The following is a 57671-nucleotide window of genomic DNA, read 5'->3' as shown; positions in this document are numbered from 1 at the left end:
ATTGTCCGGACCTTCGAAATACCAGGGTAATTGATGTAATTCGCGAGCTTGAGGACTTTGGCTGTGTTGTTGATGTTGTAGATTGCTGGGCAGACAGTGGCGAGGCTGAGGAGGAGTATGGCATTTCGTTCCACGAAGCACCTGGTGAAAAAAACTATGATGCGGTTCTTTTGGCTGTTCCCCACAAAGAGTACTTGGAAAATGGTTCCGGAGAGTTGCGGAAATACCTCAAGCCAGATGGTGTTCTGTTTGATCTGAAGGGTGTTCTGCCTATTGGTGATTCTGATTTGAGGTTGTAAAACTCTGTTCCGGCGCTAAAACTGGGCTATATTTTTGTCTTTTTTATTTTCTTGCCAATAATTGTTTTGATTACTTTTTTTTATTTTACTATTATTGTTACCGACCTCAGGTCAATATTTTATGCTGTTATTTAAAGGGCTTTAGCTTCATGGCAAAAATCAATGATTATTACCAAAAGAAGCAGCTTATGGAAAAGCTGGCTTTAGAGTTGGAAAAGCTGGAAGAAGATCAGTCTCTGAAGAGTGAGCTGGAATTTGAGAATAAAGTACGTGACTTGATGGACGAATATGACAAGTCACCGAAGGACGTGCTGCAGATTCTTTCCGCGATTGATCCTTCTTTGGCTGGTGCAAAAGTAGAAGCACCGGCTGGCCGCGCGAAGCGTCCTATGAAAACGTATAAGAACCCGCATACTGGCGAAGTGGTTAAAACCCGCGGTGGTAACCACAAGACCCTGAACGCGTGGCGGGAAAAATACGGCAAGGAAGCGGTGCAGGGCTGGCAGCAGGATTAATCTGGCCAGTAACTGAGCATCAAAAAAAGCCCGGCAGTTCGCCGGGCTTTTTTATTGTCCCGATAGGATGACTTTGTTTCGCCCACTTTTTTTAGCCGTATAAAGCGCTTCGTCAGCTTGTTGAAGCCACTGTATATAGTTCTCCTGGGTTGTCGATGACGCAGCGATCCCAATGCTTATGGTGTACCGGATGTCGGCGGCACTCGTCTCCACGATGCTGTGTTCGATGGTTTCGCGGAGGCGTTCACAAATAACCTGGGCTCCGGCGGCGTCTGTCTCAGGCAGGATGATGCCAAACTCCTCACCGCCGTAGCGCCCGGCGATGTCTGATTGCCTCAGCAGGCTCTTCATCGTTGCGGCGGTGTGCTTTATGACTTCGTCGCCTGCGAGATGACCGTGGGTGTCATTCACTGTTTTGAAGTGGTCAATGTCGAACATCACCAGCGACGCCGTGTGGGCGTATCGCCGGAAACGCTCGTATTCGGTGTCGAGCAGGTTTTCCCAAGTGCCTCGATTCAGTAGGCCGGTTAATCGGTCTGTCATACTCAGCTTTGCCAGCTGGTCGTTGGCGTGCTCCAGCGCGCGCTTGCTGCTGGCAATGTCTGTCACGTCGTAGACCATCAGGCACACCTTTTCGACCTGTCCTGACGCTTCTGCCAGGGGGCTGATGGTGAGGTTCTGGAACATGAATTCTTCGGTGCCGGTGATCGGGCGCGTGTTCCGGAATTTGAACAGGTAAGGGCGTTGCTCCCAGGAAGTGAAGACCCGCATCTTCAGTTGCGCGACGGCCTCCACCCGCCGGCAAAGCCAGGCTTTGGGGATGTCGGGGAATAATTCGAACAGCACTTGGTCCCGGATACGGCTGGCGGTGATGCCGCTGTGATTTTCCATAAAACCATTCCACGCCTGCACCCTGAAATTCAGGTCGAGTACGACCAGCCCCACTTCGACCGACTCCATCATGTCGACTAACCAGTGGAAGGATTGCGCGTCGTGTTCTTGTATGGTCATCGGTTAGTCCGCCAGATATTCGATGTATCTGCCAAGGGCCGCTAAAGAGGCCTCGGTAAACAGCACCAGCATGTCGCACTGGATATTCTTGCCCTCGAGTGTGTAGACGATCTCAATGCACAGCAGTTGCTCGTCCTGCGTTCGATGGTGTTGCAGTAACTCGGAAACCTGACGCTGGTGGCCCAGCACGGCGGGGCGTCCCAGTCCGATGTTCAGATCCAGCTGGTCGCCAAAGCCTTTCAGAAAGGCGCCAAACAGGATGCTCGACATGTCCATCAGCACCTCTGTGCGCACCGAATCGCTGGACGTCGACTCGTAATCGAGCATTTGAGCCATTTCCGCAAGGCTTGAGTCCGAGAAGATCAGCAGGGCCTCTCCGGCCAGGCCGGCCCCGGTGAAGCCCTGGCAAACCGTCGAGTACGTTCCCGAGTCTCTGGCGGCAGAAATCGCCTGTTGCAGTTCGGAGTTGGCGAGGAAGCCGACCTTCGGGATGGGCTGCTTGATGAAAACATCCAGCAGTCGGGCGAGCAGATCGGTCGAGCGTCCCATGGCGACATTCGCCAACTCCTGCAGGTAATCCGGTAGTGTTAGCGCGCTGTCTTTGGCCAGAGATGCTGCGCTTGCTGTCATGCAGTCTTCGGAAGCTAACTTGCAGGTTAAATCCGACTGGGGAGGGTAAAGCCCGTATTCGCGCAGCAAATTCTGCACGAGTTCGGTATCTGTTGGTTTTTTGATGAAACCAATCGCGCCCAATGTGCTCACTCTTTGTCTGGCCTCAGGCTGGATGTCGCCGGATACCACAATCGTGATAACCGGAAGATCCTCTGACTGGGCCCGTTCCAGCACTTCGTAACCGTCCATGTTGGGCATATTCAGGTCGAGAAAGAGCAGGTCGGCTTTTTCTTCTCGCAGAAGTTCAAGTGCTTCAGCCCCATCGCCGGCAAACAAAACATGGGTGTTGAGCCCAGCGGGAAGGGATCTGGCCATCTGTTTTCTGGCGAAGGCGGAATCGTCGCAAATCAGAATTCTTGTCAGTGTTTCGGTGGTCATTAATTTGCGACTTCGCTAACGGTGGCTGAGTAGCTTTAATGTACGAATAGGATACACATGTCAGGCATTTTGTGCGATTGATCATGCTTGTTTCAGGTTATAGGCGCGGGGGCGTTGCGAATGTGACAAGGCTCACTCTATTGGCCGAGCTGCCTCCGATATAGTGTGCGTGTGGCAAAAAGATGAGTTACTCACAGGCCACCTGCCTCCGTTATTCAGAAAGTTCTAACAATACAGAGGAGGCGGCAGAGTCCGGCGTCGAAACTGGCTCTAACCGACTAATCAGAGACGCTCCAACTATGAACTACAAGGCGTATGGATACGCTGCCGTTACCATGTTTTCTCTGGGTATGTCCGCCGTTGCCCAGGCTGAGTTGCAACCCATTTCAGACCAAGCGATGGGTGAGGTAACCGGGCAGGCGTTTATGGAAGTTGAGAACATTGAAAATGTCACGGGTTCGACACTGGATTACACCCGGATGACACTGGGTTTGGATGTCGAGACACGAGTTAATATTGACGACGTCACCCTTGGAGGCACCGCTGACGGAGCCGATTTGGCAGCTTCTCGAGTGGCGCTTGGCCACATCGCCCGGGTTGACGGTGTGGAGTACAACGGCAAAAGCTATCTTGCTGATGAAACCGTTCCTTTTGAGGCTGCCAGGCCTTACCTCGAGTTGGCCGAAAATCCCACAGATAAGCGTTTGGTTGGTTTTCGTATGGGATTCGAGCAGGCTCGAGGTTCTGTTTCTTCGGTGACATCCAACTTCAGCGGCAACATTGGGCTGAGGATCACCGACGACAGCACAGGAAACGTCTATGACGCGGCCTTGTTCGATGCCAGTACTCAGGCGACCGACTACCGCGCGACCCACATAGGCATTGATGACGCAGCCGTTACAACGGACTGTGCCACTGGTGCCAATTGTGCGCCTTTATCTCATGCCCAGTCATTGATTGTGGGGCAAGACAATGGCGGCACGACGGACTTCACCAGCGATTTCTTTATTGGTTTCCAGGCCGAAGACGTGCCCTGGCAAAGCCCGGCAGGAGCGAATGTCATCAACGCCGGGAAAGGGGTTTATCTCAACCTGCCCACCAGCATGACCGTAAAGATGAGCGAGCTATCCGCGGGTTTGCCGCGCCTGCGTACCCACCAGAACGATCTGGGGACAAAGCTTTTTTAAATGTTAAACTCCTGTCATCAGACATTTAATGGCAGGAGTTTCGTCCCTTGATTCGCTCGTTCTACTGGCATGACTACGAAACCTTCGGTGTTGATCCGATTCATGACCGTCCTTCCCAGTTTGCCGGTGTTCGAACCGACGAGCATCTGAACATCATCGAAGAACCACTTGTGATCTACTGCAAGCCTGCGGACGATTATTTGCCGTCACCCGAGGCTTGCCTTATTACCGGTATTACGCCCCAGAAAGCCCTCGAAGACGGATTTCCTGAAGCCGAATTTATCGCCCTGATCAACGACGCTTTCAGCCAGCCTGGGACGTGCGTGGTGGGCTACAACAGCCTGCGATTTGACGATGAGGTGACGCGGCACACCCTTTACCGAAACCTGCGCGACCCCTACGCCCGCGAGTGGCAGAACGGCAATTCCCGCTGGGACATCATCGATATGGTCCGGCTCACCTACGCGCTTCGCCCTGAGGGTATCCACTGGCCGAAAAAGGATGACGGCAGCCCCAGCTTTCGTCTTGAAGAACTGACTAAAGCGAACGGCATTGCCCACGAAAGCGCTCACGACGCTATGTCGGATGTTCAGGCAACCATTGCGATGGCGAAGCTGATCAAGGAAAAGCAGCCCAAGCTCTTTGATTTTGTCCTGCGCAATAAGGACAAGCATTCGGCCAGGTCCATGCTGGATACAGCCGTCATGAAGCCAGTATTTCATGTGTCTTCGAAGTACCCGGCTTCTCGTGGTTGTTGCGCTTTGGTGGCGCCGGTCGCCGAGCATCCGTCCAACAAAAATGCCGTGATTGTATACGATCTCCGGGAAGATCCTGACGAACTGTTGCAGGCGACGCCTGAGCAGATTCGTGAGCGGGTGTTTACTTCACAATCCGAGCTTGGCGACGACACGCCCCGTTTCCCACTGAAAGCCGTTCACCTGAACAAATGTCCGGTATTGGCGCCAGCAAACATGCTTTCGACGCTGCCGCCCGAGCGGCTGGCCGAGTTGGAATTGAACGGTGATGCGCTTAGAGCCAATCTGGCAAAACTTCGGAAAGTGCCGGATGTGTCTGCACGGATTGCACAGGCCTTTGATCGGGAGTTCGAAGGGTCGGACCTGACCGATCCAGATGAACAGCTATACGCCGGCGGCTTTATTAGCCGAACCGACAGGGAAAAACTGAACTGGGTGTTGAGCCAATCGGTGGAACAGCTGGGCGAGCAGGATGTGCAGTTTGAAGATGGCCGCCTGCAGGAAATGCTATTCCGCTATCGCGCGCGTAATTACCCGGGTACCCTCATCGGGGAGGATGTCGAACGCTGGGAAACCTTTCGCGCCCAGCGCCTGATGAGTCCCAAGCAGGGATGGCGATCTCTGGAAGCTTATGGCAAAGAGCTGCAAAGGCTGGCCGCCGACCCGGAGTTAACTCCGAATAAGCGGCATATTCTTGAGGAGCTGCACCTGTATGGGGAATCGTTGATTCCCTATATGTAATTGCGTTACCGGCGCTTGCTGAAGTAAACGCTCAGGCCCTGACCCACGAGGCTTTGAACTTCATTGCCCATCGCCTCGGCCTGAATCTGGCGCTGTACGGGCTTCGGGGACAGTGAGTGCCCCTCGGCGTCGCGGGCTTTAATCAGCTTCCATTCCACTTCATTGCTCAACAGGCCGAGCAGTTGCTTCAGCTGATCCGGATCTTGCGGTGCGAACCAGCGGTCCCGGCAACCGCCGAGGCTGAAGAAATCGTCCTCATGGGCCAGGTCCTGCCACGGCGTCTTGTCATGATTGTTGAGCACCAATTGGCGTAACTGTCGAAGGGTGGCGCGATTTGGCTGAAGGTTGTGCTCTTTAATCAGGTCACGAATTTGGCGGTCGCCGCGAGTTTGTTCTGTGATGGCCGTATGCAGGTGTACGACAGCGCCGGCATTCGTGGCGTCGTTCACCAAGGCGCTCAGGGAAAGGTCTGTCATCGCCGCAGAGGGCAGGCGACCCACCTCTACCCAATGGAGCTTGTGGCCGTCAGCGACAAAGCGCTGGGCGATGGACCAGGGCCAGAACACGATGTTATCCAGCCCTATCTCTGCCGCGACTCGGCCACCCTTCGCAACATTGGCAAGGGATTCATCGACCGCAATCACTTCCACATCGCTCAGGTAACGGGCCAGTTCCAGCGCACGCTGGCCGGATTGGGCTCCGCATACCAGGATGCGCAGGGTGTCCGGCAGGTCTTCGGCTGGCAGCCCCAATTCCTGAATAAGGATTTTCTTCAGACTGGTTTCGGTCTGTTGTGACAGGTTGCTCCAGGTCGGCCAAGCCTGCGGAAGATCGATTTTGTCCAGGCAAAGTTCCTCAGCCTTTTCCTCGAAATTCTGCTTGATGGCTTCTTCATTGGCGCGATCGTAGTAGCTTGCGACCATGACTGCCTGCATCGCCAGCGGCCAGTCGGTCAGGTTCCACTGACCAAGCTGAACAGCAAACGCCTGGTGGAACAGAGCGCCGTACATAGCACTCATGATCAGTGAGCCATGCAGCGCTGCCTGCGGTTCTCCGAGGGCAAGCTGGGCTTGCAGGCTGTTGTTGATCGCATCGATCATGCGCTGTTCGTCATCCCTTGCCGCGATGGCGTAACCGGTGCGCTCCGCATACTGTGCAATCGCCAGGGCGAGCGGCTGGAGCTCATCACGCAATTCGGCAGTCTGGGCGACTTCCGCCAGAACGGCGCGGCGCAGCAAACCAACAAATTGTTCGATGGCGGCGCTCGGCATCAGGACTTTTTGCAACGCCAGAATCAGCAGTTCGTCCTCGCTGGCGGTGTCCAGAAGAATCTGTGCGTCAGGCACGTTCAGGTCGTATTTCGCGCTCAGGATCGCACCAACAAAACGGCCGATTTGCTGATGGGGTAGCGTGTCCTGCCTGAGCAAGGCGATGGCATCTCGGGCCAGGTCGTCGTCCGCCTGGTGAACCGCCAAATGGGAAGCGCAAGTCAGCATGCCGGAATAGACTGAGCTCCAGTCAGCGCCCATTTCCAGCAGCTTCCGGTAATGCAGGTAGGCCACATCAAATTGAGCCTTCAGGCGTTTGGCATGGGCAACGCCGCAGAAAGCGGTGGCGGATTGCCGGTCCAGCTCCAGAGCCTGAGCGAAGTATTGCTCCGCCATGGCCGGCCGTTCACTTTTGAGGGCCCAGTAGCCAAGGTTGGTATATTGTTGAGATTGCCCGGGTTGGGCGTCCAGGCTGGCGATAAACAAAATCTGAGCCTGTTCAAGGTGCCCATCATCCAATGCAACCCGTCCGAGCAGGCCCAGTGCCGGCGCATAGTCCGGCTCCAGCGCAAGCGCAGCCTCCAGGTGCTGGCGGCAGAGCTTGCGAGCGTCAAGACGTGCGGCCAGTGGCGTCGTTTCGCCGTTGGACTGGCTGTACGCTTCGCTGGCCCTCAGGTACAGCCGGGCGGCCTGCGCGTTCTGTGTTTGCCCGTGACGGTAATGCTTCGCTTCCATGGGACACCTCAACCTGTCAATTGATCAACTTAACCCTGCAGCAGCTGCAGTACCTGTTGAGGCCGTGCATTGGCCTGCGACAGAACGGAGAGACCGGCCTGCTGAAGCACCTGGGTGCGGGCCAGTTCCGCAGATTCCGCGGCGAAGTCGGCATCACGAATGCGGCTGTTGGAGGCCGACAGGTTCTCCGAGGTGGTGCTGAGGTTGGCAATGGTGGACTCAAAGCGGTTCTGTACCGCACCCAGCTCTGCGCGGATGCTATTGATGGAGTCGATGGCGTAGTCGATATTGATCATCGCCAGGTCAGCGCCAGCCTGAGTCGAGATATCCGTGGCGTTTACTGAGACTGTATTGGCGGCAGCGGTGCCAGCTACTGTCTGGGTGCCGCCACCTGCTGGCGTTATTGCCACGGAAAAGTCGGTGCCGAACTGCGACGAAAAAATCAGTTCATCGTTGGTTCTGTTCATGTTGACTTCAACGCCCGTGGTCGGTGACTGGGCATTGATCTGGCCCAGAACGTCCTGCAGGGAATTCGCCCCGGTGACGGTAACGGGCGTTACAGCACCATCGGTCCCGGTAATGTCGAAGGTGATATCAACCGTGCGCCCTTCATCGAAGATTGTTTGCAGGGTATCGGTACCATCGGTCATGGCCATGAGGCCAGTGGACTGGTTAATGGTAGAACCGATCTGCGAGCCACGGGTATCGAAGCCAGACACACTGATGGTGTCGCCGGCGTTGGCGCCAACCTGGAAAGTCTGGGTGAGGAGGCTGCCGTCCAGAATCTTCAAACCGTTGAACGAGGTTTGGCCGGAAATTCGGTTGATTTCCGCAATACGTTCCTGAACTTCGGCATTCAATGCCGCGCGGTCTGAAGGGCTGTTTGAGGCGTTGGCGGACTGAACGGCCAGTTCACGGATACGCTGCAGGTTGTTTGTGATTTCGTCCAGCGCGCCCTCGGTTGTTTGCGCCAGAGAGATACCATCATTGGCGTTGCGCTGCGCCATGTTGAGGCCGGTAATCTGGGACTCAAAGCGCTCGGAAATCGCGAGGCCGGCAGCATCGTCTTTGGCTGAATTGATCCGCAGGCCCGATGACAAGCGTTGCAGGGCGACATTGGCATCGCTCTGGGTGGCGTTCAGGTTACGTTGGGCATTGAGTGAAGCAATATTGGTATTGATTATCTGAGGCATGTTGTTTCTCCCTGCTCTGAGATGCCGGTCACTCTGTGTTCGATCATTTGGAGACGCATTGCCGGCCAATGTTATTGGGTGTCGTTGTTTTCAGGGTGAAGCGAAACCTGTGCCAGTCTTGGTTTTTGGTTCTTATGTTTATGAAAAATAAAGTTTTTACGTTTTCTTGGTGTTTTAGTGTTTTAGCGGGCACTGAAAATACCGTCGGCAGGAGGGAATGAGCTTGCCGCATTTAAAGGGTTGTTTACATTTGCTCACAAATTAGTGGTTTTTTTTCTAAAGAAACGATTTCTAGGGCCGTTAAGTGGAATAACAGGGCGGCGCTACAAAACACTTGGACGAGCGCCACACCTTTTCCATGAAGTAACGACACCAGTCGAAGGAGAAGTATTATGGCTCTCGGAATCAACACTAACATCGCCTCAATCAACGCACAGAACCAACTGGGTAAGTCTCAGAGTCTGTCTGACCAAGCGCTTGAGCGACTGTCTTCGGGCCTGCGTATTAATTCCGCCAAGGATGATGCTGCCGGTCTTTCTATTTCAACTCGCTTTGACGCTCAGATCCGTGGTCTGACGGTCGCCCAGCGAAACGCTAACGACGGTATCTCTCTGGCACAGACTGCTGAGGGCGCCCTCGATGAGATTACCAACAACCTTCAGCGTATTCGTGAGCTTTCGGTTCAGTCTGCTAACGCAACGAACTCCGCCACTGACCGCGCTGCACTGCAGGCTGAGGTTACTCAGCGAATTGAAGAAATCAGTCGAATTGCTGATACAACAACATTTAATGGTCTGAACGTGCTTGATGGTTCGCTCACTGCAACCGAGAACTTCCAGGTGGGAGCTAACAGTGGCGAGGTCATCGCCGTGGACCTGTCGCAAGATATGAGTGCCGATGGAGCATTGGCTGTTTCTGCGGTAGATATCTCCACTGTTGCAGGAGCCAGCGGCGCACTGACTACCATTGATACGGCATTGGATACGGTGAACTCATTCCGTGCGGATTTGGGTGCTGTTCAGAATCGATTCGAATCCACGATCGCCAATCTTGGTAACTCCATCGAAAACTTGAGTGCGGCAAATAGCCGAATTTTGGATGCGGACTTCGCCTCTGAATCAGCGAAACTGGCCAAGGCGAATGTCCTGCAGCAGGCAGGCATCTCGGTTCTTGCGCAGGCAAATGCTCGCCCGAACCAGGTTCTATCTCTCCTTCAGTAAGCTGAGTTAACGAGTGCGCTGGCTCTCCCTGCAGGGGGAGTCAGTCTCTCAATCGGATGGAGAGTGAGGTGAGCCATGACTGACGTAAACCTGAATAATCCGGATTTGAGGCTGGTTCGTGTCAGTCATCAGATCCCGGCACGGGCGTCTGCGTCACCTCTGGCAGAGGGATCCCTCGCGGGACTCCAGCCAGCGCTCTCTTCGGGGAATGTTTCTGATATTGCTCCGGCGTCCTTGTCCGCTGCATCCGCCGTTCGGCATGTTGATGGCGGGGAACCGGTGGGTCAGGCAGTATCCCGGCTGAATGACTTTGTCCAGACCGTGCAGAGAGATCTGCATTTTGAGATGGACAGGGAATCCGGAGAAACCATTGTGAAAGTGGTTGATCAGGAAACTCAGCAGGTGATCCGGCAGATTCCCGATGAGGTTGCGTTGAGGTTGGCAGAAAAATTGCTGCAGGATGAACCGCTGACGTTGTTTGACCTGAAGGTCTAAACGCACGGTTTGACGTTAGCGCCGCTATCTTTCTGAGATAGCGGCGTTTTCTTTTGGTTTTTGTATTGCGTTGCTTACGTGCTGTAACGAAAAAATGGTGGTGAAGGGCAAAGGTTTGCCGCTTTCAGCCGATAGCTGTAATAACGATCAATGAACGGGCAATCCTTGCAAGGGGCGCAAAGATGGCAGGAATATCATCGCTGGGAGTAGGGTCGGGTATCTTCAGTGCCGACCTCGTTGATCAGCTGGTCAATGCAGAGCGACAGCCAGCCGAATTAAGGCTGAACCGCCGGGAAGGTGAAGCTCAGGCCAAAATTTCGGCATTCGGTGCGCTCCGCAGTGCCTTGGAGGCGATGAAGTCCCCGCTTGAAGCGCTGGCCGAACCCGAAGGGTTGAAGGCGCTGTCTGCCACATCCTCAAACGAGTCGACAGCGGCCGTAAGCGTGGATTCTGCCGTTGCCAGTCGCGGTTCGTACAGTGTCAATGTCACTCAGCTCGCCCAGGCCCAGTCCCTTGCCTCTGGCGTGTTTGCCGATTCCGACAGCACGACAGTGGGCGAGGGCACGATGACCTTTACCGTCAATGGTGTCAGTACCGATATCACGGTGGACTCCAGCAACAACACGTTGCAAGGTTTGGCGGATTCGATCAACGATGCGAACGCCGGTCTGTCGGCGGGTGTTGTGGATACTGGCAGTGGTTTCCGTCTGGTCCTGTCGGCCGATGACACCGGGCTGCAGAATGCTATTCAGGTCTCGGTGACCGACGCCGACGGCAACAACGCGGATATGGCGGGCCTATCACAATTTGCGTTTGATGGTGCCGCGTCGAACCTCGCCGAAACCGTTGCGGCAAAAGATGCCTTGCTTGAGGTGAACGGAATTGCTGTCAGTCGCCCAACCAACTCTATTGAAGGGGTTGTCGCAGGCGTCACGTTCGATGTGGCCGCTATCGGCAGCACCAATATAAGCGTGGAGCGCGACGCGGATGCCGTGGCGGAACGGGTCCGGGAATTTGTTGATAAATACAACGAACTTGAGAAAGTTATTGGTAAATACGCCGGATTTAATTCGGTCAGCGGTAGCGGTGGCATGCTGACCGGGGATTCAACGATCCGAAACATGGAGCGAGATATTCGCGCTGGACTGACGACAATACCTGCCGGCCTGGAAACAAGCTCTGTCAGGAGCTTGGCCGACCTGGGGATCAAAACCGACCCGGCTACCGGCAAGCTGGAATTCGATGACGCAATCTTCAAAGAGAAGTTGGAAGCCGATCCGGCGGCGGTCACTGCCATTTTCGCAGGCCAGAGTGGTGGCGAAGGCATTTCCGACAAGATAAGCCAGTCCATTGAAAGCTATGTCGGCAGCGACGGGCTTTTCTCCACCCGAACCGAAGGCCTCAATAAGACCCTGGACCAGATCCGGGATCAGCGGGATCGTCTGGATATCCGGATGCAGTCTTACCGGGAACGACTGGTGTCTCAGTTTACTGCTGCAGACTCGCTGATATCCCAGCTGAACAGTACCGGCAATTACGTCAGCCAGCAGCTGGCGGCCATTGCACCCCAACCATCGAGCAGAAACTCATAACCGACGCTGCAACAGAGAGGTTAGCTATGAACGGCTTGCAGGCATACCAGCGAGTTAATACCCAGACCAGCATCGTCGATGCTGATCCGCACAAGCTGATCCAGCTGCTTTATCAGGGTGCCATTGAGCGCATCAACATGGCCAAGGCCCGCATGCAGGCGAAAGACTTTGAGGCCAAGGGCAAGCTGATTCTCAAGGCAATCGATATCGTGGCTGCTCTTCGGGGATTCCTCGACAAGGAGAAGGGGGGCGAGCTTTCGCAGCGGCTTGATGCTCTGTACGAGTACATGGAGACCGCGCTCTGGGACGCGAACGTCAAAAACGATAAGGCCAAGCTGGACGAGGTGTCCAACTTGCTTCGCTCAGTCAAAGAAGGTTGGGATGGCATCCGCGAGGAAGTTCTTGCCCAGCAACTGGCAGGCTAAGCGTTTTCTTCAGGGTTTCACGATCCGCAGTCCGGCCGGTGCCCTTAGCATCCGGCCCGGCTTCCTACCGTGGTTGTTCTCTCAATAGCCAAGCACCCCGCGCTTCCGTACAATGGTCGCCCTATTTTTCTATTCATAATGTGCAGTCAGGAGCAAGGACATGTCTGACATCAAAAAGGTGGTGCTGGCCTATTCCGGTGGCCTGGATACTTCCGTCATCGTGCGGTGGTTGCAGGATACCTATAACTGTGAGGTGGTGACGTTCACCGCTGATATCGGACAGGGTGAGGAAGTGGCGCCCGCGCGTGCGAAAGCCGAGGCGCTGGGCGTTAATGAGATCTACATCGAGGACCTGCGCGAGGAGTACGTGCGCGATTATGTGTACCCGATGTTCCGAGCCAACACCATCTACGAGGGCGAGTACCTGCTGGGTACGTCCATTGCGCGCCCGCTGATCGCCAAGCGTCTGGTGGAAATTGCCAACGAGACCGGCGCGGATGCGATTTCTCACGGTGCCACTGGTAAGGGTAATGATCAGGTTCGTTTCGAACTGGGCGCCTACGCACTGAAGCCTGGCGTAAAAGTCATCGCGCCGTGGCGAGAGTGGGATCTGAATTCCCGTGAGAAGCTGCTCGCTTATTGCGAAGAGCGGGATATCCCGGTTGAAAAGAAGAAGGGCAAGAGCCCTTACTCCATGGATGCCAATCTGCTGCACATCTCCTATGAGGGCATGAATCTTGAGGATCCGTGGGCGGAAGCCGAGGAAGATATGTGGCGCTGGAGTGTGTCGCCTGAAGAGGCTCCGGATCAGCCGACCTACATCGAGCTGACTTACCGCAAGGGCGATATTGTTGCCGTTGATGGTCAGGACATGAAGCCACACGAGGTGCTGGAGCACCTGAACAAGGTGGCTGGCGCCAATGGTATTGGCCGTATCGATATCGTTGAGAACCGCTATGTGGGCATGAAGTCCCGTGGCTGCTACGAAACCCCGGGCGGGACCATTATGCTGCGTGCCCATCGCGCTATTGAGTCCATTACCCTGGACCGTGAAGTGGCGCACCTGAAAGACAGCATCATGCCGCGCTATGCTGAGGTGATTTACAACGGCTACTGGTGGTCACCGGAGCGTGAGGCGCTGCAGGCACTGATCGACAAGACCCAGGACTACGTCAACGGGACCGTTCGCCTGAAGCTCTACAAGGGTAACGTGGATGTTGTCGGCCGTAAGTCTGACGACTCCCTGTTCGACGAGAAGATCGCCACCTTTGAGGAGGATCAGGGCGCTTACAATCAGAAAGATGCGGAAGGCTTTATCAAGCTGAATGCTCTGCGTCTGCGCATTGCGGCCGGCAAGGGCCGAAAACTCTGATTACTCCCTGATTGCTGGTCGACTGGACGCCCGGAACTCTCCGGGCGTTTTGCCTTTCGTGGCCTTGAATTTCCGGTGAAACGAGGTGGTTTCGCTGTACCCGAGCCGCAGGGCGATGTCCGGAATCGAGAGTTCACTGTTCTGCAGATAATCTTCGGCAAGGGATTGCCGCACCTCATCCAGCACTTTCTGATACGACGTGCCTTCCTGACTGAGCCGGCGCTGAAGCGTCCGATTTGTCACGCCGAGCGCCTCCGCCACGATGTCCTGCCGGCTAATGCCCTGCGTCAGATGGCTCTGAATCATCTGCTTAACCCGGGCTGTCAGTGCGGTGTTGGTATCCAGCACCGCCAACTGGCTCAGGGCGTGGGCCTCCAGGGTTTTGCGCAGCATGGGGTCGGGCTGGCGCAGCCGGGCTTCGAGCAGCTCCTTTGCAAACACAATGGCATCCTCGCCAGCCTCAAACTCAACTGGGCAGTGCCATCGTGTCAGGTAAGCGTCCTCCAGGTCTTTGCCGGGTGATGAGCGGCAAAGGCGGACAAGGTTTGGGCCGGCGGACTCGTCGTCGGCCAGCCAGCGGGCGTACTTGATCCAGGATGACATGACGTTATCAACGATGTGGTCGCAAACGACGGGGTCGGTGTAGTTGCAGCGCCAGCTGAGAATGGCCTGGTTGCCCTGCAAGGCCAGCCTCGTGGTGCCCATGTCGCCCACGAGCCGTTCAAAAGGTGGGATGCGGGCAACGGCTTCGCCGAGAGTGGCGCAACTCATGGTGATGTAACCCACGACGCTGTAGTGGCCCGGTTGAACAAAATCGCCGGTTTGCAAACCCAGTATCGGGTTATTGGCGTGCTCCACCAGCAAGCGAATGAACTGCTGGAGCTGTTCGCCCAGCACGCGGCCTTCGTCCGACTCCAGGATGGCCGGGTCAAGGCGGCAGCGGTGCAACAGAGCTTTTGTATCGATTCCGGCGGCTTCGGCAGCGCGCACATATTGGCGCAAGGCGGCAACGGACGCGGTTCCAAGCGGTTTCATAGCGGCGACTACATCTGTTTGTTGTGGCTACAGTATACCGGAAGTTTGGCTCAGGGATCTGTGCGCTTGGGAGAGTGCGTTTGACGGCCGGTTTGGTGCTGGCAGCAGGGCGCGGGCAAGGCCGCAATAAAAAGGCCAGCTAAAAAGCTGGCCTGAAAGGTGGAAAAAACGAAAGGCCTGAATCAATCGTTAATCCTGTGGAAGCGCATCCCATTCGGCGGCGGAGGTACTACGCGGCTCCTCCACCATGGGGGATACTGCTTGAATCCACGTAATCAGGTTAGGTGGCCGGCACAGGGATGTCTGTGTGTGAACGGTGTCGCAGTGTTAACAGATGTTTTGGGCCAGAGGATGTGCAATCAGAATGTCGGACGATTATCTGCAGCGAGGCGAAGCCGTTCCGCGTGAATTTACGGCGCTCCAGAAACAACAAAACCAGCATGGCTGCTGGTTAGGGAGGGGGGTTCAGTTGGCCGTTCAAGCGGCGTAAACCTGTCCCCATATGGCGGCGGAGGTACAACACGGCTCCTCCGCCATGGGGGATTGCTAACCCCATACTGCGACGAAGGTACAACGCGGATCCTTCGTCATGGGGATATGCGGCTAACCCATACTGCAGCGGAGTTACTGCTTGGCTCCTCCGCTATTGGGATACTGCTTGAATCCACGATGAATAGATTAAGGCTTGCGGCGGGCGCTGTCTGTGTGTGAAGCGTATCGCTGTGTTACGTTGTGTTGGCTGAAATTTGCGCAGTTGTTACGCCTCGGCGCCAACGTCTGGGGCGGTTTCGGTGAACCGCCGGGTCTCGTAGGCCTCCATCAGGCCTTGCACGGCTGAGCGTTCCATGGCTTGCACCAAGGGCGTGCCGTGTTCAGCGTCGGCACGACACAACACCATGCCAGCTTCCACGGAGATATAGCCTGCCGTGGTTTTCAGGGCCTTATGGTTAATGCCGTCAAACACCCGCCGGAATGCGGTGGTGGTGCAGTGATCGCTGTTGGGGAAGTAAGCAACGATGCAGAATTGGTTATCGCCGATGCGACACAGAGCATCGATTGGCCGAATCAGGGTGTTCAGGCGGCGGGCGATGCCGATGGCCAGTTCACTCATGACCGTGGGCGGATGCTTGCGCTTGAGTTCCTGCCAGTTGCGGATGCCACAGAGAACGTAGGCGCAGGAGCCGCCGCGGGATTCCGCGTGGCGTAGCAGTTTACTCAGGCGTTCACGGCCGTACTTGTTGTTGCACAGGCCGGTTTCCAGATCAATGATGTTGGTGGATTCCAGCTCCCGGTTGTTCTCGATAAGCAAGGCGTTGGCTTTGAGCAAGGTGTTCTGTCGCTCGGCCATGCGATCGGCAGCAAAAATCCGGGGAATCAGCTGCTTGGTCATGTCCGACTTGTAAATGAAATCGTCCACCCCGCGGTCAAAGGCCTCTGCCAATGCGTCGTGGCTCTCTTTAGCGGTCAGCAGGATCACGTAGGTGTAGTGGTTGGTCTGCTCATCCTGTTGCCGCACGCAGTCTGCCAGTTCCAGTCCGTCCATCTCCGGCATCAGCCAGTCGGCGATCAACACACTGACGGGGCGCTGTTCAATCATTTCCAGCGCGGCGGGAGCGTTGTTGACGATGCGCACGTCACGGTAGCCGGCATTTCGAAGGGTGCGGCCAACCACCATGCTGCTGAATTTGGCGTCATCTACTACGAGGATGGGTAAATCCAGGTTTGGCATTGTTATCTACTTTCTACCGGTTTGTGATCGGATCAAGGTGCGGATCGCCAGATGCGGTCCGGCGCGGCAATTGCTATGCTTGGCGACCTTGCACATCCGCCTATTTTCATGGCGATAGTATACCCATAGGGGCGACTGGAGAATAACGACCATGCCTTCTTTTGACATTGTTTCTGAAATTGACCAGCACGAAGTCACCAACGCGGTGGATCAGGCCAAACGTGAGCTGGGCAACCGTTGGGACTTCAAGAATGTGGAAGCCGACATCGAAAAGGATGATAGCGGAATCACCTTGAGTGCCGAGCAGGACTTCCAGCTCGAGCAGCTTGAGGAAATGGTCCGTATGGCCTTCGCAAAGCGCAACATCGATAGCCGCGCTTTGTCCGAAGGGGGCGAGAGCAAGTCCGGAAAACTGGTCAAGAAACAGTTCACCCTGAAGCAGGGCATCGAAACGGACATGGCAAAGAAAATCGTCAAGTTGATCAAGGATGCGAAGCTCAAGGTGCAGGCCAGCATTCAGGGCGACAAGGTTCGGGTGACCGGAAAGAAACGCGACGATCTTCAGACCGCCATTGCCCACCTGCGTGAAGCTGAGCTGGATATCCCGCTGCAGTTCAATAATTTTCGCGACTGATCCGGAGGCCTGACCATTCTCTCCAGCGACCGCCGTGCCCTGCTCAGGGACACGCTTTATACCTACACTCGTTGGCAGGTCCTTGCCCTCCTTTTCCTGGGGTTTTCGGCTGGCCTGCCGTTCCTGCTGGTCTTCTCTACGCTGAATGCGCGGCTGGCGGATGTCGGTGTGGAAACCGCGACGATTGGTTTTTTCAGCTGGCTCGGCATTACCTATTCCATCAAGGTGTTCTGGGCGCCGGTCATTGACCGCGTCCGCCTGCCAATTCTGGATCGGTTGCTGGGCAAGCGTCGCAGCTGGATGCTGCTGGCTCAGGTGGGGATCGCCACCGGGCTATACCTGATGGCCCACGTTGATGCGACCGTTGCACCGGAAACCATGGCGCTGTTTGGCTTGCTTGTGGCGTTCTCCTCGGCCACACAGGATGTGGCGATTGACGCTTACCGCATTGAAATTGCAGAAGAACGCTTGCAGGCGGCGCTGGCGGCAACCTACATCTTTGGTTACCGGCTCGCGCTTCTGGTGGCAGGCGCCGGGGCGTTTTATATCGCAGAATTCTGGTCATGGCAGGTGTCATATGAGGTGATGGCGCTGCTCGTTGGTGTTGGCATGCTCACGGTCCTGGTGGTGAGGGAGCCGCGACTCAATCATTTTGCCGCCGCGCAGGACATCGCGCACAAGATTGAGCAGGAGGCCTCCAAACGAACTCATCTCAGCCCCCGGCTGGCTCGCGCCATGGGCTGGTTTTACGCCGCAGTTGCGGGGCCGTTCCAGGACTTTTTCGGCAGGTATCGTGATTTGGCTGTTTTGATACTGGTAACGGTGGCGGTGTATCGCATCTCCGATATCGCCATGGGGGTTATGGCCAATCCGTTCTACCTGAATTTCATGGGCTTCAGCAAAACCGAGGTGGCAGATGTCACCAAGATCTTCGGTTTCTTCATGACCATTGTCGGGTCGTTTATCGGTGGGGTACTGGTGATTCGTTATGGCGTCCGTAAGATCCTGTTGCTGGGCGCGGTGATGACGGCCGCAACCAACCTGCTGTTCGTGGTGCTTGCCCAATACCCGCCCAATGTCACGACCCTTGCGTTGGTGGTGAGCGCCGACAACCTCAGTGGCGGCATCGCCAATGTGGCATTGATTGCGTGGCTATCGAGCATGACCAGCGCATCTTTCACCGCTACGCAATACGCCTTGTTCAGTTCGTTAATGACCTTGCCCGGGAAATTTCTGGGAGGATTCTCCGGTATTGTGGTGGCCGATTACGGTTACGCGGAGTTCTTCCTCCTGGCTGGCGTCATGGGCGTTCCAGCGATTCTGCTGTCGATGTACATGATTCGAAAAGGTGATCGTCTCGACGCCCTGGCGCCGCGAAAATCTGAAGTTGAACCTGCGCCGGCCCAGGCGGATTGAATGGTTGAATCCGCCAAAGACCGGGCTATCTGGCAGGTCGTGATGGCCATTCCGCAGGGACGGGTAGCCAGCTATGGTCAGGTTGCCAGCATGGCTGGCCTGGGCCGGCAGGCACGTTACATTGGCCGTGCGCTGGGGAAGTTGCCGGCAGGCCACGCAGTGCCCTGGCACCGTGTCATACGCGGCAACGGCCTGATCGCGTTTCCGGAGGGCTCGGCAAAATACCGGGAGCAGGTGGGCTTGTTGGAGAAGGAGGGGGTTGAAGTTGTGCGCGGTCGGGTGGCGATGCGCCGATTTCAATGGCAATAACGGGGCAAGCGCTTACCCGCCCCGTTATCCCTGGCCTCAGAGCCGCAAGCCGCCATCAACTTCGATGATGCGACCGGTCAAGTAGTCATTTTCAAAAATGAAATCCACGGTGGTGGCAATCTCGTCCGGTTGCCCCATTCTCTTCAGCGGGATGCCCGCGCGCATTCGTTCCAGTGCCTCGGGCTTCATTGAGGCGGTCATCTCGGTTTCAATAAAGCCTGGCGCAATGCCCATCACACGAATGCCGTGGCGAGCCAGTTCTTTCGCCCAGACCGGCACCAGGGCGGCAACACCAGCCTTGGCGGCGGAATAATTGCTTTGTCCCATGTTGCCGGCGCGGGAGATGGACGAAATGTTGATGATTACGCCACCGTTGCCGCCCTGAATCATGTGCGTCGAGGCCTCGCGTCCGCACAGGAACACGCCCGTCAGGTTGACATCAATCACCGCCTGCCATTCGGCCAGGCTCATGCGCTTTGCGATATTGCCGTCTTTTGCCTTGACCAGGAGGCCATCACGAAGGATGCCGGCGTTGTTGACAAGGCCATCCAGGCGGCCGAAGTCTCTGGCGACGGCGGCGAAGGTTTCCTCGACGTCCTTTTCCCGAGCGACGTTGCACACATAGGCCCGGGCATCGCCACCGGCGTGCTTGCAGGCGGTGACGGTCTCCTCCAGTTTTTCCGGCACCAGATCGATCAGTGCCAGCCTGGCCCCCTGTTCGGCCAGATAGATTGCCATGGATCGTCCCAGTCCCTGTCCGCCGCCGGTTATTGCGATGACCGAATCTTGAAGTTTCATGTTTCGCCCTAACGTAGAGTAGTAAGTTGATCGCGTGGCGAGCCGAAGGGTGGCTGCCTATAAAGTCAAAAGCCCGCAAGTATATCAGACGCCGCAAAGCCCATAGCCTGAATACAGGTGCCTCATGTCTATTTTTCTCCTTCTGTTCATCGTCATGCCCATCGCCGAGATGGCGGTCCTGATTAAGGTAGGCGGTGTCATTGGCGTTCTCAATACGGTTGGCCTGGTGCTACTGACTGCCGTCATCGGTGCCTGGCTGCTTCGCCAGCAGGGGCTGGCGACGCTGTTGCGCGCCAATCAGCGCCTCAATAGCGGTGAATTGCCGGCCCGGGAAGTGGCGGAAGGGCTGATCCTGGCGGTTGGTGGCGCGCTTTTGCTGACGCCCGGCTTTATTACCGACACCATCGGGTTTCTGTGCCTGATTCCCGTTACCCGACACTGGTTCGCGGCCTATGCGCTCAAGCGGATGGTGATTTCCGGTCAGTCGCGGAATTTCCAGTTCCGTGCCGGGCAGGGGCCCTTCGACCGGGGGCCGTTTGGCGAGCAGGGTAGGCCATTTGGCCACCAGAGCCCATTTGACCGCGAAAGTCGTTTCGACCAGGACGGGGATATCATCGAAGGCGAATACCGCGACAGCACAGAGAGCGATCGCGACCGCATCGAAAAAAAATGAGAAAAATTTTCCTCTCGGGTGTTGAAAACCTTTGGGCTAACCCCACATAGAAGTCACAAGTTAGCCGCGGGCCGATAACGACTGGAAAACAGTAGCTTAGCCGGCCGGGCAATTTGGCCGGAGCATGCATCGCATGCCCGACCTTTTTAAACAGCAAATGTCATTGCCACATTAATCTGACTATTGGAGACAACGAGCAATGAAAATTCGTCCGCTACACGATCGTGTTGTCGTACGCCGTAAGGAAGAAGAAGAGAAAACAGCTGGCGGTATCGTTCTTCCGGGAAATGCCAAGGAAAAGCCGTCTCAGGGTGAAGTGATTGCCGTGGGCAACGGCCGCATCCTGGATAACGGTGAAACCCGTGCGCTGGCGGTCAAGGTGGGTGACACCGTTGTTTTCGGCCAGTACGCCGGTAACACCGTCAAGGTTGACGGGGAAGAGCTGCTCATCATGAGCGAGAACGACATCTACGGCGTGCTTGAGTAATCGCCCCGCGACTCGCACGACACTTCATTGATCCGTTTGATTCAATCTCGGTTTAACGAACAGGAATAGATAACATGGCAGCAAAAGACGTTAAATTTGGTGATAGCGCCCGCAAGCGCATGGTCGCTGGTGTCAACGTACTGGCGGACGCGGTTAAGGTCACTCTGGGCCCGAAAGGCCGTAATGTCGTTCTGGAAAAATCTTTCGGTGCGCCGAACGTCACCAAAGATGGTGTATCCGTCGCCAAGGAAATCGAGCTCAAAGACAAGTTCGAAAACATGGGCGCCCAGATGGTGAAGGAAGTGGCTTCACAGGCCAACGACACCGCGGGTGATGGTACCACCACTGCAACCGTTCTGGCCCAGTCCATCGTTAACGAGGGCATCAAGGCCGTGACTGCCGGCATGAACCCGATGGACCTGAAGCGTGGCATCGACAAGGCAACGACCGAAGCGGTGAAAGCGATCCGCGAGATGGCCAAGCCGTGCGACGACAACCGCAACATCGCCCAGGTCGGTACCATTTCAGCCAACGGTGACGAAACCATCGGTAAGATCATTGCCGACGCCATGGAGCGTGTTGGTAAAGAAGGTGTGATCACCGTTGAGGAAGGCCGTGGCCTGGAAGACGAGCTGGATGTGGTCGAAGGTATGCAGTTCGATCGCGGCTACCTGAGCCCGTACTTCATCAACAACCAGGACAACATGTCCGCCGAGCTGGACGAGCCCTACATCCTGCTGGTCGACAAAAAGATCTCCAACATCCGCGAACTGCTGCCGGTTCTGGAATCCGTAGCCAAAGCTGGCAAGCCGCTGATGATCATCGCTGAGGACATCGAAGGCGAAGCGCTGGCGACTCTGGTCGTGAACAACATGCGCGGCATCGTGAAGGTGGCTGCGGTTAAGGCGCCTGGCTTTGGTGATCGTCGTAAGGAAATGCTGCAGGACATCGCGATCCTGACCGGCGGTACCGTGATCTCCGAAGAGGTTGGTCTGTCTCTGGAAAGCGCCACTCTGGACGATCTGGGTAACGCCAAGCGCATCAACATCACCAAGGAAAACACCACCATCATCGATGGCGTGGGTGCCCAGGCTGATATCGAAGCGCGTGTTGAGCAGATCCGTAAGCAGATCGAAGAAAGCTCCTCCGATTACGACAAGGAGAAGCTGCAGGAACGCGTTGCCAAGCTGGCCGGCGGTGTTGCCGTGATCAAGGTGGGCGCAGGCTCCGAAGTGGAAATGAAAGAGAAGAAGGCCCGCGTAGAAGACGCGCTGCACTCTACTCGCGCAGCGGTTGAAGAAGGCATCGTCGCTGGTGGTGGTGTAACCCTGATCCGTGCAATCGCTGCACTGGATAAGGTTGACGCCATCAACGAAGAGCAGAAAGCCGGCGTGAACATCCTGCGTCGGGCGATGGAAGCTCCGCTGCGTCAGATCGTTTACAACGCAGGTGGTGAGTCTTCCGTGGTTGTGGCCAAGGTTCGCGAAGGCGAGGGTGCCTTCGGCTTCAACGCCGCTACCGAAACCTACGGCGACATGCTGGAAATGGGCATCCTGGATCCGGCCAAGGTTACCCGTTCGGCCCTGCAGGCGGCCGCTTCCGTGGCGTCCCTGATCATCACCACCGAGGCGATGGTTGCTGACGAGCCTGAGGACGACAAGGGCGGTGCCGCAATGCCAGATATGGGTGGCATGGGCGGTATGGGAGGCATGGGCGGCATGATGTAAGCCGGCCCGGATCCCAGCCACGCCTCGATAGCGGAGTGCGTGGTTCGAACGACCCGATCAAAACCCTGCGCTGGTAATACTGGCGCAGGGTTTTTGTTTTTTCTCATGAAGTTGGGCCAGCCGTTTGCTAGACTCGGCTACCAGTCAACTGTGCGCGTGTCGTTGAATGAACGAATCCCAACCAAAGCCTTTTTTCCGTTTCGGAAAGATCTTTTTGCTGGTGCTTCTGGCGCTTGTTGTCTACCTGTCTGCCTTAGTGGTATGGGTGCCGGCGGGCTGGCTCTGGAGCCAGTTTTCCTCGAACGTTCAGTTGCCCGACCAGGTGCAGGTCCGGCAGGTGTCCGGCCGAATCTGGGAGGGGGCCGCGGGGCTCGATGTCGCGGGCTATCCACTTCGCGTGTCCTGGATACTGGGCGTGCCGTCGCTGACCAATCTGACTTTGCCCGTGGATATTTCCATTGCTTCGTCACAATCTTTACTGGAAGGTGATGTTACGATTGGCTGGCCTGCCAGCGCGGAACTGGATGCGAGAGGCAGGGTTGCGGTCGGTGAATTTGAGGATCTGATTCGACAGAGTGGCGGGGCAATGATTGAGGGTGACGTGACCATCGATTCCCTGAATGTCCTGTGGTCCGATAACCGCCTGCAAAGGGCGGACGGTATCGGGCGCTGGCCCGGTGGCCGGGTAACCTGGCCCATGGGTAATCAAACCGGCCAGGCTCAGTTTCCGCCGATGCAGGCCGACCTCGATACTACCCAGGGCGGTATTGGGTTGACGGTTAAAGAGCAGGACGGCAACGGTCCGGCAGCAGAGGCAAATGTGCTTTGGAACGGAATGATGGAAGTTCGGGTTTATAAGCGCATGGTAGACCTGGCGGGTCAGCCATGGTCGGACTCGGCAAGTCCGGACGATGTGATCTTTCGGGTCCGGCAACCCTTGATACCGGGGGCTCGCTAGAGCCATGGCCATAAGCCCGAATTCGCAGGCCCGGATATCCCGGTTGCTGGCTAATCTCCTGTTGATCGGCCTGGCGGTTTATCTGGGGTTGACGCTGGCACGAGTGACCTGGCTTTTCCTGTGGGATGAGCGACCCGTGCCCGCTGCGCCAGCAACATTGGAAGGCGGCCCTGGCGGAGGTTCCGGGTTGTCCGCACCGATGGCCAGTTTTGATTTTTTTGGACGGCCTGCGGCTCAGGCGGGGGTGTCCGAGGTGGTTAAGCGCTCGGCGCCTGAAACCCAGCTCAGGCTGCGTCTGGAGGGGGTTTTATTGGGTCAGCGGCCGGAAGACTCCGGTGCTATAGTTGCAGGAAGCAATGGCGAAACAGGGTATTACCGCGTCGGGGAGATGCTGCCAGGAAATGCCGAATTGGCCGAGGTCGAGGCCGCCAGAATTCTGATACGGCGAGGCGGTCGATACGAGTCGCTCACCTTTGAAGAAGATTCGGAGGCTCTGGTTGCACAGACCCCGGAGCAGCCGGCACAATCTTCGCCCGAAGCCTTTTTGGAAGATGCGCGCGCTCAGCTCGACAATGAGGGTGTTGCAGCACTCAACGCCTATGGATTGCGTCCTGTGGATGATAGCGGTGCATCCGGTTATGTGTATGACGGCTCCAACGCCATGTTGAATGCCGTCAACTTGCAGGCCGGAGATGTCATTACAGCGATCAACGGACAAATGCTGGGTGATCTGGAACAGGATAAAGCACTGCTGGATAGCTGGAGAGACCAGGCTCAGCTCGACATTGAAATCGAACGTGACGGTTCTTTTCTAACCATTAGTTTTGCAATACCCGAGCAATGGCGCTGATCGGGTCAAATAGATACAGGACGAATTCGCCACATGCATAACCATAAGACCAACTTGTTGCGGGCTGTAGCCTTACTCATCCTCTTGCCGCTGATGTCGTTGGCCCAGGCGCAGGAAGAAACCTGGCGGCTGAATCTCAAGGAAGCAGACATCCGGGCTTTTGTCACCCAGGTCGCGGATATTACCGGCTACAGCTTCGTGGTTGACCCGCGGGTCAAGGGCAAGGTCACGGTCCTGTCCAGTGCGCCAATGAACAAGAGCGAAATCTACGACCTGTTCCTCGCCGTGCTGAACGTGCACGGGTTTACCGCCATCCCCGGCGAAGAGGTCATTAAAGTGGTTCAGCAGGTTGATGCCAAACAGTCGGCCGAAACCCTGTCCCGTTTCGATGCAACACCCTCCGAACAGCTGATCACCCGGGTTATTCAGGTAGACAATGCCAACGCGCTGGAACTGGTGCCTATTCTGCGGCCGCTGGTTGCCAAATATGGCCATCTGGCCGGTGTGGCAGCTGCCAACGCGCTGATCGTCAGCGATCACTCCTCCAATATCCAGCGGATTGAACAGATCGTTCGTGAACTGGACAGCCCCTCGAAGTACGAGGTGGAAGTTATCCAGCTGGATGAGGCCTGGGTAGGCGACATGGTGGTCCTGCTGCAAGAGCTGGCACCGGATGAGCTGGGCAAAGGGAACGGTGAGAATGCCTCTCGTAAATACAGCGTCACTGCGGACGAACGGAGCAATCGCCTGATTCTGCGGGGGGACAAGAACTTCCGGGACAAGATGAGAGGGCTGATCCGTCAGCTGGACCAGCCATCGGCCACCGGGGGAACCACCAAAGTCATTCGCCTGAAACACGCCGACGCCAAGACCATGACGGAAATCCTGAAAGGCGTGATGGGCCAGGTGGTTGAGGAAGAATCCGGTGGCAAAAACGGAGCGGCGTCCAAACCCGGCGCCAATTTTGCCGTGTTTGCCGATGAAGGGCTTAATGCACTGGTTGTGCGCGGCGAACCTTCGCTAATGCAGGAGGCGGAACAGATTGTCGCGAGTCTCGATGTTCGGCGCGCCCAGGTCATGATTGAGGCCGCCATTGTCGAAATCAGTGACGAGCTCGGGCAAGATCTTGGCGTTCAGGCTGCCATTGGTGATCAGTCCGGTGGCTCGACACCGATTGCTGCCAGCAACTTCGATAATGTTGGTCGAAGCCTGAGCGAAGTAATCGGTGCCATTGTCGCTGAAACGCCGATTGGCCCCGCCGCAGGCGGTATCACTATTGGTATCGGGGAAGAAGATAAGGGTGGGCTTACCTGGGGGATTCTTCTTCAGGCTCTGTCCACCTCCGCTGCGGCGAACCTGCTTTCCACGCCCAGTATTATCACCCTCGATAACCAGGAATCCGAAATCATCGTTGGTCAGAATGTGCCGTTCCGGACCGGCGAGTCGACCGTGTCGGGTGATGGAACCACCAATCCGTTTACCACCATCGAACGCAGGGATATTGGTCTGACTTTGAAAGTCACGCCCACCATCAGTGCAGACGGTCTGGTCAAACTGGTGGTTGAGCAAACCACCGAGAACGTGGCGGATAGCGTCGAGAATGCTTCCGACATCGTGACCAACAAGCGGGAAATCAAAACCACGGTCCTGGCCGATGACGGTGAAACCATCGTGCTCGGCGGCCTGATCCGCGACGATTTCCAGGTCGTGAAAAGCAAGGTGCCCCTGCTCGGCGACATTCCCTTCCTCGGGCGCCTGTTCTCCTCAGAGTCCGAGCGTCGTACCAAGCGTAATCTTCTGGTGTTCCTGAGGCCCACCATCATGCTGGGTAAACTGGAGGCTGTGGCGGTGACCGAGGACAAATTCAATGAGCTGTGGGACGTGAACCTGGATATGCGCGACAAGCTCAAGCTGCCGAAGGCCGAAATCAACCCGGAAGTCGACGTCCTGTTTGACGGACGCCGCCGGGAGAGGTTGCGGGATATCAGCGAGTAAGCGGCGGCATCGGGCAGTCGAGCTGGTCGGCAACCAATCGCATCAGCTCGTACTCCCTGGCTTCAATCTTGCCGTCATGAATAATGCAATCTCCGCAGGCATCTATGATGGCGGGTTTCAGGAGGGGTGATAATCCATTGAGCATCGTCAGCGCCTCGCGTAACTGGCGCAGACTCACCTTCTCAAGAATCATTGTTTCATCTGCACGGTTTGTGAAGCTCGCCATGACTCGCTGGAAGAGGGTTTCTGCATCCGCCGCCTTGCTCGTTCCCGCTCGTGCCATCAGGCTCAGGACCCGTTGTAGGGCTGGCACCACCTGGCGGTAATTGCGATACCGCACCGGCACGTTCCGGCCGGCACCTTCCCCCAGATGGCGTGACAGGAAGCTGGTCAGGGCCAGCTCAAACAGTGATATTTTCCTGTCGGCCGCCACCAGTTTCTGTACATTGGTTTTCAGCAGCCTGCGCTCGTCTGGATCGAGCTTTCTCAAGGCCGGCATGGCCAGTTCCAGGGCTGGGAAACCTATGCCGTCACCTGCGGCCCGAAGGGTGGGTATCAGCAGCATCTGAGCGTCGTGCTGGGCTCCCAGAACGGGATGGTCTGGGATCAGCGCCAGCCTGCCCTGGCGTTCCTCTTCTGACAGCCCGCAGATCAGCAGGGCATAACATAGCTGAACTGCACCGGTGCGAGTGTTGAGTTGCGCCCGAAAGCTGTCTGGCAGCTGGTTGAGGAAGCCAATGGCAAAGGCTTCACTTTGCGGTGTCACCGTGCCGACCCGATCCGACAAGCGGGTGCTGGCTTGTGTTGTCTCGTCCCGATAAGTGCGGGCAGGGCTGTGGATGATCGGGCCGGAATCCGAAAAGCCGGCGGCATGGGGTGGCGCTGCTTTGGCAGCCGCAGAGCGCAGGTCTTCTGTGGCCCGGGCATCCCGGAACCGGCTGCGCAACCTGGCCAGCATGCCCGGCTGAATCGCGTTGATGCGGTCTTCCACCGGCGGATGGGACGCCAGCAAAGACGCAAACTTCATCCGCGTGCTTTCGCCGAAACACATGTGGTTCATGTCGCTGGCGTGGCTGGTAGTGTCGAGGTAGCCGCCCTTGAGACCAATTTTGTATAAGGCGCTCGCGATACCTTCGGGATTGCGGGTGAACTGAACCGAGGAAGCATCGGCGAGCATTTCCCGCTGGCGGGATACCGCCGATTGAATCAAGCGCCCGAAGAACACCCCCACGTAGCCAATCAGCACCAGGGCCAAGCCAACAATGCCCATGGCGGCCTGAGCGCGGCCATCCCTGGAAGAGCGCGATGAGCGCGGGCTGCCATAGAACGAGACCCGGAGCAGGAACCCGCCGATCTGACCAATCATCAGAATGCCGGCCAGCAGGGCGATCAGCCGAATGTTGATTCGCATGTCGCCATTAAGGATATGGCTGAATTCATGTCCGATGACGCCCTGGAGTTCGTCTCTGGACAGTTGCGTCAGAGCACCATGGGTGACCACCATGACCGCTTCGCCGGTCGTGTAGCCCGCCACAAAGGCATTGATGCCGGTCTCCTGGTCCATTACGTAGAGCTCGGGTACAGGGACACCGCTGGCGATGGCCATCTCTTCAACGATGTTGCGTAGTCGGCGTTCGTCGTGGTCTCGGGTGTCAGGGTCGATTGGTCGGGCGCCGACCATCTTGGCGACCCGCGTCCCGCCGCCCGCCAGATCCACCCAGCGAACCAGTGAGCCAATCCCAATCAGCGCGATGACAACCGCGCTGGTGGTAAGCCCGTGCTGTGACAGTAACCATTCATGGAAGGCAAGGTGGCTGGTTTCGCTGCGAGTGACAAAGTAGCCAACGAGGCAGACGGCCAGGGTGATCAGCGTCACGGCCGTCAGAAACAGGAGAACCAGAAAACTGGTGTTGCGCCGGGCCTTCGCCTGGCGCTGGAAAAAGCCCTGATGCGACATTGTGGGACGTCTTAGAATGAAACTTTCGGTGCCTGCCGGGCCTCCGGAGACTCCAGCTCCAGCTGCGCGGTTTCTTTGAAAGCAAACATGCCGGCCAGTATGTTGTTGGGGAACTGCTCGCGGAACGTGTTGTAGGTCATCACGCCATCGTTGTATGCCTGGCGCGCAAACGCGACGCGGTTTTCGGTACTGGAAAGCTCTTCCATCAACTGCTGGATGGTTTCGTTGGCTTTCAGGTCGGGGTAGTTCTCGGCAACCGCATAGAAGTTGGCCAAGGCTTTGGTCAGAAGGTTTTCGGCGCTGCCCAGGCGTTGGATCTTGGTGCTGTCGCTGGGGTCTCTGGCGGCATCCTGCTGGGCGCTGACGGCGTTGTGGCGCGCCTCCATTACCTGGGTCAGTGTGGACTTTTCATGGCTGAGGTAGGCCTTGGCCGATTCCACCAGGTTGGGGATCAAGTCGTGTCGACGTTGCAGCTGCACATCGATCTGGGCGAAACCGTTCTTGAACTGGTTTCTCAAGGTAACCAGGCGGTTGTAGATGAAAACCAGGTAAAACACGACGGCGGCAATAACAATAAGGCCGATCAAGGTGGTACCCATTGCAGCTCCTGTACAGTGGTGGTTTCAGACGTTATTTTCGGCGAATTGCTCGTGAAAGCTGTGGACGAAGGTCTCAAATTCACGAGCGGGTATTGGTTTACTGAAGTAATAACCCTGCGCCAGACGACAGCCGCGCTGGGTCAGATAGTACTCCTGCTCGGCAGTTTCTACACCTTCGGCCACCACGGACAGGTTCAGGCTGCGGCCCAGGTCAATGATTGTGTTGGCGATACGGGTGTCTTCTTCGTTCAGCAGCAGATCGCGAATGAATTGCTTGTCGATTTTCAGGTGCTGTACCGGCATTTTCTTCAGGTAGGTCAGTGATGAATACCCGGTACCAAAATCATCCACGGCAATGCTGATGCCGGCTTGATTCAATTGGTGCAGCTTGTCGACGGCATCCGCCAGGTTGGTCATGAAGCTGGTTTCGGTCACTTCCAGCTCCAGTCGCCCGGCAGCAACGTTGTGGCGATGCAGGGTGTCCAGAATGTCCTCAACCACGTCGGCCTGCTGCAGTTGAACGGCTGAGAGGTTGACGGCGATGCGAACGCCGATGCCCTTGGCCGCCCATTGTGAGGCTTGCCAGCAAGCTTGCTCCAGAACCCACTGACCTATCTCGACGATGGCGCCGTTGGCTTCGGCAACCGGGATGAAATGGTCGGGGGGCACGAAACCGCGGGTGGGGTGGTTCCAGCGAATCAGTGCTTCGGCGCCGATGATGCGACGGGTTTCCAGATCTACCTGTGGCTGATACACCAGGTGGAACTCCCCCTTGGCCAAAGCCTCGGACAAGTCCCTTTCGAGCAGTTTCCGGTCCCGGATTTCCTGGTCGATGCTGGCGACGTAGAACTGCAGGTGGTTATGACCACTTTGTTTGGCGAGCGTCATGGTCTGCTCGGCGCTCTGGAGCAGACGGTCGGCCTCGTCCGCGTCCGAGGGAAACATGGAAACACCGACCGTAGCAGACATGCTGACGGTCTGGTTTTCTGCGCTGACCGGTGTACTGAAGCAGGTCAGAACCTGGTCCGCGGACTCGGCTGCCTGAAAGCTGTTCTGGATGCCCTTTTCGAGAATGGCAAACTGATCACTGCCCAGTCGGGATAGTGAGAATCGGCTTCCGGCGAGTGTCGACGAAAGTCGGTCTGACAATTTCTGCAGGATCAGGTCGCCGACTCGAAAGCCGCACTGCTCGTTGACGGATTTGAAATCGTCGATACCGCAGACCATCAATGAAAGGACCTGACCGTCTTTCCGCGCCAGAGCGATCTCCTGCTCAAGCATTTCCATAAAGGTCTCCCGTCGGGGGAGCCCGGTAAGCTGGTCGTACTGAGACAGCCGGTTGGCTCGTATCTCGGCTTCGCGGTGACGTTCCTGGCTGTCTGCAATAGACACCAGCAGGTTGTTGGTGGCGTTCACCCAGAGACCCATCTCGTCGCGCTGATGGCCTTTGGGAATGGCGATCAGTCGGCCATCGGGGTGTTCGGGATCAACCGATTTGATCGACCGGATGATGTTAATCATCGGGCGGGCCAGCAGCAGGTGGAAAACAAAAAAGACGGCCAGGCCCAGAATAGCGGCGGTCGCCAGGCCGGAAGCGAAGGTAACTGCAGACCGGCTGAGCCAGGTGTCCGCTGACAGTGCCGTATCGTAGTGAACTTCCAGGTAACCGTACACGATGTCCGAGCTTTCGCGCGTCAGGGCGGTCTGGTATTTCCGGTCCGCCTCGAAGATGGCGTCTGTCAGGGGCCGGTAGGCGGTCTGGCGCAACGGGCGGTCTTGGCCGCCCAGCGGTTCTCCATCCGGATGGGTGATCCTTGCCAGGTGTATGGCATCCACGGCAAGCAGGCCTTTCGTGACTTGATGGGCCAGGTCGGCATCGATATTGAACACAGCCTGGGTGGCTGCATCTCTGACCATTGCGATGGTTTCAGAAGCCTGATTTTCCAGGTTGGTGGATACGCGTCGAGCATCGATAAACACCTGGACAGCACTGATGACGAACCCGCAAAGCAGCGCTATGGTCAGAATCCACCACAGAATACGGTCGCCGAGGCGCTGTTCGATGTTGAGGTAATTATCCATTCAGGCTTGTCAGTCACCCATGTTGGGGGATGGAGAATGTCGTTTTTGGTCTTAAGGCAGATCGTGATCCCGCGTATGCTTGCCCACGTTTGCGTTTGCACGTAACTGCTTTAAGTATCAATGATTTTTCCAGAGTATGTCGGGGTTGCGTGTATCAAATTGTTTGGTTTTCGTTCGGCCAGATACAAAAAAGCGCCCACGTAATTGTGGGCGCTTTCGTTGGCAGCCTGAAGGCTGCCGGAACGTTCCGCGAACGAATGATCAGGCCAGGTTTTCGTTTACGAAATCCCAGTTGACCAGCTTCCAGAACGCTTCAAGGTAGTTCGGGCGGGAGTTGCGGTAATCGATGTAGTACGCATGCTCCCAAACGTCTACCGTCAGCACCGGCTTGTCGTCGCCGGTCAGAGGCGTTTCAGCGTTACTGGTGTTCACGATGGCGACGCTGCCGTCTGCCTTCTTGACCAGCCAGGTCCAGCCGGAACCAAAGTTGTTGGCAGCCTTGTCATTGAACTCTTTCTGAAAAGCTTCGAAAGAGCCAAACGCTTTTTCAATCGCGTCTTTGGCCGCGCCGGTGGGCTCTCCGCCGCCGTTCGGGCTCAGGCAGTGCCAGTAGAAAGTGTGGTTCCAAACCTGTGCGGCGTTATTGAACAGAGGGCCGCTGGCGCTCTTGATGATGTCTTCAAGAGACTTGTTGGCGTTGTCAGTACCTTCGACCAGGCCGTTCAGCTTGGTGACGTATGTGTTGTGGTGCTTGCCGTAATGGTACTCCAGGGTTTCCTGGGAAATATGCGGTTCCAGCGCGTTCTTTTCGTACGGCAGTGCGGGAAGTTCAAATGCCATGAGGTCGTTCTCCCTGTCTCTCTTTGAATGAATGTTCACTGCGCCACTATATGGGCGAATTGATGCATATCAACCCTTGGTGGTGAGGGAACTTCTAAATTCCGGGCTGCCCGGCAGGAATTGGGCGCAGTTGCGCACCCGCCAGACCAGCTCTTCGTAACTGTCCGCCAGGATGTTGACGTGACCGAGCTTCCGGCCGGGTCGTTCTCCCTTATTGTAGAGGTGAACGTGCGCATAGGGCAGTTCCAGAATTCGATCGATCTCTCCGTGCTCGCCGATGATGTTGACCATGCAGCTCAGGCCTCTGGCCTCTACGTTACCCAGAGGGTGGCCGCTCACGGCGCGAATATGATTCTCGAACTGGCTGGTCATTGCGCCTTCGATGGTCCAGTGGCCGGAATTGTGCACCCGGGGCGCCATCTCGTTGGCCACCAGGCCGTCCTCGGTCTCGAACAGCTCCAGAGTCAGTACGCCGACATAGTCCATTTCGTTCAGCAGGGCGCGTATATAGCGCTCGGCTTCTTCCTGGATGTCTTTTCGAAGGCCCGGAGCCGGGGCGATGGAGTACCGCAGGATACCCTCGTGGTGGGTGTTTTCCGCCATCGGGTAGAAGGCCACGTCGCCGTCTTCGGCGCGGACGGCGATGATGGAAACTTCGCGCTTGAACTGAACGAACTTCTCCACGATCAGCCGGGGGTGGCCGATGGCCGCCCAGGCCTCCTGTGCTTCCTCGGGGCTTTTGAGTACCGCTTGGCCCTTGCCGTCGTAGCCTTCGGTGTTGGACTTGGCTACCACAGGGCAACCCAGAGCTTCGGCTGCGGACTTCAGTGATTCGGCGCTATCCGCGATCTTCCACTGGGGGGTGGGAATGCCCAGTTCGCCGAACAAGGTTTTCTCCCGTTCCCGGTTTTGACACACCTGCAGGGCGCGGGGGCAGGGATGCACCGGCTTTTCTTTAGCCAGCCTTTCGGCGACCTCTACGGGCAGGTGTTCGAATTCGTAAGTGACCCGGTCGACACGTGAGAGGAAATCGTCGAGGTAGTTTCCGTCCCGGTCAATGATCACCTCACCCAGCCCTGCGCTCGGGTTGCCGGACATGTCATAGAACACGAAGGTTTTGGCCAGCGGGTAGCCGGCAAGTGCCAACATTCTTCCGAGCTGTCCAGCGCCAAGAACACCAATTCTCATTTCATACTCCTGCCATCGTTCGGGGTCGGAAGCGGGCGTCAGTCTTCCCGGGGATCGGGATTGTCCAGGACAGCCTGGGTCTGCTCGGTGCGGAACGCCTCAACGGCTTGCTGCACATCCTGATCAAAGGTGCCGATGATCTGCGCTGCCAGAAGGCCCGCGTTGGTGGCGCCAGCCTTGCCAATAGCCAGTGTGCCCACCGCCACACCGCCGGGCATCTGCGCGATCGACAGCAGAGAGTCGAGTCCGCTCAGTGCTTTGGACTGTACAGGCACGCCAAGTACCGGAAGGGCCGTTTGGGACGCGACCATGCCGGGCAGATGGGCGGCACCGCCGGCTCCGGCGATGATGACTTTCAAACCACGGGCAGAGGCAGACTTGGCGTATTCGAACAGCAAGTCCGGCGTTCGGTGAGCCGACACAACTTTCGTTTCATACGCGACGCCGAGCTTCTCCAGCATCGTCGCTGCATGTTCCATCGTGGGCCAGTCGGATTTGGACCCCATGATCAGTCCTACAAGTGGCTGCATAGACAACAGTCCCTACTAATTTGAAAGCCGGCCATTGTATGGTCTGGTCAGTGTCTGCGCAACTTGGATGCCTGTGCGGAGGCCGCTGCGAGGCGGGCCGATTCCCCGCGGGTTTATGTGCATGTATTATCGACTATTAATTGTAGACAACCCCTCCACATTTAGGAGAACCAATGGAACCCATTCGCCCAGACGACGATGAACTCCGAGCTGAGGCCCCGATTGTCACCGGCCAGCGTGATGATCCCAGTGAAAAGACGGCCGCGGCAGCAAACCGCGGCACGAAAGCAAAGCAAGGCGAAGCGCCCTCGAATCGGTCCGGAAACGGCTCTGGTGGAGGTGGGCGCAGTCTCACCATGCTCTGGCTTCTCTTTATTGCCGTTGCGTGTGTCGCGCTCGCCGGCTGGTACTCCCAGAGCCAGCGCATCAAAGCACTGGAGGGGCAGCTGGAAGAGGCGGATTACTGGGCCCGTCAGAGTAAGCTTGCCCTGGCGCGGGTGGAAGGCGAGTTGTCTGAGACCGGGGAAAGCCTTGAAGAGCGTGGCGCCACCCTCGGTGAGCAAATTGCCTCGAACCAGAGTGGGCTCAAAGCCGCCAACAGCGAGATCCGAAAGCTCTGGGTGGTTGCCAATGAGCGCAATAAGGCCCGGCTGAATGAGCATGAAGAGCAGTTGGTCACTCTCGAACAGCGGCTCGCCGAAGACGCCAAGGCCCTGACCGCTTTGCAGGCTTCAGTGGAAAGTGTGCGCACCTCTCTGGCCGCCGATCTGGCTGCCCTCGAAAGCCAGTCCCAGACGTCCATTTCGGCCCTGGAGGAGACTGCCCAGCAGTTGACGGGGCAGCTGACTGGTCTGACCCAGAAAATGGCCGAGGTAGACCAATTGGTTGAAGCTCGCATCAGGCGCTTCGAGCAGGAGCAGAAACTGACCGCCAGTGGTGTTGAAAGTCGGTTGTCCTCGCTTGAGCAGAAAACCAGTTCCGCTGCGGGGCAGGGAAGCGTTCAGGCACTTCAGCGCGAGGTGGCGGGGCTGGAGAAAACGGTCGCGGCGATTGATGCTTCGCGCTCTCAGTTGACGTCGCGGTTGGTTCGTTTGTCTGAGGAAGTGAACGCCTTGCGCGCCCAGGTGTCGGCAAACTAAGCGTGTCTGCATTGCTGCAAGGGCGTGCAATCCGGTCTATGTAACGGTTTGTATTCAGCCCTTGCGGTAGCTCTCATTTCTCCGTGTAGGCAGTTGGTATTATCTGACCACTCGCGGAAAGATGAAGAGTGAACAACAATGAGAAACCGAATTCTCCAGGCTCTCCGAGCGACTCTGGCGGCTCCAAGGGCATGGATCAGCGCCTTGTTGGTAGTCGCCGCAATTTCAATATCGGGCTGCAAGATCTACCAGTCTATTGGAAAGAGCGTTGGCGGCTTTGTCCATCCGGTGTCCGGTCACGACTTCGTTCATATTCCCAATGACGACTGGGATCCGAAGAACGCGCTGATCTATTTCTATCGCCCGCACTCCCAATGGGCAGCTGACGAAATTGAATCCCCCAGTGTTTATATTGATGACAAGCACTATTTTAATTTTCGGAATGACAGCTTTACCTGGCTCGAGGTAAGTCCCGGGGAGCGTCACATTAATATGCGCCGCCCTTTGCTGGGGCTGGAGGGTATGGGGTCATTCGCGTTGAGCATGATCGTCGATGCCACGCTGAAGGTCGAGCCTGGCCGCATCTATTACCTGCGCTACAGCGAAGTGAGTCAGCCCGACCAGGTGCACCCCGATATGGATTCAGAGCATCCCCTGGCTCAGGGCGACCTGCAGTGGGTCACCCGGGATTACGCCATGGGGCCAGAAGAAATCGTCACGACCCGTTTTCTGAACGCCGATTTGCTGGCGCCAAATCATGCAGCGACCTCTATCGTCGAGATTAACGAGGATACCGATTACGAGCGTGCTCTTGCGGCGCTTGAAGAGGAGCGTGAACTTGAGATTGAGCGCCTCAAGGCGCAAGGGCTCTACAACGAATCGCCCTGGTACTGGCCGTTTGGGTCCAGTGAGCCGCTTGAGGCGGATCGCAAGATCGAAGAACTGGAAGCTGCTTATGCAGATTTGGAAGAAGAGCGCGAGCGTCAGGAAGAGCTTGAGTCTGGCGGCTGGTGGTTCTTCTAGTAGTACACCGTGCAGAAACGCATCGCTCGGGCCGGGTATTGTCGAACAAGAGAAGGGTGACTAAACTGGCGTTGGTTCCATTGCAAGGAAGGCACGACAATGTCACTGAAGGAATCCATTGCAGACCGGTACGGGAAAATCACCGGTGAGCTTTTGCCCCGGCTAAAAACAACCTGGGGTGAAATGCGGGAATGGCTTGATGAGGTAAACTGCTCGTTGGCCAATCAGGCGGTCCCTGAAAAACGGCGTTCACGGGTCAGCGAGTTGTCGCTGTCTCGGAAAGCCACTCAGGCGGGACAGGGAAGGCCCAGGCTCAGGGTGGTTAAACGGCGCTCAAAAGAAAATCGTTAAGGCCGCTGTTTTGGATGAAAAGTGTCCAAAAATAAAGGCTTGGAAGTTTTTTTCGATTTTTTTCTGAAAAGGTTTGACACCGTCAGCGAAATGCTTAAAATGCGCGTCTCACTTGGTTGAGACAGCAAGTTCGGTCGACAAGACAGCTTGAGTGTCGCAAGTGAAACCCATGATAAAAGCCAGCTTGCTGGTTGCGAAGTGGGTGGTTAGCTCAGCTGGGAGAGCATCGCCCTTACAAGGCGAGGGTCACTGGTTCGATCCCAGTACCACCCACCACTTTTCATGGGTACTTAGTTCAGGCTTAGATGCCGGAACGATGCGGAGCGGTAGTTCAGTTGGTTAGAATACCGGCCTGTCACGCCGGGGGTCGCGGGTTCGAGTCCCGTCCGCTCCGCCACTCTTTCTGGGTGGTTAGCTCAGCTGGGAGAGCATCGCCCTTACAAGGCGAGGGTCACTGGTTCGATCCCAGTACCACCCACCATATTTTAAAAAGGCGGACCAAATGGTCCGCCTTTTTTCGTTTCTACTTTCCTATCAGTGATTGACCACAGACTCGAACGATATTTCCGTTAACCCCGTTTGATGCCGGGTTGCAGTACCATGCGATGGCTTCCGCGACGTCAATAGGGTGTCCGCCCTGGGACAGGCTGTTCATGCGTCGGCCAGCTTCCCGAATGGTGAGCGGCATAGCGGCCGTCATCTGGGTTTCGATGAAGCCCGGGGCGATGGCATTGATGGTGATGCCGTTCTTGAGTTGTTTGGCCATGGACTCGACGTAGCCAATCACTCCGCTCTTGGCCGTGGAATAGTTGGTTTGGCCGAAGTTACCGGCAATGCCGCTGATGGAAGAAATGCATACGATCCGGCCATTGTCCCGAAGCAGTTGTCGTTTTTGCAGCTCCTCGTCAATCAGTTCTTCCGCGCTCAGGTTCACGGCGATGGTCATGTCCCAGAAGTGTTCCGGCATGTTGCCCAGCGTTTTGTCGCGGGTGATACCCGCGTTGTGCACCACCAGGTCAACGCCTTCAAAATGTTCCGCAATAAAGTCGGCGATCAGATTGGGGGCCGCCGAATCGGTTATGTCACAGGCGAAGGCTTTGCCGTTGATGCCATCCGTGACCGCCTTCAGTTCGCTCATCGCCGATGGTATGTCCAGTCCAATCACGGTGGCGCCGTCTCGTGTCAGGGTTTCGGCGATGGCCTTCCCAATGCCGCGCGAGGCGCCGGTGACCAAGGCAACTTTGCCGGTCAGCGGCTTTACGTGGCTGACAGCCGGTACAGAGTCTGATTTTCCGATGCGCACGGTCTGGCCTGAAACATAGGCAGAACGCGGTGACAGAAAAAACCGGATGCTGGAGTCGAGTTGCGGGTCGGCACCTGGCGCAATCCAGAGTAGATTGGCCGTTGAGCCTTTCTTGCCGATCTCCTTGGCAACGCTTCGAATAAATCCTTCAAGCGCCTGCTGTGCCGCCGCATTGGCGGGTTTCCTGCAGGTTTGCGGTGCCTGTCCAATGACCACAACCCGGCCGTTGGCAGCCAGCTTTTTGATGGTAGGGTGGAAAAAGGCATAGAGTGCCTTGAGTTGTTCGGGCGTTTTGATGCCGGTTGCATCGAACACCAGTGCGTTTAAGGACTGTTCAACGGCTGTTGTCAGGTTCAGCGCTTTGGCTTTCCTGCCGGCTTGCTCCGAGTCGCCAAGCAGGTCTTGCCCGCTGGCATAAAACAGCTTTGCCGGGCTGGCGGAGAGTGTGCGCCCCACGGCGGTTGCCGCTTTGGCGCCCGTGGCGGCGCCCACCAGCACGTTGCCTTCGATGAAGGGTTCGTCGGGCCGCTGCAGGCGCTTGAGTGGCACTGGGGATGGTAGCCCAAGTGTTTTAACGGCGGTTTGCCCAAGCGGAGTGTTCGCGAGTCTGAGATAGAGGTCCGACATGGTTGCTTCCTTTTTGTAGGTGGTTTCGAACGCTGACGTGTTTAAAGAGTAATTCGTTACGCAGTATTTGTATTGACTCAACGCATTGTTGCTGCAGTCAGGCATGCCAATGAGCAGTGTCGCGCAGCGGCTAGACTTTCCTTCAATGAAACCCGTTATGGAGAATGGTTATGGTACAGGCATCGAAAACGACTCAAAAGAAACCTCGGCAGCGTGGCGGGGCCAACTCGGGAGCAAAGAGCGGAATCCGTCGTGTGGCCATTCTTGGTGGTAACCGTATCCCGTTTGCTCGGTCCAATACCGCCTACAGCAAGCTTGGCAACCAGGAATTGCTGACCTCGGCCCTGCAGGGGCTGGTGGATCGGTATGGCTTGCAGGGGCAGCGATTGGGCGAGGTCGTTGCCGGTGCGGTGATCAAACACTCCCGGGACTTCAATCTTACCCGGGAGTCTGTTCTCAGCTCCGGGCTGGCCCCGGAAACACCCGCATACGACATTCAGCAGGCGTGCGGCACCGGGCTTGAGGCCGCCATCCTCGTCGCGAACAAGATTGCACTGGGGCAGATCGAGTGCGGCATCGCCGGCGGTACAGACACCACCTCCGACGCGCCTATCGGCGTCGGCGAGGGTTTGCGGGAAATTTTGCTGGATCTGAATCGGGCCAAGACCACCTCAGAGCGACTGAAAATTCTGGGCCGCTTCCGCCCGAAGCATCTGGTGCCGGAAGTGCCCGAAAACGGTGAGCCCCGCACGGGCATGTCCATGGGGGATCACGCCCAGATCACCGCGCATAAATGGCAGATCGCACGTGAAGATCAGGATCGGTTGGCCTGGGAAAGCCACCAGAAGCTGGCCAAAGCCTATGAGGAGGATTTCTTCGGCGACCTGATGACCCCGCTTGCTGGCCTGGCAAAAGACAACATTCTGCGCCCGGACACCACGCTGGAAAAACTTGCCACACTCAAGCCTTGTTTTGATCGCGACAATGGCACCATGACCGCCGCCAACAGCACCCCCCTGACCGATGGCGCCTCTTGCGTGCTGCTGGCCAGCGAGGAGTGGGCTAAAGCTAACAATCATGAGGTGAAGGCTTGGCTGACTTTCTCGGAAGTCGCGGCGGTGGATTTCGTGGACAAGCGGGAAGGGCTGCTCATGGCGCCAGCCTACGCCGTTCCCAGAATGCTGGAAAAAGCAGGCCTGAGCCTTCAGGACTTCGACTTCTACGAAATTCACGAAGCGTTTGCCTCCCAGGTCCTGTCGACATTGAAAGCATGGGAAGATCCCGACTTCTGCACCAACCAGCTGGGCCTGGATAAGCCGCTGGGCAGCATTGACCGCGACAAGCTCAACGTGAAGGGCAGCAGCCTGGCGACCGGACACCCCTTTGCCGCGACGGGTGCCCGTATCGTGGCAACGCTGGCGAAGCTTCTGGAAGAGAAGGGGCAAGGTCGCGGGCTGATTTCCATCTGTGCCGCCGGTGGACAGGGTGTCACCGCCATTCTGGAGCGTTAATTTGCAGATAAATTCAAATTGGCTTTGACAGCGAATGATTCAGCCCTTATCATGCGCGCCACGTTGATCGGGGTTGCCCCGGACAACAACCAGTTTGATGCGGGGTGGAGCAGTCTGGTAGCTCGTCGGGCTCATAACCCGAAGGTCGTTGGTTCGAATCCAGCCCCCGCTACCACATAAGAGAAAGGCAGATCAGTTTCGACTGGTCTGCCTTTTTTGTTCGTGATTACAACCAGTCTTTTGGTGGCATCCTCAGCCCTGACCACCGTGCAGGTAAAGCCCCGTTCAGAAGTATCCCTCACGTTTCTTTCTCTCCATTGACGATGCCTGGTCTTTATCCAGCAGACGACCTTCACGCTCGCTGGTTCGAGCCGCCATCATCTCCAGCACAATTTGGTGTGCCGACGTCGCCTCGCTTGCTACCGCCCCGGTCTGGGGATAGCACCCCAGCGTGCGGAAGCGTATCTGGCGCTCGGCCAGGGTGTCTCTTTCCTGCTCGGTCAGGTGTGGCAGCATTCGGTCATCGTCGAGCGCGAGAATGGTGCCCGACGATTGGTCAACCCAGCTGAGTCTCTTGGCGGAGTAATAAAGGGGCACGATGTCGATTTTTTCTCGCAGGATATAGAGCCAGATATCCAACTCGGTCCAGTTGGACAAAGGAAAAACCCGCACAGACTGGCCTTTATCGATCTTTGTGTTGTAGATATTCCAGAGTTCGGGTCTCTGGTTCTTCGGATCCCAGTGCTGGTGTTCGTTTCTGATTGAGAAAATGCGCTCCTTGGCACGGGACATTTCTTCATCCCGCCGGGCGCCCCCTAGCGCGGCATCGAACTGATGATGGGCGAGTGCCTGTTTGAGCGCCTGGGTTTTCATCTGATCGTTGTAGACGACCGACCCTGATTCAATGGGGTGGACGCCCCCGTCCAGCGCTTTTCGGTTTATCCAGACCTCCAGCTTGAGTCCATGCTTTTCCACCAGCGCATCCCGGAACCGGCCCATCTCGGCAAATTCCCAGGTGGTATCAATATGCAGGAGAGTAAAAGGCACGGGAGCCGGCCAGAAAGCCTTGCGTGCGAGATGCAGCATAACCGTTGAATCTTTGCCGATTGAATAGAACATGCAGGGGTTTTCAAAGGAAGCCGCCACTTCCCGCATGATGTGAATGGCTTCGGCTTCCAGGGTGTCAAGATTCGTCATCATGCCGGCAATGCTCCTTAACGCAATCAGGATAAGGTTAAGTCCTTCATCTGCCGCGTCACTTGTCGGAAGTTTTCAGGTTCAAAACTTGGTACGGAAGAGCGCTGGAGTGAGGCTCTTCTCACTACCCTGACGATAAATCGCCTCGATCATCGAAACAGTAGAGTTATTTGTTTTTTATTCATCGAGAAAGTCGATGAAATCTGGCTGAGGTGTTCGGAGGGGAGTTTGCAGCGCTCGGCTTTTTTGTCCCGATCTTGCGCAAGCGGCGCACGAAACTATCCTGTAAGGGGTTGCCCCGTTCCGGACATCCTTTTCTGCTGCGGACGAAAAGAGCGCTTCAGATCCGGAGGGGCATCGTTACCGGAATTCATTCTCTACCGCGAAGGTTGTAGCTCGATCCCACTCGGGATGAATTCGTGCTTCGTTGAGATGCTTTGATGCAGGTATTTGCTTGCCATGGGGCGAGTCACCTTCCTCGTCCGTCATCAAGAAACGGAGGACAACCGTGATGAAAAGGACTCTTCTTTCTCTGCTTGGTCTTGCCGTTGTGCTGCTTGGCACCTTCGTGGCCAAACCCGACTCCGTCTGGGCGCAGTTCAAGCCCTCCAAAGAGTCGCTCTCTGACCAATATCCGGGCAAGGCGTATTCGCCTTATGCTCAACGAAGTTTCCCCAGTCAGGTGTTCTGGGGTGATACCCACCTTCATACCGCTTTATCGATGGACGCGGGTTTGTTCGGTGCACGACTCGGGCTTGATGATGCCTATCGCTTTGCCCGGGGTGAGGAGGTTATGGCGTCAAGCGGGCAGCCGGTCAAACTGTCGCGTCCCCTGGACTGGCTGGTGATTGCAGATCACTCTGACGGGATGGGCTTGTTCAACGACCTGGCCAACGGCAAGCCTGACCTCATCAAATATGAGCAGGGCAAACGCTGGTACGAGGGGTTGCAGGCCGGAGGCGAGGCCTCCGCTGATGCAGCGCTGGACCTTATTACGACGTTTGCTCAGGGCGACATCGATCTGGACATGATGGCGGAGTACTCGCCGGGCGGTAAGACCTACCAGTCCATCTGGCAGAAGGTGGTAGACGCAGCCGAACAGTTCAACGATCCGGGAAGGTTTACCACCATCATCGGCTTTGAGTGGACCTCCCTGGTGGCGGGGAACAACCTTCATCGCAATGTCCTGTTCCGGGACGGCGCAGAAAAAGCGGGCCAGATTGTGCCGTTTACCACCCAGGCGCCGATCGGATCGACCGATCCCCTGGATCTGTACGCCTGGCTCGAGAACTACGAGCAAAAAACCGGTGGCTCGGCGCTCGCGCTGGCCCACAACGGCAACCTCTCGAACGGCATCATGTTCCCGGTTGATCAACAGTACACCGGCAAAGAGATCGATGAAGACTATGTCCGCCTGCGGGCCAAGTGGGAGCCGCTGTACGAGGCAACACAAATAAAAGGTGACGGTGAGGCGCATCCGCTGCTTTCGCCCGATGATGCCTTCGCGGACTACGAAACATGGGACGCGGGTAATCTGGATCTGTCTGAAGCCAAAACCGACGACATGCTTCAGTATGAGTACGCCAGGGAAGCCCTGAAGAATGGCTTGAAGCTTGAGGAGCGCCTGGGAACCAATCCCTACAAATTTGGCATGGTCGGATCGACAGACAGCCACACTTCGCTTGCCGCGGTCGAAGAAGAGAATTTTTTTGGCAAAGCGACCAACGTTGAGCCGAATCCTGAGCGCATGCAGCATCCTTTCACAGAGAGCGAGAATGGCGTCTTTGAGGGCTATGCCTTGACGTCCTCGGGCTACGCGGGTGTCTGGGCGTCCGAGAATACCCGGGCCGCTATCTTTGATGCCATGGAGCGTAAAGAAGTCTACGGGACAACCGGCCCCCGGATGATGGTCCGTTTCTTTGGTGGCTGGGAGTATACCGACGAGGATTTGAACAGTCGGCAGCCGGCTTTCCGTGGCTATGAAAAGGGTGTGCCTATGGGTGGCGATCTGCCCGCCCAGTCCGGCGCGTCAGCGCCAACGTTCATGGTCTACGCGCTGCGTGATCCCATTGGCGCAAACCTTGATCGGGTCCAGATCGTCAAGGGTTGGTTGGACAGTGACGGGGAAACCCACGAAAAGGTCTATGACGTGGTCTGGTCGGATGGCCGTGAAGCCGATGCCGACGGAGTGCTGCCACCGGTTGGCAACACCGTGGATGTGGAGAACGCCAACTGGACCAACACCATCGGTGCTTCAGAGCTGGGGACCGTGTGGACCGATCCGGATTTTGATGCTGCGCAGGCGGCGTTCTATTACGCCCGGGTGCTTGAAATCCCGACACCGCGTTGGGTGGTGTACGATGCCCTGCGTTTTGGGGTTGAGATCCCCGATGGTGCGGAAACATCCGGGCAGGAGCGCGCCTACACCTCGCCAATCTGGTACCTTCCGCAATAGCCGTTCCCGCTTCGGTTTGCCAGCGTTCCGGAAACCACGGACGCTGGCGACGGCCTGCTTCGGGCCTTTCCTTCCCCCCCGTACCGCCTCCACAGAAGTAAGCCAGTGTTCGGCCGCTTGGTTGGCGATCGCTTTTGTAAAGCCATGCCGGAGCCGTGTAAAGAATCTGCAAATACGCGGTTATTGGCTAGGCTGCGCCCACGAAACCGGTACTCTCAGTAGCAAATGCGTTCCCGCCCGCGTGGCGGCGTGCGTTACATCAATGTGCAGTAAGGAGACTGGAATGAAATGGCGTCGTTTCGTGGTGCTGGGATTGCTGGTGCTGGCGTTTCATGGTCAGGCCTTTGGCGGGCAGCCCGGCGGCGGCTATATCGGTTTTTCGCTGGGGCAGGCGACGTTCGAGGACTTCTGTGATGGGTCGGAATCAACCTGCGATGACGGCGCGGTTTCGTTTCGTGCCTACGGCGGCACCCGGTTAACGGACGTCGTCAGTTTCGAGCTTGGCTATCGCTTCATCGATGAAATTGAGGCTTCCGGGGTGGTGAACGGCGATCCATTGGCGCTCGGAGTGGAGGGGCATCTGTTTGATACCTCTGTGCAGCTTGGCGTGCCAGCCTCCGGGCCACTGCAAGTGCACACCAGAGTGGGGCTGGTGCTCTGGCATCTGAACTATGAGGTGTTTGCGATTGATCGATTCGGCCCTTTCTCAGTCACCGACGATGACAGTGGCTTTGCACTGCGAGGCGGGTTGGGCGTCACTTTCGATGTCTCCCGTTCACTGCGCCTGCGCGCTGATTGGGACCTCTATCTGGACGTGGGGGACAGAGACGAATTCGGTGAGAGTGATATCAATGTCTTCAGCGTGGGGCCGGAATTCCGATTCTGAGTCGCCTGCGCACCAGGGCGAGGTCTGAGCTCGCCAAACTCCCCAGCCCTGCCATCCGGTGGGGCTTTTTTGTGCCTTACGCCTGCTTTTGGCCGACCAATTTGCCCGGAGCATCGGTTGGCACCTTCGCTTTGCGCAAATTTTTGGCGCGTGATTGCCGATTAAGTGCCAAGGAAAAGTTCTTTTTTCCTGGAATTGAGCCTGAGATTGGCCTCTGAGAGTGTTTTTTTCCTGCGGATTCTCCCTACGTGTTAGCTCTTACCTTGCTACCGATGTGCTCAAAAAATGCCCGTATTGACTGGTATTTATCCAAATTTGTATCTCTCAGTGACGTAAAAATGACAAAATAAAACAATCGACCACGCCAAGTTTTTGTTTACCATGGAGCTCGTTTTTAAGAATTTCACATTTCGACGAGTGATTGGTGAAGAATATGATGAAGCGCGTCAAGAAAATGGCTATGGTTGGTTTTGTAACGGCTACTCTGGGTGCAGGCCTTGCTGGTTGTAACGGCGGATCGTCCGGTTCCGTATCCCAGGGCACTGGTGGCGCCATCGATGGACCGGTTGCTGCAAATACAGCGGTACTGAGCTGGAGCGCTCCGATGACCCGAGTTAACGGCGAAAGCATCGCCATGGGTGAGCTCGACAAGTACGTGATCCGTTACGGGCAGGACTCAGAAGAGCTGAGCCAGGAAGTGGTGGTCACGGACGCACAGTCCGCAGCAGAAATGTCCTATGCCATCAAGAACCTCAATGCTGGTACCTGGTATTTCACCATTCAGGTTGAGGACGTTAACGGCCTGCGCAGTGCACCTTCTGATACGGTGAGTAAGACGGTTAACTCCTGATATCGAGTGTCATGAGGCTTCTGCCGACGCAGAGCTAAAAGAGAGCCCCGGGCTGTTTCAGCCCGGGGCTTTTGCGTTAGGGGGTGTTTGTAAGAGGCGGTCTGAAACGGCAAGTGGCGACCGATAAAGCGTGAACTGGTGTTCCGTGGTTGGCTGTTGGTACACTGAGACCTCTGTATATATGTATTGAAAATATACGTAAGCTGTTCCTTCGAATCTGCATCAGCAGTTGGCACCGCTCACACTAATACCCATAACCGGACCAATGTTTGCTCATGTCGGTGCGTCCTCAGATTCTCCTTGCTCTGTTGTGTCTGTTTGTCATTGCCCCTGCCGTCGCAGCTGGGGCCTCGGCACCCTCAAGCGAAACCGCGGTTACGCTCACGGCCCGGGGCGGGGAGTCGATGCCTCTGGGTGACCGGGTCTATTGGGTCAAAGATTCACAACGGACCCTGAACTCCCAGGCCTTATTGGCTTCCGGCCTGCAGCTTCCCGAGGGGATGGAATGGACGCGAAACGAGTCCAAAACGCCCAACCTCGGTTTCAGCGAGGCGCCTTTCTGGTTTGCGTTTTCGGTGCGCAACGCCAGCGACGTGCATAAATCCGAGCTGCTTGAAATTGCCTATCCCATTCTCGATTACGTCGATGTGCACCTGATCAATGGCTCGGGTGAGGTTCGTTCGGTATACACCGGTGATTTGCGTCCGGTGTCCAGCCGGCCTATTGAACACCGGAATTTCCTGTTTCCTATAGAGGTGGCTGCGAAGGACTCGGTGACGGTTCTGATTCGGGTGCAAACCGAGGGTGCGGTTCAGCTGCCGGTGACCCTGTGGCAGGAAGCGGCATTCTTCGAAAATGACCAGAAGTTTCAGGCGCTGCAATTCATTTTTGCCGGCATCATGCTGGCCATCGCGCTGTACAACCTGTTGATCTGGTTGTTTGTTCGAATCTCGAGTTATCTCTGGTACATCTTGAATGTGCTCACCATCGCGCTGGTGCAGCTGTCGCTGCACGGCATGACAGCGCTGTACCTCTGGCCGGATCTGCCGGAGTTGAATAATCACTCGCTGGTCGGATTCATTACCCTGAACATGGTCTTCGTATGCCTGTTCACTTATGGTTTCCTGAACCTGTCTCAGCGCGGGCGCTTTATTCGCGCCTTCGTGGCCGGTTTCGGGGTCTATGGCGCGCTGGTTTTCGCGCTCTCCTGGTTCCTGTCTTACGGCGTGTCGATTCGTCTGGCGGTGCTGGGTATTACGGTGGGTGCCCCGGTGGTGTGGATGATCGGTATCTACCTGTCGATACGAGGCGATATTCTGGCGCGTTTCTACACCATCGCCTGGACCATCCTGCTGATGGGCCACTTTTTCCTGGCCTTCAACAAGCTCGGAATCCTGCCCCGCACGGTTTTCTTCGAATATGGCCCGCAGATGGGTGCCGCGCTGGAGGTCATCCTGCTGTCGTTTGCGCTCGCCTACCGCATTAACCTTGAGCGTCAGCGGCGTTTCCAGGCTCAGCAAAGCTTGCTGGAAGCGGAGCGGGAAAACCGGGAAATCCAGCGTCAGGCCAATGAGCTGCTGGAGCACAAAGTCCGGGAGCGCACGCGGGAGCTGGAGGCGGCCAATCTTCAGCTCAGGAAGATGTCGTCTCTGGATGGTCTGACCGGGATCCACAACCGGCGTTATTTTGACGAAACGCTGCAAAAGGAATGGTCGAAGGGGTCCCGAGAGCCGTCTCACATCTGTCTGTTGCTGATCGATGTGGATCATTTCAAAGGCTTCAATGATGACCACGGACACCTGTGTGGCGATGCCTGTCTGCAGCATCTGGCCGGGTTGTTGCAGCGCTCGGTGTATCGCGCCGGCGACTTTGTGGCCCGTTTTGGTGGCGAGGAGTTTGCCGTGTTGCTGTGTCATACCGAGTTGGAAGGTGGCGCCATTGTGGCTGAGCGTATTCGGCGGCAGGTTGAGTCTCAGCCCCTGGATTGGGAAGGGCAGTCGATGCCCATCACTGTAAGCATCGGGGTGGCGGGCACGGAGCCCATGGCCCGGGGGATTCCCAACAGCCTGATCGCCTCGGCGGATGAGGCGCTCTACACCGCCAAGGAATCAGGCCGGAATTGTGTAATGACGTGTCAGCCGGTTGGTGCCGATTGTGCGCCAACCATCGAACCGCTGTCCCGGGAAACGCTGGCCAAGGTCTGAATCCGGGGCCGGTGTGGCATTTACCGTTGCGGTGGCGGAGTGAAGCCTGCCAGGCCCGCTTGCTCCAGCAGGTGACCAAAACGGATGGTCGTCAGGTCAGCGCCCGGGGCGCCAATCACCTGAATACTGTAGGGCAGGCCCGCCTGGGTCCGCCCGATGGGTACGGCAGTTGCTGGCAGGCCCAGCAAGGTGGCCAGGGCGATCCAGCACATCTGATCCATGTACGACCGTTGTTGTCCGTCTACCGTTATCCGGCGCTTGAACATGGGCTGGCTGTGGTCATGCGGAATCGCGGCTGTTGGCGTTATCGGCGTGAGCAACACATCGAACTCGTCGAACAGCTCTTCAATCTGATGGCGCATCTTTTCCCGGGTTTCATTCCACACTGCCCACTGGTAAACCGGTTGTATTGCCCCCCGACCGTATTCGCCTATGCCATGGGTTACCGGGCCGAAAAATGTAAGCCAGGGGGCGAGCCGTGCCACCCACTTCATCTGGCGCCGCTGGGACGCTTTGAGCGACGGCGACATCAGGCTGCCCAGCAAATTGAAGTAGGCCGGCAGGATATGCGCCAGATTCAGCAGAGGATGCTGGGCTTTTGCGACCAAGGCGCCGCGTTGCTCCAGTTTGCCGGCCAAATCCCGATAACCGTCGCGCAACTCGCTGTCGATCGGGCACAGCGGATCGTCGAGCCAGAGGCCGACCCGGGCCTGAGCGAGTTCAGACACGGCCGGCGGATCCATCTGAAGGGTCCAGCTGCGGGCATCAGCGGGCCTCGGGCCGGCGACAACCTTCAATAGCAATTCCAGGTCCTGACTGCACCGGGCCATGGGGCCAGCTTCGGCCAGATCCGGCTGGGTCAGGCTGCCCGGGGGGCCGGGTATATGGCCCCGCATTGAGATGATGTCCCGGGTCGGCTTGTGACCGAACACCCCGCAGAAGTGCGCCGGCGTGCGAATCGAACCGCCCACGTCGCTGCCCACCTCAAGCGGGGTCAGTCCGCAGGCGAGTGCCGCTGCGGCACCGCCAGAGGAACCGCCCGGTGTCCGATCGGGATTGTAGGGATTGCGGGTGAAGCCATAGACCTTGTTGTAGGTCTGTATGTCGGAGGCGAAGAGCGGAACGTTGGTCTTGCCCAGAATGATGGCGCCGGCATCCTGAAGGCGCTGCACAACATCGGCATTGTGTTCGGGAGTATACGCTTTGAGTGCCGGCGCGCCGGCCGCAGTAATCAAGCCAGTTACTTCCCAAGTATCTTTCACGGTCAGTGGCAGGCCGTGGAGCGGGCCCAGTGAGTCGCCGGAGGCCCGCTTTTGATCCGCTTCGGCAGCCTGTTTCAGCGCCCGCACAGTGTCCTGCTGTACCACCGCGTTTATGGCCGGATTGTATTGCCCGATTCGTTCCAGATGCAGGCGCGTCAGTTGTTCGCTGCTGAGCTCGCCGGATTGGAGTTTGGCAAGTAATTGGTGCGCAGGGAGGTAATGCAGGTCGTCCATGGTTTTTAAGCTTTTTGTTATGGGTGGTTGGCGTCGGCTCAGGGCAGGTCTTCGCGCCAGTACTTGACCCGAACCTGTGCCTTGACGGCTTCGATCACTTCGATGATCAGGGTAATCAGGGCCTCGCTGTCGGCTTCCGAGGCCTCCTCGTGGCCTGGCGCCGGGAGGAAGACATTGACTATGTCTTCAACAAACGCGTGGTTGGAGGACGAGGCAAGATCCTCAAGAATCTGGTGCACCACGTGGGCGACAATGTCGCCCACCGCCTCTTCCAGCGTTTCCTGAATGGTGGGGCCGACCACCGGCAAGTACTTGAGGCGTGACAGCTCATGGTTTTGCTTCAGGGCGTTGTCCACCCGATCCTCAAGATAACTTCGAAGGGCTCCACGATTGGGAACGTAGCCTTCCTGGGCGGCTTCAGCGATACGATCCGATATCCAGTCCGACAGCATTTCCCGGCGCGGGAACAGAATGTCCTGCCTGATTCGGTCAAACAAGGGTGAGCCGCGCCGGACTTCCTGCTGCATGCCGCTGAGCACTTTCAGCACGATCCGGTCAGACAGCTCTTCCATAAAGGCTTCATAGTAGAAGTTGACGAAGCGATAAGCCCGGGTGCTGGTGACGTCTATTATCTTGTACTGGTGCAGGCGATATATGATGGAAATGACCCGAAGTATCCGAAGGAAACGGAAACTGCCGACCGGGATACAGCCTATCAGGTCGTACCAGTGAATAAAGGGGTAGAAATACCAGCGGTCGTAGGTGCGCGCTTTTACGGCGTAACCCCAGCGGAGGAAAAATTCCCCCAGGAAGAGCGAAACGAAAATCATGTCGTAAAAAATGAAGCGCTCGTGGATAGGGTGGTACAGTGCCTGCAGGCCGGGGGTGTACTCTTTCAGAAGACTCTGGACGGCAACGAAGTTGTAGATGGCGTCCCAGATGATGAAAACCAGATTGATGAACAGCAGCCCCAGCATGATGAAATCAATGACGAACCAGATAAGCTGATGGCTGGATTTTAAGTTCTCTCGATTTATATGAAGCATTCAGATTCCGGTTACTGATCAGGGCATTACAACCTTCTGACAGGTTAGCATTAATTCAAACATGGCGGCGACTCGTCGTCGGCAAACAGGGTTCACAGCAACCGGCCGCGCGTTCGACGCCAGCGGCGGTGCGGTTACGATTTCAGCACGGGCAGAGCAGGATGCTTTCAGTACGCGCAGCTTTCACCATTCGCCTATCGCAGTTGGCCGCGCTGGCCCTTTGCTGCCTTGTGCCGGTAATGGTGCTTGCTCAGCAGGTAAGTATTGACGTGCAGGGGGACTACCCGGAACTGAAAGAGAACGCGGAAGCGTTTGTTGGCGAGGTCAAGGGTCGGACCGCCAGGGAGCTGCGCCGCTCGGTCCCCACCAACGTCAAGAAAGTCTCACGGGCACTGCGTGCCATGGGCTATTACAACCCCACCATTGACTGGGAGTTGGAGAGGGACGAGGAAGAGCCGGATGAGAAAAAGAGCGCTCGCCTGATCATATCGGTGGTGCCCGGTGAGCCGGTTCGGGTGATTTCCCGTAAGGTCGAAATAAACGGTGCCGCCGCTTCCGACGAAGATTTCACCCAAAACCTGCCCAACAAACCTTCAGAGGGTGACGTCCTGAATCATGGCGAGTACGCCTCGCTGCGCGGCACCATCGAGTCCCGGGCCCGCCGGCGCGGCTATTTCGACGGCAAGTTCACGACCAGCACCCTGGCGGTCAATCCGGAGGCGGGGACGGCAGAGATCACCCTGATTTTCGAGAGCGGTGAACGCTATGCGCTCGGCGAGGTCACTTTCGAGGAAGGGCACTGGTTCGAGCTGGGCTTGCTGGAGGATTTTGTCACCTTTGAGCCGGGCATTCCGTACCACGCGGATGAGGTTGCCCAGCTGAACCGTAATCTTTCAAGCAGCGGCTATTTTGCGGGTATTGAGATTGAGGCGCCCCCGGAGGACGCCGTTGACGGAGTGATCCCGGTCAGTGTCAGCCTGACTCGCCGGGAACCCCGATCGGTGTCGACCGGGGTGGGCTTCTCCACGGATGTGGGGCCACGGTTCCGGGGCAACTGGCTGGAACACTGGCTCAATCCAATGGGACACCGCCGGGGTGCTGAAATCGAGTTCTCCGAACCACGGCAGAATTTGAGTGCCTACTATGAGCTGCCGCTGGATCCGCCAATGACGGACCTGATCCGCCTGACCGCCGGCTTTCAGCGCGAGGACATCGATAATGTCGAGTCGGAACTGATTACCATAGGCCAGCAGTGGCAGCATCAGCTGGATAATGACTGGTTGCAGGTGCTATCTATCCGTTGGGAGGGCGAGCGCTTCAACATCCGCGACGAGGAGCGCGGCACCAGTAGCCTGTTCTTGCCCGGCGCTGCCTACTCGAAAATCCACGCCGACTCGCCCCTGGACCCCTCAAGGGGATACCGCTTGCAGTTTGATATCACCGGCTCGCACCGGGCGCTGCTCTCCAAGGCTGACATCCTGCATGCCAGTGTTCTGGCCAAGGGGTTGTACACGGTATTTGATCGACATCGCTTTGTTGGCCGTTTTCACGTTGGGGGCGTGGCCACCAATGACTTCTCGGATGTCCCACCATCGCTGAGGTTTTTTGCCGGTGGTGATCAGAGCGTGCGTGGTTACGGCTACGAGACCTTGTCCCCGGACAACGAAAACGGCGTTCCGGTAGGTGGGCGTTTCCTGCTGGTGAGCAGTGGCGAATACCAATACGGCATCTCGGATCGCTGGCGGGCTGCGGTGTTTGTGGATCATGGCAACGCCATCAACAACTTCAATGATCCGCTGGCTACCGGCGTGGGCATCGGTGTTCGCTGGATCAGCCCGGTAGGGCCGCTGAGGTTGGATATCGCCAAGGGGCTGGATCGGGAATTCGGCGGCGACTGGCGTTTACACTTTTCCATGGGACCAGAGCTTTGACAGAGCAAACCACCCAACAACAGCCGACGTCATCTGGCCGCCGATCGGTGTGGTTCTGGCTGGCCTGTGTCGTGTTGGTGTTGCTTCTCCTGCCGGTGCTTCTGGTCGCATTGGTTTTGCTGGCCTTGCGCTCGGAGACCGGCACCGCCTGGGTGCTGGAACAAATACCCGGGCTGGAAATCGTCGATGGCCGGGGCACGGTGCTTGGGGAATGGCAGGCAGATCGTGTGGTCTGGCAAGGTTACGGTGTGGACGTAAACGTGGCGTCCCCGCGTCTCGACTGGTCGCCATCGTGCCTGTTCAGGAAGCGGCTGTGCCTGGAAACCCTGCAGGCCGAACAGATCGCCGTCGAGCTTGAACCGGCGGATGACACACCGCAGCAGGAACGCGAACCCATCACTCTGCCAGAGATTGAGCTGCCCCTGGGGCTGCGCATTGGCGAAATCCGCCTGGGGCCGCTTCTGATCAACGACGGCACGGTCTGGGATGAGTTGCGGCTGGCAGCGGAGGGTGCGGGTGCCGATTGGCAAATCGGCGAAGCCTTCTACCGGTGGCAGGATTACTCGGTCACCCTGTCGGGTCGGCTGGAGACACGCCGGGACTGGCCGGTTGACCTCGATGTGCTGGCCGCGCTGCCGCCGCCCGCGGGCGATCAGTGGCAGATCGATCTTAACCTGCGAGGCAGTGTCCGGGATCTGCGCTTGCGTGGGCTCAGCCAGGGATACCTGAATGCCGATCTGGAGGGAGAAGTCGAGCCACTGGACCCGGACCTGCCGGCACGGCTGCGCATCGAGTCGGAATCATTTCTGGCCCATGGCTCCCTACCTGAAACCCTTACCCTGCAGGACTGGTTTGTGGAAGCAGACGGCAGCCTGGCGCAGGGATTCGATACCGAAGCTCAAGCGACGCTGCCCGGCACCCAGGGCCCGGTGGCGCTTTCGCTCGAGGGCGATGTCACCACATCAGACGCCCAGGACATTGAACTGGTGCTCGCATCGGGTGAGGGCGAGGCGCAAGGCGTGGTCACCGTGAAGGGTGGAGTGGGCTGGCAGGGTGGGCTGGACGCCAGAGCGGATATTTCCCTTCGTAGCTTCCCCTGGTATTCGCTTCTGCCGGATATGGAAGAACCGGCGGTTCGGGTTGAGGATCTTGATGGTTCAGTCAGTTGGGCTGACGGACGCTATCAAGCGCGCCTGACTGCAGCGGTGGCCGGGCCCCAGGGAGATGCCTCGCTGTCATCGAAAGTAGACGGCGATACCGAAGCGGTCCGCCTGACTGATCTGAAGGTAAAGACCGAGGCGGGCTCTTTGAGTGGGCGCAGCACGGTCTTTTTCAAAGAGGGCCTGGCATGGGAAGGCGCTCTCAAGCTGAATGAGTTCAATCCGGGCTATTGGGTGCCGGCGTTGGACGCCAGTTTGAGCGGTACCGTGGATACCGAGGGCCGGTTGAGGGAAGGCCAGATTCCTGACCTGCAGGCGAACGTGGATTTGTCCGGGCAGTGGCAGGCCAGGCCCGCGCGGATCAAAGGCGGACTGGATACCGCCTCGGGCAGCTGGAAAGTATCCGGGCTTGCGCTGGACGTGGGTGATAACCGGATTCGGGGTGCGGGGCAGTGGGGTGAAAAGCTGGACGGCTCCGTGCAGGTGAAGTTGCCCGAGCCCGGGCAGTTGCTTGAGGGCTTGGCCGGAAAGCTGGCCGCGAGTATCCGGCTTTCCGGCACGCCGGATCAGCCTGCAGGAAGCGTGTCACTTGATGCAGAGGGTCTGGCCTGGCAGGACACGGTTGCGGCAAAGCAGGTTACCATCGATGCCGCCATGCAACCGGGGTTCCGGCTGAAAGGTGAGGTGCGGGCAAGTGGCATTGATGCCGCCGGACAGTCCATCGAATCCGTTGAGCTCGATCTGGAGGGCGACCGGAATGATCATTGGCTGGCAATAACGGCGGTTCACTCGTTCGCTGACCTGCGCCTGCGCTTTGCTGGCGGTTTCGCTGGCGAGGGCTGGACGGCCTGGACTGGCCAGTTATCCGAGGGGGAAGTTTCTCTGCCGGAACAGGAACAGCGCTGGACGCTGGAAGCGCCGGCGTCACTGGCTTATTCCGACAGTGGCCGGCTGGCGTTGGGCGCGCACTGCTGGGCCTGGCAACAGAGTCAGCTCTGCGCCGGCGATCAGGTCCTGCTTCCCACTCCGTCACTGGATTACCGGCTCATCGATTTTCCGACGGCCGCACTGGAGCCATTTCTGCCCGAAAATATTCGCTGGCAGACGCTCCTGAATGCCGGCCTCAAGCTGACCATGACAGAGACTGGTCCGTCCGGCCGGATCGAGCTGGATGCCGGCAGCGCTGATGTGGGTGTGCTTCTGGACGGTGAGTGGGATGACTTCCGGTACGAGCAGTTGCAAGTGGTGCTCAACCTGAAACCGGAAGCCGCTGAGCTCGAGCTGGCGCTGGCGGGGCCGCAAATCGGCAAGTTGTCTGTGGATGCAGCCGTTGATCCCCGTGCGGAGGATCGGCGGATCGAGGGCGAGTTCCAGCTTGAAAAACTGGACATCGCGCTGGCGGGTTTGGTGGCCGGCCTCGAGGATGTTGCCGGTGAAATACAGGGGCGTGGACGGCTTTCGGGGCCGTTAATGCGCCCGGCCGTGAACGGTGAACTCACTCTGACCGGGGGGCGGCTGGTGGATTCCCGGTTGCCGGTTTTAATGGAATCCATCGAGGCGCAAGTAACGTTGCTTGGCTATTCCGCAGACCTGACGGGGCGCGTCGAAACCGGCGGCGATGGCTTCCTTGACCTGGACGGCAGCGTCGACTGGCGGCGGAAACCGGAGGGTCAGATCAGCCTTCGTGGCGAGCAGGTGGCCGTGAACCTCGAACCCTACGCCCAGCTCGACCTGGCTCCAGACCTGAACATCCATTTCCGTCAGGGCCAGTTGCGCGTGAAAGGGGTGCTTGCGGTTCCCCGGGGTGCCATCGAAATCCAGGGGCTTCCACCGCAGGCGGTGACGGTTTCCGGAGACGAGGTGATCGTCGGCGTGGAGAAAGAAAAACCGCTGGTTGAGAATCTGGAGATGGATGTCCGGGTGGTGGTTGGTGAAGACGAAGTTTCGTTTGTAGCCTTCGGAGTTGAGGGTAACCTGGAGGGGACGCTGCGTATTGGCAACAACATGGATACCCGTGGCACGCTGAGCCTGGTCGACGGCCGTTATGAAGCGTTTGGCCAGGAACTCGAGCTGCGCACGGCTCGCGTACTGTTCGTAGGCGCGATCGCCCAGCCCTACCTGGAAATCGAAGCCGTCCGCAAAGTCGATGCCGTGGTGGCCGGTATCCGCCTGACCGGGCCTGCGCAATCACCCACGACAGAAGTATTTTCCGTACCCGATATGCCCGAGGGCGTTGCCCTGTCCTATCTGATTCTTGGGCGGGCACCCCAGACACGGGGCGAAGAGGGGCAGATGAGCACTGCGGCCCTGTCACTGACCTTGAATCAGACCGCCGAGCTGACGGGTAAGATTGGCGATGAGCTGGGCATTGATCAGTTTGCCCTTGAAGCCGAAGGCGCCGGTGATGAAACCTCGGTGGTTGCCAGTGGCTACCTGACGGACAAACTCAGCCTGCGTTACGGCGTCGGTATTTTTGAGCCGATTACGACGGTGGCATTGCGCTACGATATCGGCAAATATTTCTACCTCGAAGCGGCCAGTGGCCTGGCCTCTTCGCTGGATATTTTCTATACCCGAGATTTCTAGTGTCAGTCGAGTTCGAAAGTGGCGGTTACTGAAGCAGTCACTTCCCGGATGCCGACGTTGGACACGGTGTCTGCGGCAGCCCGGGCTTCCGCCATCATTCTGGGGCCGGGGTGCATGCCACCGTTTACCTGCATGCTGATCACGTCCCCGCAGGATTCGCCCAGTTGATCGGCAACGAATTCGCAGCGGGCCCGGGCATCGGCAATGGCTCGGGCCAGAGCTTCTTGTTCCAGCTCTTCCTCTTCAGAGTAGAAAAAATGGCCCGGGCTCAGGTTGTAGCGCAAACCGATCGACTGGGCTTGTTGCAGCAGGGGATTCAGTAGCGACAGGTCATTGATCTCGAAGGTGACTGTCTGGGATGCAACGGCTTTTTTATCCGGTTCACCACCGCGCTCACTCGGCGGCAGGGTTCGTGAATACAGGTGCACGTTCGCGTCGGTGTAGTCCTGAAGGTCGTCCTCGTAATCCTCAATGGCATCCCGCCACTGCGCCATCAACGCCGCCACCTGTTCCGTCGCCTGCTGTGGCACTTCGTGTTCGACGACGGCGGTAAACTGCAGTCGCGCGCTGTCTGGCTGGTAACGCACGCTGCCTTCGCCGCTCAGTGAGACTTCGCCGGCGAGGGCAAGGGCGGGCAGAAGCATGAGGGGCACGCCGAGGCGCGCGAGTAGGCTTCCAGTATTCATGGGTCACTCCTCCCTGGAGCTTGGTCGTATGAGGTGGTCTCAGAGTCCGGCTCGAGCCGGCTCCGCTTGAACTCGAGGGCCGCCTGAACAAACTGCCGAAAGATCTGGCGATGTCCTCCATGGTATAGCAGATATTCCGGGTGCCATTGGACACCCAGCATCCATTGCCCGCCCTGGCTCTCGATCGCCTGAACGAACAGGTCGTTATCAACCGCAACAACCCTGAGATTCCGGCCCAGCCGCTTGATCGCCTGGCTGTGGATGCGGTTCGCGCCGATGGTCAGGCCTTGCATGGCCCGTGCGAGCCGGCTGTCCTGTACCAGCCTGACTGTCTGCATGGGCAGCAGCAGTGGGCGATGCCGGGTGTGGACCCGGATCGGTTTGACGTTCTGACACAACGACCCGCCATGAAAAATATTGATTAACTGGGCGCCTCGGCAGATGCCCAGCACCGGAATCCCTATGCGTTCCGCCTGCTCGAGCAAACGGTAGTCGGTAGCGTCCCGACGTGGATCATATCGCGCTGACACCTGTGGCTGTTGACCGTAGCGCTCAGGATGAATGTGTGTGCCACCAGACAGCACCAACCCATCCAGCAAAGGGACATTGGTGTGGGAGCCGGGCCGAATGTAATGGGTATGTGCCCCGTACATCCGCAACCCCAGGCTGATCAGGCGGTGGGTGGTCGCGCGCCGTGAGGGTCCGCTGATCCCGATAGTGAGGCCTGGCAACTCCGGTTCATCTAATGACGGATCATGCATACCCCAGACTCTGCAACCATTCGGATGAGCTGTCCAGCCAGCTATGGGTCAGGTTGTGGAGATTCAGCTTCTGCGCCTCGCGGTATCTGGCCCGAAGATCGGCCAGTTGGTGCGCGTTGGAAGCGATCTGTTCAAGCACCACCCAGTCGTTCCAGACGTCGGCGAATCGCCAGGAGGGGTTGTCAATGTCGCAGTCTGGCAGCCGGTAGTGCAGGGTGGGGCGACTCTTTATCCGGGTATCCTGTACGTACTCCCCCAGCAAAGATGAATCCAGATGGGCGAACAGCGGCAGCAGGTCCAGAGCCCGGTTCCGGGTCGGGTTGTACTTGAGATAGTCGTGCAGCAGCTCGGCCTGGTCCGGTTCGTAGTCGTCCTCCATCAGCCGGGTGGTGTAGCGACTGCTCCAGGGCTCGATATAGGTGGTCATCTTGCGGCTGATGTCCAGCTGGTGGCGGGATTTGAGCCACTCATAAAGTCCGGCAAACGCTTGCAGGTAGCGAACCACTGTTGCCGGTTTCAGGTCCGGCAATTCCGGATTCAGCTGCAGCCCGAATGCGTAATAGATGGATTCCCGACTGCCAAGGGCTCCGTGCTCGCGCAATGTGTTCACCAGAGACTCGATTTGCTCGACCTCGCTGAACGGCAGCGGCGGCGTGATGATTTCCAGCGGCACAATACGTTCGGCTGCGGCATCAATCACTTCCAGGGCCTGTCCACCCAGTTCCCTGATGGAATCGGGCAGGCCGGCGTCGCTGAAGTCGAGATCCTTGACCAGTTCGGAATCGAGTTCCACC

Annotated in this window: 47 protein-coding genes and 4 tRNA genes (2 of these 51 only partly in view); 31 read left to right on the top strand and 20 right to left on the bottom strand. The window is 57.4% G+C overall.

From position 1 onward, the window contains the following. Positions 1-299 carry the 3' end of a Vi polysaccharide biosynthesis UDP-N-acetylglucosamine C-6 dehydrogenase TviB gene (gene tviB, locus LPB19_RS14975; RefSeq protein WP_206643682.1) on the top strand. Its footprint begins 964 nt before the window's first position, so only the last 299 of its 1263 coding nucleotides appear in the window; the start codon falls outside the window, past its left edge; it ends in the stop codon at positions 297-299. A gap of 149 nt (positions 300-448) precedes the next feature. Then, entirely contained in the window at positions 449-814 is a 366-nt protein-coding gene (locus LPB19_RS14970; protein WP_206643681.1) for a histone-like nucleoid-structuring protein, MvaT/MvaU family, read from the top strand. Between the two features lie 51 nt (positions 815-865). On the opposite strand, the gene LPB19_RS14965 is transcribed toward LPB19_RS14970, so the two are convergent. Continuing rightward, on the bottom strand, positions 866-1825 hold the full coding sequence (locus LPB19_RS14965) for a GGDEF domain-containing protein (RefSeq protein ID WP_206643680.1): 960 nt from the start codon (positions 1823-1825) through the stop codon (positions 866-868). Between the two features lie 3 nt (positions 1826-1828). After that, complete coding sequence (locus tag LPB19_RS14960) at positions 1829-2812, bottom strand: response regulator (RefSeq protein WP_266097051.1); 984 nt, start codon at positions 2810-2812, stop codon at positions 1829-1831. Between the two features lie 362 nt (positions 2813-3174). Here LPB19_RS14960 and LPB19_RS14955 point away from each other — a divergent pair, with 362 nt between their 5' ends. Then, a complete protein-coding gene (locus LPB19_RS14955) occupies positions 3175-4062 on the top strand; it encodes a DUF6160 family protein (RefSeq protein ID WP_206643678.1) in 888 nt (295 codons plus the stop codon). Positions 4063-4109: 47 nt separating this feature from the next. Next, the gene (sbcB, locus tag LPB19_RS14950) at positions 4110-5558 is read left to right on the top strand and encodes an exodeoxyribonuclease I (RefSeq protein WP_206643677.1); all 1449 of its coding nucleotides are present in this window, start codon (positions 4110-4112) and stop codon (positions 5556-5558) included. Positions 5559-5563: 5 nt separating this feature from the next. On the opposite strand, the gene LPB19_RS14945 is transcribed toward sbcB, so the two are convergent. Then, positions 5564-7561, bottom strand: a complete 1998-nt coding sequence (locus LPB19_RS14945; protein WP_206643676.1) for a class I SAM-dependent methyltransferase — start codon at positions 7559-7561, stop codon at positions 5564-5566. A 29-nt stretch (positions 7562-7590) separates the two neighbouring features. Continuing rightward, positions 7591-8754, bottom strand: a complete 1164-nt coding sequence (locus tag LPB19_RS14940) for a flagellin (RefSeq protein ID WP_206643675.1) — start codon at positions 8752-8754, stop codon at positions 7591-7593. Positions 8755-9146: 392 nt separating this feature from the next. On the opposite strand from LPB19_RS14940, the gene LPB19_RS14935 reads away from it, so the two are divergent. From LPB19_RS14935 to LPB19_RS14915, 5 genes are all read left to right on the top strand, one after another. Continuing rightward, entirely contained in the window at positions 9147-9974 is an 828-nt protein-coding gene (locus tag LPB19_RS14935; protein WP_206643674.1) for a flagellin domain-containing protein, read from the top strand. 75 nt (positions 9975-10049) lie between these two features. Beyond that, positions 10050-10469, top strand: coding sequence for a flagellar protein FlaG (locus tag LPB19_RS14930; protein WP_206643673.1), 420 nt, complete (start codon positions 10050-10052; stop codon positions 10467-10469). A gap of 182 nt (positions 10470-10651) precedes the next feature. After that, the gene (fliD, locus tag LPB19_RS14925; protein WP_206643672.1) at positions 10652-12061 is read left to right on the top strand and encodes a flagellar filament capping protein FliD; all 1410 of its coding nucleotides are present in this window, start codon (positions 10652-10654) and stop codon (positions 12059-12061) included. 26 nt (positions 12062-12087) lie between these two features. After that, positions 12088-12486, top strand: a complete 399-nt coding sequence (gene fliS, locus LPB19_RS14920; RefSeq protein WP_206643671.1) for a flagellar export chaperone FliS — start codon at positions 12088-12090, stop codon at positions 12484-12486. A 160-nt stretch (positions 12487-12646) separates the two neighbouring features. Continuing rightward, entirely contained in the window at positions 12647-13858 is a 1212-nt protein-coding gene (locus LPB19_RS14915) for an argininosuccinate synthase (RefSeq protein WP_206643670.1), read from the top strand. Here the strand turns inward: LPB19_RS14915 and LPB19_RS14910 are convergent, their stop codons facing one another. Together LPB19_RS14910 and LPB19_RS14905 are read right to left on the bottom strand one after the other, a co-directional pair. Next, entirely contained in the window at positions 13859-14893 is a 1035-nt protein-coding gene (locus LPB19_RS14910; RefSeq protein ID WP_206643669.1) for an AraC family transcriptional regulator, read from the bottom strand. A gap of 757 nt (positions 14894-15650) precedes the next feature. Continuing rightward, entirely contained in the window at positions 15651-16622 is a 972-nt protein-coding gene (locus tag LPB19_RS14905; RefSeq protein WP_206643668.1) for a response regulator, read from the bottom strand. A gap of 151 nt (positions 16623-16773) precedes the next feature. Here LPB19_RS14905 and LPB19_RS14900 point away from each other — a divergent pair, with 151 nt between their 5' ends. From LPB19_RS14900 to LPB19_RS14890, 3 genes are read left to right on the top strand one after another with little or no spacing between them, the layout of a single operon-like run. Beyond that, positions 16774-17256 carry a YajQ family cyclic di-GMP-binding protein gene (locus LPB19_RS14900; protein ID WP_206643667.1) on the top strand — a complete coding sequence of 161 codons (483 nt, stop codon included), beginning with the start codon at positions 16774-16776 and terminating at the stop codon, positions 17254-17256. Positions 17257-17265: 9 nt separating this feature from the next. Next, positions 17266-18672 (top strand): AmpG family muropeptide MFS transporter, encoded by a 1407-nt coding sequence (locus LPB19_RS14895; RefSeq protein WP_407943965.1) that lies wholly within the window; start codon positions 17266-17268, stop codon positions 18670-18672. Continuing rightward, a complete protein-coding gene (locus LPB19_RS14890) occupies positions 18673-18981 on the top strand; it encodes an MGMT family protein (RefSeq protein WP_206643666.1) in 309 nt (102 codons plus the stop codon). A gap of 36 nt (positions 18982-19017) precedes the next feature. On the opposite strand, the gene LPB19_RS14885 is transcribed toward LPB19_RS14890, so the two are convergent. Then, positions 19018-19779 carry an SDR family oxidoreductase gene (locus tag LPB19_RS14885; protein ID WP_206643665.1) on the bottom strand — a complete coding sequence of 254 codons (762 nt, stop codon included), beginning with the start codon at positions 19777-19779 and terminating at the stop codon, positions 19018-19020. 124 nt (positions 19780-19903) lie between these two features. Here LPB19_RS14885 and LPB19_RS14880 point away from each other — a divergent pair, with 124 nt between their 5' ends. The 6 genes from LPB19_RS14880 to gspD all read left to right on the top strand — a co-directional run bounded on the left by LPB19_RS14880 (position 19904) and on the right by gspD (position 26469). Next, positions 19904-20452 carry an FxsA family protein gene (locus LPB19_RS14880; RefSeq protein ID WP_206643664.1) on the top strand — a complete coding sequence of 183 codons (549 nt, stop codon included), beginning with the start codon at positions 19904-19906 and terminating at the stop codon, positions 20450-20452. Positions 20453-20651: 199 nt separating this feature from the next. Continuing rightward, a complete protein-coding gene (groES, locus tag LPB19_RS14875) occupies positions 20652-20939 on the top strand; it encodes a co-chaperone GroES (RefSeq protein ID WP_011785505.1) in 288 nt (95 codons plus the stop codon). A 74-nt stretch (positions 20940-21013) separates the two neighbouring features. Next, a complete protein-coding gene (gene groL / locus LPB19_RS14870) occupies positions 21014-22666 on the top strand; it encodes a chaperonin GroEL (protein ID WP_206643663.1) in 1653 nt (550 codons plus the stop codon). 166 nt (positions 22667-22832) lie between these two features. Next, the gene (gene gspN, locus LPB19_RS14865) at positions 22833-23624 is read left to right on the top strand and encodes a type II secretion system protein N (RefSeq protein WP_206643662.1); all 792 of its coding nucleotides are present in this window, start codon (positions 22833-22835) and stop codon (positions 23622-23624) included. Positions 23625-23628: 4 nt separating this feature from the next. Continuing rightward, positions 23629-24474: a type II secretion system protein N gene (locus LPB19_RS14860; RefSeq protein WP_206643661.1), complete on the top strand. Its 846-nt coding sequence runs from the start codon at positions 23629-23631 to the stop codon at positions 24472-24474. Positions 24475-24507: 33 nt separating this feature from the next. Next, positions 24508-26469, top strand: coding sequence for a type II secretion system secretin GspD (gspD, locus tag LPB19_RS14855; RefSeq protein ID WP_206643660.1), 1962 nt, complete (start codon positions 24508-24510; stop codon positions 26467-26469). Here the strand turns inward: gspD and LPB19_RS14850 are convergent. The 6 genes from LPB19_RS14850 to purE form a co-directional block, all read right to left on the bottom strand. Further along, positions 26459-28426, bottom strand: a complete 1968-nt coding sequence (locus tag LPB19_RS14850) for a M48 family metallopeptidase (RefSeq protein ID WP_206643659.1) — start codon at positions 28424-28426, stop codon at positions 26459-26461. The genes gspD and LPB19_RS14850 overlap by 11 nt on opposite strands. 11 nt (positions 28427-28437) lie before the next feature. Next, the gene (locus tag LPB19_RS14845; protein ID WP_206643658.1) at positions 28438-29025 is read right to left on the bottom strand and encodes a LemA family protein; all 588 of its coding nucleotides are present in this window, start codon (positions 29023-29025) and stop codon (positions 28438-28440) included. A 24-nt stretch (positions 29026-29049) separates the two neighbouring features. Next, positions 29050-31107, bottom strand: a complete 2058-nt coding sequence (locus LPB19_RS14840) for a putative bifunctional diguanylate cyclase/phosphodiesterase (protein ID WP_206643657.1) — start codon at positions 31105-31107, stop codon at positions 29050-29052. A gap of 261 nt (positions 31108-31368) precedes the next feature. Then, positions 31369-31947: a superoxide dismutase [Fe] gene (sodB, locus tag LPB19_RS14835; protein ID WP_206643656.1), complete on the bottom strand. Its 579-nt coding sequence runs from the start codon at positions 31945-31947 to the stop codon at positions 31369-31371. A 69-nt stretch (positions 31948-32016) separates the two neighbouring features. Continuing rightward, complete coding sequence (locus LPB19_RS14830; RefSeq protein ID WP_206643655.1) at positions 32017-33135, bottom strand: 5-(carboxyamino)imidazole ribonucleotide synthase; 1119 nt, start codon at positions 33133-33135, stop codon at positions 32017-32019. Between the two features lie 38 nt (positions 33136-33173). Continuing rightward, entirely contained in the window at positions 33174-33665 is a 492-nt protein-coding gene (gene purE / locus LPB19_RS14825) for a 5-(carboxyamino)imidazole ribonucleotide mutase (protein WP_206643654.1), read from the bottom strand. A gap of 173 nt (positions 33666-33838) precedes the next feature. Here purE and LPB19_RS14820 point away from each other — a divergent pair, with 173 nt between their 5' ends. The 5 genes from LPB19_RS14820 (at position 33839) to LPB19_RS14800 (ending at position 36659) form a co-directional block, all read left to right on the top strand. Beyond that, positions 33839-34804: a coiled-coil domain-containing protein gene (locus LPB19_RS14820; RefSeq protein WP_206643653.1), complete on the top strand. Its 966-nt coding sequence runs from the start codon at positions 33839-33841 to the stop codon at positions 34802-34804. Between the two features lie 138 nt (positions 34805-34942). Continuing rightward, positions 34943-35827 (top strand): DUF2846 domain-containing protein, encoded by an 885-nt coding sequence (locus LPB19_RS14815; protein ID WP_206643652.1) that lies wholly within the window; start codon positions 34943-34945, stop codon positions 35825-35827. Between the two features lie 551 nt (positions 35828-36378). After that, a tRNA-Val gene (locus tag LPB19_RS14810) sits at positions 36379-36454 on the top strand. Positions 36455-36498: 44 nt separating this feature from the next. Next, a tRNA-Asp gene (locus LPB19_RS14805) sits at positions 36499-36575 on the top strand. 8 nt (positions 36576-36583) lie between these two features. Continuing rightward, positions 36584-36659 (top strand) — tRNA-Val (locus tag LPB19_RS14800). Positions 36660-36701: 42 nt separating this feature from the next. Here LPB19_RS14800 and LPB19_RS14795 read toward each other — a convergent pair. Then, entirely contained in the window at positions 36702-38108 is a 1407-nt protein-coding gene (locus LPB19_RS14795; RefSeq protein WP_206643651.1) for a 3-oxoacyl-ACP reductase, read from the bottom strand. Positions 38109-38278: 170 nt separating this feature from the next. Here LPB19_RS14795 and LPB19_RS14790 point away from each other — a divergent pair, with 170 nt between their 5' ends. Then, entirely contained in the window at positions 38279-39619 is a 1341-nt protein-coding gene (locus LPB19_RS14790; protein ID WP_206643650.1) for an acetyl-CoA C-acetyltransferase, read from the top strand. A 98-nt stretch (positions 39620-39717) separates the two neighbouring features. Beyond that, positions 39718-39794 (top strand) — tRNA-Met (locus tag LPB19_RS14785). A gap of 110 nt (positions 39795-39904) precedes the next feature. On the opposite strand, the gene cysD is transcribed toward LPB19_RS14785, so the two are convergent. Further along, a complete protein-coding gene (gene cysD, locus LPB19_RS14780; protein WP_206645811.1) occupies positions 39905-40828 on the bottom strand; it encodes a sulfate adenylyltransferase subunit CysD in 924 nt (307 codons plus the stop codon). Positions 40829-41327: 499 nt separating this feature from the next. On the opposite strand from cysD, the gene LPB19_RS14775 reads away from it, so the two are divergent. The 4 genes from LPB19_RS14775 to LPB19_RS14760 all read left to right on the top strand — a co-directional run bounded on the left by LPB19_RS14775 (position 41328) and on the right by LPB19_RS14760 (position 47211). Beyond that, positions 41328-43271, top strand: coding sequence for a DUF3604 domain-containing protein (locus LPB19_RS14775; protein WP_206643649.1), 1944 nt, complete (start codon positions 41328-41330; stop codon positions 43269-43271). A 283-nt stretch (positions 43272-43554) separates the two neighbouring features. Continuing rightward, on the top strand, positions 43555-44157 hold the full coding sequence (locus LPB19_RS14770; RefSeq protein ID WP_206643648.1) for an outer membrane beta-barrel protein: 603 nt from the start codon (positions 43555-43557) through the stop codon (positions 44155-44157). A 433-nt stretch (positions 44158-44590) separates the two neighbouring features. Beyond that, entirely contained in the window at positions 44591-45007 is a 417-nt protein-coding gene (locus LPB19_RS14765; RefSeq protein WP_228289131.1) for a fibronectin type III domain-containing protein, read from the top strand. A 275-nt stretch (positions 45008-45282) separates the two neighbouring features. Continuing rightward, on the top strand, positions 45283-47211 hold the full coding sequence (locus LPB19_RS14760; RefSeq protein ID WP_206643647.1) for a sensor domain-containing diguanylate cyclase: 1929 nt from the start codon (positions 45283-45285) through the stop codon (positions 47209-47211). A gap of 20 nt (positions 47212-47231) precedes the next feature. Here LPB19_RS14760 and LPB19_RS14755 read toward each other — a convergent pair whose 3' ends face one another. After that, positions 47232-48707: an amidase gene (locus LPB19_RS14755; protein ID WP_206643646.1), complete on the bottom strand. Its 1476-nt coding sequence runs from the start codon at positions 48705-48707 to the stop codon at positions 47232-47234. Positions 48708-48745: 38 nt separating this feature from the next. Next, complete coding sequence (locus tag LPB19_RS14750; RefSeq protein WP_206643645.1) at positions 48746-49753, bottom strand: hypothetical protein; 1008 nt, start codon at positions 49751-49753, stop codon at positions 48746-48748. A 161-nt stretch (positions 49754-49914) separates the two neighbouring features. Here LPB19_RS14750 and LPB19_RS14745 point away from each other — a divergent pair, with 161 nt between their 5' ends. Together LPB19_RS14745 and LPB19_RS14740 are read left to right on the top strand one after the other, a co-directional pair. Then, complete coding sequence (locus LPB19_RS14745) at positions 49915-51684, top strand: autotransporter assembly complex protein TamA (protein ID WP_206643644.1); 1770 nt, start codon at positions 49915-49917, stop codon at positions 51682-51684. Next, positions 51681-55430 (top strand): translocation/assembly module TamB domain-containing protein, encoded by a 3750-nt coding sequence (locus LPB19_RS14740; protein ID WP_228289130.1) that lies wholly within the window; start codon positions 51681-51683, stop codon positions 55428-55430. The genes LPB19_RS14745 and LPB19_RS14740 overlap by 4 nt, the downstream gene beginning before the upstream one ends. Positions 55431-55432: 2 nt before the next feature. Here the strand turns inward: LPB19_RS14740 and LPB19_RS14735 are convergent, their stop codons facing one another. The 3 genes in view from LPB19_RS14735 to LPB19_RS14725 are tightly spaced (each overlapping or abutting the next) and all read right to left on the bottom strand, a layout consistent with a single transcriptional unit that may run on beyond the window. Then, positions 55433-56116: an SIMPL domain-containing protein gene (locus LPB19_RS14735; protein WP_206643643.1), complete on the bottom strand. Its 684-nt coding sequence runs from the start codon at positions 56114-56116 to the stop codon at positions 55433-55435. Continuing rightward, on the bottom strand, positions 56113-56877 hold the full coding sequence (locus LPB19_RS14730) for a gamma-glutamyl-gamma-aminobutyrate hydrolase family protein (RefSeq protein WP_206643642.1): 765 nt from the start codon (positions 56875-56877) through the stop codon (positions 56113-56115). Before LPB19_RS14730 ends, LPB19_RS14735 begins: the two co-directional genes overlap by 4 nt. Further along, a protein-coding gene (locus tag LPB19_RS14725; RefSeq protein ID WP_206643641.1) for an amidoligase family protein crosses the window boundary here: on the bottom strand, positions 56870-57671 show its 3' portion. The gene runs 200 nt beyond the window's last position; the window shows 802 of its 1002 coding nt (coding positions 201-1002); the start codon falls outside the window, past its right edge; the stop codon is at positions 56870-56872. The genes LPB19_RS14730 and LPB19_RS14725 overlap by 8 nt, the downstream gene beginning before the upstream one ends.

It is taken from the genome of Marinobacter salinisoli, assembly GCF_017301335.1.
Lineage (GTDB): Bacteria > Pseudomonadota > Gammaproteobacteria > Pseudomonadales > Oleiphilaceae > Marinobacter > Marinobacter salinisoli.
The sequence above is the reverse complement of the archived record's forward strand: the minus strand, read 5'-3'. Positions and strand labels throughout refer to the sequence as shown.

Bases quoted from the DNA above. Each gene is read 5' to 3' on its own strand.
- LPB19_RS14830 (WP_206643655.1), bottom strand. From the start codon at position 33,135: ATGAGAATTGGTGTTCTTGGCGCTGGACAGCTCGGAAGAATGTTGGCA.
- LPB19_RS14760 (WP_206643647.1), top strand. From the start codon at position 45,283: ATGTCGGTGCGTCCTCAGATTCTCCTTGCTCTGTTGTGTCTGTTTGTC.
- LPB19_RS14885 (WP_206643665.1), bottom strand. From the start codon at position 19,779: ATGAAACTTCAAGATTCGGTCATCGCAATAACCGGCGGCGGACAGGGA.
- LPB19_RS14750 (WP_206643645.1), bottom strand. From the start codon at position 49,753: ATGCTTCATATAAATCGAGAGAACTTAAAATCCAGCCATCAGCTTATC.
- LPB19_RS14745 (WP_206643644.1), top strand. From the start codon at position 49,915: ATGCTTTCAGTACGCGCAGCTTTCACCATTCGCCTATCGCAGTTGGCC.
- LPB19_RS14945 (WP_206643676.1), bottom strand. From the start codon at position 7,561: ATGGAAGCGAAGCATTACCGTCACGGGCAAACACAGAACGCGCAGGCC.
- LPB19_RS14960 (WP_266097051.1), bottom strand. From the start codon at position 2,812: ATGGCCAGATCCCTTCCCGCTGGGCTCAACACCCATGTTTTGTTTGCC.
- gspN (WP_206643662.1), top strand. From the start codon at position 22,833: ATGAACGAATCCCAACCAAAGCCTTTTTTCCGTTTCGGAAAGATCTTT.
- LPB19_RS14845 (WP_206643658.1), bottom strand. From the start codon at position 29,025: ATGGGTACCACCTTGATCGGCCTTATTGTTATTGCCGCCGTCGTGTTT.
- LPB19_RS14790 (WP_206643650.1), top strand. From the start codon at position 38,279: ATGGTACAGGCATCGAAAACGACTCAAAAGAAACCTCGGCAGCGTGGC.
- LPB19_RS14815 (WP_206643652.1), top strand. From the start codon at position 34,943: ATGAGAAACCGAATTCTCCAGGCTCTCCGAGCGACTCTGGCGGCTCCA.
- LPB19_RS14915 (WP_206643670.1), top strand. From the start codon at position 12,647: ATGTCTGACATCAAAAAGGTGGTGCTGGCCTATTCCGGTGGCCTGGAT.
- LPB19_RS14775 (WP_206643649.1), top strand. From the start codon at position 41,328: ATGAAAAGGACTCTTCTTTCTCTGCTTGGTCTTGCCGTTGTGCTGCTT.
- purE (WP_206643654.1), bottom strand. From the start codon at position 33,665: ATGCAGCCACTTGTAGGACTGATCATGGGGTCCAAATCCGACTGGCCC.
- LPB19_RS14930 (WP_206643673.1), top strand. From the start codon at position 10,050: ATGACTGACGTAAACCTGAATAATCCGGATTTGAGGCTGGTTCGTGTC.
- LPB19_RS14900 (WP_206643667.1), top strand. From the start codon at position 16,774: ATGCCTTCTTTTGACATTGTTTCTGAAATTGACCAGCACGAAGTCACC.
- LPB19_RS14905 (WP_206643668.1), bottom strand. From the start codon at position 16,622: ATGCCAAACCTGGATTTACCCATCCTCGTAGTAGATGACGCCAAATTC.
- LPB19_RS14890 (WP_206643666.1), top strand. From the start codon at position 18,673: ATGGTTGAATCCGCCAAAGACCGGGCTATCTGGCAGGTCGTGATGGCC.
- LPB19_RS14970 (WP_206643681.1), top strand. From the start codon at position 449: ATGGCAAAAATCAATGATTATTACCAAAAGAAGCAGCTTATGGAAAAG.
- LPB19_RS14880 (WP_206643664.1), top strand. From the start codon at position 19,904: ATGTCTATTTTTCTCCTTCTGTTCATCGTCATGCCCATCGCCGAGATG.
- fliS (WP_206643671.1), top strand. From the start codon at position 12,088: ATGAACGGCTTGCAGGCATACCAGCGAGTTAATACCCAGACCAGCATC.
- LPB19_RS14940 (WP_206643675.1), bottom strand. From the start codon at position 8,754: ATGCCTCAGATAATCAATACCAATATTGCTTCACTCAATGCCCAACGT.
- LPB19_RS14850 (WP_206643659.1), bottom strand. From the start codon at position 28,426: ATGTCGCATCAGGGCTTTTTCCAGCGCCAGGCGAAGGCCCGGCGCAAC.
- LPB19_RS14965 (WP_206643680.1), bottom strand. From the start codon at position 1,825: ATGACCATACAAGAACACGACGCGCAATCCTTCCACTGGTTAGTCGAC.
- LPB19_RS14765 (WP_228289131.1), top strand. From the start codon at position 44,591: ATGATGAAGCGCGTCAAGAAAATGGCTATGGTTGGTTTTGTAACGGCT.
- sodB (WP_206643656.1), bottom strand. From the start codon at position 31,947: ATGGCATTTGAACTTCCCGCACTGCCGTACGAAAAGAACGCGCTGGAA.
- gspD (WP_206643660.1), top strand. From the start codon at position 24,508: ATGCATAACCATAAGACCAACTTGTTGCGGGCTGTAGCCTTACTCATC.
- LPB19_RS14755 (WP_206643646.1), bottom strand. From the start codon at position 48,707: ATGGACGACCTGCATTACCTCCCTGCGCACCAATTACTTGCCAAACTC.
- LPB19_RS14735 (WP_206643643.1), bottom strand. From the start codon at position 56,116: ATGAATACTGGAAGCCTACTCGCGCGCCTCGGCGTGCCCCTCATGCTT.
- LPB19_RS14820 (WP_206643653.1), top strand. From the start codon at position 33,839: ATGGAACCCATTCGCCCAGACGACGATGAACTCCGAGCTGAGGCCCCG.
- LPB19_RS14910 (WP_206643669.1), bottom strand. From the start codon at position 14,893: ATGAAACCGCTTGGAACCGCGTCCGTTGCCGCCTTGCGCCAATATGTG.
- LPB19_RS14770 (WP_206643648.1), top strand. From the start codon at position 43,555: ATGAAATGGCGTCGTTTCGTGGTGCTGGGATTGCTGGTGCTGGCGTTT.
- LPB19_RS14840 (WP_206643657.1), bottom strand. From the start codon at position 31,107: ATGGATAATTACCTCAACATCGAACAGCGCCTCGGCGACCGTATTCTG.
- LPB19_RS14935 (WP_206643674.1), top strand. From the start codon at position 9,147: ATGGCTCTCGGAATCAACACTAACATCGCCTCAATCAACGCACAGAAC.
- fliD (WP_206643672.1), top strand. From the start codon at position 10,652: ATGGCAGGAATATCATCGCTGGGAGTAGGGTCGGGTATCTTCAGTGCC.
- LPB19_RS14795 (WP_206643651.1), bottom strand. From the start codon at position 38,108: ATGTCGGACCTCTATCTCAGACTCGCGAACACTCCGCTTGGGCAAACC.
- LPB19_RS14730 (WP_206643642.1), bottom strand. From the start codon at position 56,877: ATGCATGATCCGTCATTAGATGAACCGGAGTTGCCAGGCCTCACTATC.
- LPB19_RS14860 (WP_206643661.1), top strand. From the start codon at position 23,629: ATGGCCATAAGCCCGAATTCGCAGGCCCGGATATCCCGGTTGCTGGCT.
- LPB19_RS14955 (WP_206643678.1), top strand. From the start codon at position 3,175: ATGAACTACAAGGCGTATGGATACGCTGCCGTTACCATGTTTTCTCTG.
- groES (WP_011785505.1), top strand. From the start codon at position 20,652: ATGAAAATTCGTCCGCTACACGATCGTGTTGTCGTACGCCGTAAGGAA.
- groL (WP_206643663.1), top strand. From the start codon at position 21,014: ATGGCAGCAAAAGACGTTAAATTTGGTGATAGCGCCCGCAAGCGCATG.